A 48918-nucleotide genomic window follows, 5' to 3' on the forward strand; every position below is an offset into this window, starting at 1 on the left:
CTGCACGATGGCGTCCATCTCGTCAGCGATAGCCTGGTATTTGCTTGCATTTGGCAGGCTCATCACAGCTTCCTTCGTAAGATCGAAGCGGTCCATCTGGTTGAGTACGCGCATATCGAACGGTGTAGTGATGTCGCCATTCTCGCGGTAGCCGTGCACATGCAGGTTATGGTTGTGGCGGTCGAAGAACAGGTCTTTGATTAGGCCTTCATAGCCGTGGAAGGCAAAGATGACCGGTTTATCTTTTGTGAAAAATTGATCAAACTCCTCGTCAGACAAGCCGCGCGGATCAAGCTTCTGGCTTCTCAGCTTCAGCAGATCAACTACGTTGATGTAACGGATCTTCAGTTCAGGCAGCTTCTCATGCAGGATCGAGATGGCAGCCAAGGCTTCCATAGTTGGTTCTGTACCCGAAGAAGCAATCACGAGATCCGGCTCTCCGCCTTTGTCGGTGCTGGCCCAGTCAATGATCTTGAGGCCTTTAGTTACCAGCTCCTGAGCTTCGTCAGCCGAGAACCACTGCGGACGCGGATGCTTGGAGGATACGATCAGGTTGATCTTCTGACGGTCATTCAGGATCGTGTCGAATACGGCCAGCAAGCTGTTCGCATCAGACGGCAGATACTCACGGATGAATTCAGGCTTCTTGTCAGCCAGATGACCGAGCAGACCCGGATCCTGGTGGGTATAGCCATTATGGTCCTGTTGGAACACGGTCGATGTAGCGATCACATTCAGGGAAGGAATATCTTCTCTCCAGGTCTGATCTGTCGCTTTACGCAGCCACTTGAAGTGCTGGGTGATCATCGAATCAACCACGCGCAGGAAGGCTTCATAGCTGGCGAAGAATCCGTGGCGTCCAGTCAGGACATAACCTTCCAGAATCCCTTCAGCCTGATGCTCAGACAACTGGGAGTCAATGACACGGCCGTATGGAGCGAGGAATTCATCCTGCGGTTCCTGAATGGCATCCATCCATTGGCGCTTGGTCACTTCGAATACTGGTCCCAGACGGTTAGACATAGTCTCATCCGGTCCGAAAATACGGAAGTTGCGGTTCTCTTCGTTGAGGGTTACAACCTCTTTCAGGTATTTGCCCAGTACGGCCATATCCTGTGCAATTACTTGACCCGGAACGGAATTATCCAGGGCGTAGTTACGGAAATTCGGCTTGTGCAGATCTTTGATCAGCTTGCCGGCATTCGTTACAGGGTTCATCCCCATACGTCTGTCGCCGGTTGGCAGCAGCTCAGCCAGATCCGCGTTCAGACGGCCGTTCTCATCGAACAATTCTTCAGGTCTGTAGCTGTTCAGCCATTCAAGCAATGCCGGAGCATGCTTCATGTTCTTCTGATCGACCGGAATCGGCACCTGGTGGGCACGGAAGGAGCCTTCATTCGGCACGCCGTCCCATGCTTTTGGACCCGTCCAGCCCTTAGGCGTACGGAAGACCAGCATCGGCCATACAGGGCGTGTAGTATCGTTATTCTCGCGGGCATTCTTTTGAATGGCGGCAATGCGCTCTACAATTATGTCCAGCACCTTAGCCATTTCCGGGTGCATCAGATCCGGGTTCTCGCCTTCTACGAAGAATGCTTCCCAGCCGTTTCCGGCAAAATATGCGGTCAATTCTTCTCTGCTCATCCGGGAGAGGATGGTCGGGTTGCTGATCTTGAAGCCGTTCAAATGCAGAATCGGCAATACAGCACCGTCTGTAATCGGGTTGATGAACCGGTTGGACAGCCAGGAAGCGGCCAGAGGGCCGGTTTCTGCTTCGCCGTCACCTACAACTACTGCAGAGATCAGATCAGGGTTATCGAGAATCGAACCCACGCTGTGCGACAGGGAGTATCCCAGCTCGCCGCCTTCGTGAATCGATCCAGGTGTTTCAGGAGCAGCATGGGAGGCAACACCGCCAGGGAAGGAGAACTGCTTGAACAGCTTTTTCAGGCCAGGAATGTCCTGAGTGATCTGCGGATAGATTTCGGTGTAGCTTCCGTCCAGATAAGAGTTCGAAACCATAACCTGACCGCCATGGCCCGGGCCTTCAATATAGAACATATTGAGATCATATTTAGTGATTACACGGTTCAGGTGCGCATAGATAAAGTTCTGCCCAGGGATGGTTCCCCAGTGTCCGATCGGCTTCACTTTAACGTCTGCATCCTTCAGCGGTTCTCTTAACAACGGATTATCCTTCAAATAAAGCTGGCCTACGGAGATGTAGTTCGTTGCGCGCCAGTAAGCGTCAAGCTTTGCCAGATACATTTTGGAGGAATAATCCACCTGTTCGATTGTTAATCCCATGTCTTCCACTCCCTAATCTTTTTCTTTGTAAATTGAATGTATCACTTCTACAGTTACATCATACATCTGCATTTCAGAAATTCAATCTTTTTAGAAATTAATACGGTCCAATATTGTGAAATATTGAACATAGTATGAAATTCTCTGCAAATCACGCACAAAAAATGTTTATTTTTATAATTATGGATTAATTTGTTATACAAAAAAAGACCGGGGCTCCTCCCGGCCTGCTATGCTTCAGTTATATTATTTACGCCATTCATCCGTCAATGCACAGACACGAACGTATTGAACTTCAGATACTCATAATGGAAGCGCATATGCGAGAATTCAAACGGTGTGCCGTTATCCAGGAAGAAGATCCCCTCCATAATCCCAACAGGTTCATTCTCCTTCAGATGGAGCAGCTCCTGGTCATTCGGCAGCGAAGGCTCGGCAAAAATAGACAAAAAGGATTTGGTCACCGCCAGATTGCGCGACTCCTCCAGATAATGAAAAATCGACCCCCCGATAATCGTCTGGTCGAGATTTTGCACAATTTTGATCGGAATATATCCCGTCTCAATCATGAAGGGCGCACCTTCAAACAGGCGCAGACGCACGATCTTATACACGAAATCATGGGGCATCAGGAACAAATCCCGCTGAAGCTCCTCCGTGGGGCGGATGACCTCGAAGGTCAGTACCTTGATCTCCGGCTTCTTGCCGTGCATCTGGAAGTTATCCGACACCCCCAGATTAGAGCCCTCGTAATTGAAGATCGAATCGTTCTTTATGTATAACGGATTGATGAAGGTGCCTGAGCCGCGTTTCTTAAAAATAATGCCCGAGCTCTCCATCTTCATCAGCGCACGCTTAATGGTACTGCGGCTAACCTGATACGCCTCGCTGAGACTGCGCTCATCCGGCAGCTTCATATCGGCGTACTGCCCGGCAAAGATCTTCGTTTTGAGATCAGCAATAATCTGCTTGTAGACAAATTGGGTCATGGGGTGCTCCTTCGTCGGGTCTTTGCAGAACAAGTTCATTCAAGATTAAATATATCATAATTTAGATAGGGCAAAAAGGATGAATCCACGGATTCACCCTTTTTGACGCTTGTTGTCCCAATCCCTATACCATGTGACAATCTCCCGGCTCGGCTTCTCCGCAACCTCTGCTTCCATGGCCGTTTCCAGCATGACATATTGTCTTTGCACTAGAAAATGAAAGCCCATTCTATCCGATATTTGCATGTACAATAATTGCGCCTGCTCCTCTAACGGATAGCGGGTGCAGACCTGTTCAATATGCTTGAAGGCCTGTTCATATTCTGCTATGCCCATATACCAGCGGACCAGATTCAGCTTGAGCCGAATCCACTGCAATTGGAATCTCTGCCGTTCAAGCTCCGCCCACACATAATCGTACCCCTCCAGATATTCGCTCTTGAACAGCTTCAGGATTCGTTCATATTCAGGCAGTGTGTCATTCGAGAGCTCTAACCCCGCTTGGATAAAGCGGTCAAACTCATCAACGTCCAGGCAGATGCCATCCAGCTTGAGCAGATAGCCGTCCGCCGTATTTTGCAGGAGAATCCGTTCTCTGCTGAAGGGCTCCAGCATTTTGCGGATATGATACACAGCGGTATATAACTGCGGATAGGCCCTATTCAGATCAAAATCAGCCCACAGCAGCTCAATCAGAGTCGCTTTACTGACCACTTTGCCGCGATGATGCAGCAGATAAAAGAAGATTTCCTGCGCCTTCGCCGTTCTCCATTGCAGTGACGGAAGCTCCTGACTCCCTTCGTAGATCCTGAAGGCATCAAGCATCAGCATCTTCCAGCTTGTCTGCGCTGACGCTGCCCGGGCTGCCAAGCCAGGCTTCTTCTGCTGAGCATTCAATCTCCGAACTGTAAGCTTCAGACGGTCTATATGAATCGGCTTAAGCAAATAGTCCAGGGCATTCAGCTCAAAAGCCTTGATCGCATACTTATCATATGCCGTTACGAATACAACCTGCAGATCGGGTCTGCGTTCCAGCAGCCTCTCCGCCAGCTCAATCCCGCTCAGCTCCGGTAAATGGATATCGAGAAACACAATATCGGTCTCGGTCTCCTCCACCTTTTGCTGTCCTTGCAACGGATCGGTATATTTGCCGATAATCTCAAAACACCCAAGCGCATGCAATTGGCGTTCCAAAGCCTTTAGTGCCAATTCTTCATCGTCAATCAGGATTGCTCTCATTCGGATCTCCTTCGCAACTGGAAATCGGTACGGTATTATAACCATTATACTTCAAATTTAATGATTTAGGGGTTGGAGGAGAATGATCTCTCCTCCAACCCCTATCCATTTATTCTGTAACCCGTTGTTCCTTCTGTTCACTGTCGATCCGGTACTGATGGTCGATGACAGCCTCCTGGATATCCAGGTAGGCCCAATGATTCTTGGAGACATCCGGGAATTTCACCGCATCTGCTCCATGGAGCGGGCCGCGGTCAAACATCTGATTAACAATGACTACAGCTTCCGCACGGGTCAGATAAGCATTCGGCTTGAAGCTGCCGTCCGGGTAGCCCTTGAGCAAGCCCGCCTTCACATTGGCTTCAATGACACCTTGTGCCCAATGTCCAGTTGTATCGTTGAAGCTCGATTTTCCGTCAGCCGGTACTGCAAGCTTCAGGTAGTTGGCAGCAGCAGCGGCCATCTCTGCTCTCGTAATCGGTGCATTCCCCCGGAATTTCCCGGCCGGATCACCCTTCATTACGCCCTGTGCATTCACGAAGGCAATGGCTGCTGCCGCATAATGACGGACAGCCACATCCGGGAAGGGAAGAGTGCCTACAGGCGCACTAGCATCATAGCCCAGATTCCGGGCAAGCATGAGTGCCATCTGCGAGCGTGTTACCCGGTCGTCCGGCTTGAATTCGCCATCCGGGAAGCCAACGATATAGGATACATGCGTAGCAGGCGACTGATTATTGAAGTTGATAATCGTAAAGGTACTGAATTTGCTTACCGAGAATTCCAGTCCAAGCAGTCCCTCTTTATAGGTAACCGCTTTGCCTTTGACAACCTCTTTCGTGCCGTCGGTATGTTCAATGAAAATACCGAGCTGTGCCAGGAATGCATTACGCGCCGCTTCATTCGCAGGCAGCTTCACATCTCTTAACGGCAGGATCAGGGTTACCGCCCGGCTGGACAGGTTCGTCTCGATGGTCATCGGTCTGGCGACCACTTCGATTTTGTTGTCCTTGGCCACTTCACGGACCACAGCTTCGAGCGTGGCTCTCTTCTCGATTTCACTCCGCTCTGTTACACTTCTCACCGGCACCAGCCGGAAATAGAAGTCTTGTCCGATGCCTTCCAGCGATTCATTCGGAACACGCACAATCGCGTTCTCCGTATAGATTTCCAGTACAATTCCGTTCTCTTTCAGCAATTTGGCGGTCTCCGCCGGGATCTGGACATTCACTTCGCTGACATTGTCCGCCGCATCCGGGATGACTACACGGGCAATGCTTTGTCCCGTCTCCTTTGCCTTCTTCACCGCTTCTTCGGCCTTATCCTTGGTGAAGCGGACCAGATCGGTGATCATGCCATTGCTCTGAGTGGTGCGCTGTACCGGCACTTTCGTGATGCCAGCTGCATTGGCTCCGCCGATGGCCACATCCACCTGAATCACTTCGGTCTTGGATGTTTCAGGCGCTGCTGGAGCCGGAGCAGAACCTCCGCCTGATGGAGCAGGCTCTTGTCTGGTGATAGTTACGGTGTAGGTGTTCGTTCCGCCTGCAGAATCCTTGACGGTTACCACAACCTCATTCTTCCCAACCTTCAGCAAAAGAGCCGAGCTCCATTCGCCGCCCTTCACCTGTACTGGTGCTTCACCGGCAATGCTAAGCGTTACCGTGGCTCCAGGGTCCAGAGTAAACGGCTTAAGGGATATTTCATATACACTGTTGCTTACAGTGACGTCGTACTTGGTAGTTTCAGGCTTGAACTCAGGCTGCAGTGTGCCGCTCGAAGGATCAAGCGATACGAGCTTCCCGCTTGCGCGGATAACCTGAATCTGGTATTGCCCCAGCTTAACGCCCGGACGCTTCGCATCCACAATATCTACCTGGATGATGTTCAGCCCTTCCTGAAGCGGCAGCTTGCTCCAGTCTCCGTCAGGAACCTCTACACCGTTCAAGCTAACCTTGCGCAGCGTATCGTTGTCTCCTGCCGGAGCAAGATTCAGCGCAATAGTACCCGTCTCATTAGGCACGGTCGCCTGATAGCCGCTTGGTACATCCGGCTGGAAGGCTGGACTCAGCGATACCGGCTTATCCCCTGCCGTTAATCCCAGACCGTTCTCCGGCAGCTTGCCGCCGTCTGCGATATATTTGCTATCCCCGCCTAGGTCAATGCCCGGCTGCAATCCTGTAAGCGGGTTATTCTTGTTGCCGTTCTCCGTTACATTGCCAAGCTCCGGATCGTAGCTGAGCATGCCGCCGTTATGATCTGCGGGAATTGAAACGATAAGTTCATTGCCGTTAATCTCAAAAGGTGCCTGAAGCGGCACGCCGCCGTAAGTGAATCCGGCCAGATCGGTCAGATCGTTGATCGGCTTATTAAACACCAGCTTGAGCTGCCCCGCTTCGGGATAAGCAGCAACGAGCTGAAGCGGAATCACATTGTTATTCTTCGTGATGCCTGACTGCTCGCCGGCCTGGATCGGCTTCAATTCGTTCAGAACGTTGCCTTCAGCCGTAACATTACCGGCAGCGGGATCGTACCCTACGATCAGCGCATCATCTGGACCGAGCGCTTCCTCCAGAACGACTTCTACTTTATCGCCCTGTACGGACTTCACAGCAATCACTTTCCGTCCATCGACGGTAAGCCCGGTGAAGTCAGCATCGGTCAACGCAGAACCAACAGGTTGGTTGAAAGTCAGTACCGCGTGATCCGGCTGGCCTTCGTTTACCGCCACATGGGTCAATTCCAGCTGCGGTACCGTGAACGGCACCAGCTTCGTTTCTGTTCTTACTTCATCGCCGAATGTCTTGGTCGAAGTCACCGCCACATGGTAGGAGCCCGGTGCCAGCGGACCCGGCAGCTTGGTGTCCCATTTATAGACATCATCGGTTACCGTAATCCCTACCTCAAGGTCGAACAGATGCGCATTCGGGTGGACATCCACTTTATACACAGCAGCCGTAACCACCGAGTCCAGTGCAGCTTGTCCGGTTACCGGGAGCGGGAAGTCTGCTCCATATACCTCTGTTCCCTTAGCAGGCGTTTCAATTTCCAAGGAATCACCAAACGGTCCGTTCGCAATGAGTGTAAAGTCGGACACTGGCTCCTTCCCCGGTGTCTGAGCCTGGATTGCCGACTCTGCGGCATCATATTCGATTCTAACCACAGGGTCATTAACCAGCGGGCTGGCCAGGGTCAGAATAATGACACTAGGATCTTGGTCGGATACTACAGCATTCGTAAGATCCACCACTTTTCCGTCCAGTGTCACTCTGAAGTCATCCGTAGGGTCGGCATCGCCTTCATTGAACTTAACCGGCTTGTCGAACTTAATGGATACCTGATTGTTGCTGCCCTCGGTATAGCTTGCGCTATCAGCCACTGGCGGCTGCTTAACCAATCCGGCAATCGCATCCTCCAGACCCTTGCGGGCAGCTTCAATCTCCTCCGGGGAAGCATGGTCATCTTTAAGGACAACTTCCGCCGCATCCACTGCCTTTTGAAGAACGGTCAGAGACGCCTGAGTATAGATTGGCGGAGTCTCGCTGAGATATTCTGCTGCTGCGTCGTTGTCCTGCTTCAGCGGGGTTTTATCCACCAGTGTAATTGTTGTGTTAATGCTTGTGGTAGAATCGCCTGGCATGCCGCCGTATTCAACAAGGTAGGCATCTACTTTGTTGTCGATTGCATAATCATTCCATTTACTTTTATATTGACCGCTAGAATAAATATGGACCACATGCTCGAACGTGGCGTCATTGGGTTCTCCCGTAGCCCAGTTAGCGTACATAGTGCCGTAAGTTGCATCGGTAACATTGGGAACTGTGGCAGTATCATTATTTTTTCCATTAATGTTATACCCCTTATAGAAAGGAAGGCCGGATTTGCCTTCGTATTGCACCATTCCTTCCGGTCCGGTTACCCAGCGCCAATCGCCGTAGCCGTTATATTTTCCAATGCTCTGCAAGGTAGAGACATTTTGGGTGGCCTTTCCGTTCCCGTCTACCGCCCGGGCTACGTCTTTCCCGCCAATCCAGCCAATTACCGGAGTCTTATCGACAATAAAAGCGTTCTCATCCGGGTCAGTAATCGTCACCAGATACCCTTGACGTCCATAATAACTCTTCTTCTCGGCATCCGCCTTGGCTTTCGGCCACTTGATGCTGGTTTCCGACACATACTCATAGAAATGGCCGTTTTTATTAAAGGCCGGGACAGGACCAAGGCCGAAGGTCAGACTGCGCTCTCCTGGTGATGTCATAGTGAATTCGGCATTTTCCAATACGCTCTGATAATCTGCAGTTGAAGCTACGCCTTTTAATATATAGACACCGTCTCCCGGGCCGTAGGCAGCTGTAATTCCCGTATCCGCCGTTGCGAACGTAATTTTGTCACCTGACTTATATCCGTTGATTACAACCGTAGCCCCTGTCATCATTTCACCCGGACCTGCGGTGATAAAGAGCTCAGGGAAGGTTAAGTTTACAGCATTGCTGCCGTCTTTGGTGAAACTCCGGTACTTCTCCGAAGTGAAAATTTGTTCCGAGCCTTCATTCTCCGCTACAGCCGCATGGGCCACGGGACCAAGCACCGCAAAGTTGGCGGTGACCAGCGCAATTGATAAAGAGGCGGCCAGAGTGCGTGACCATCTTTTATTCCTTTTCTTCGATGTTGTCATCTTTTTTTGTACTCCTCATCTAATGGGACTTTTATGGGATCAGCCGACACTTCCTATTGTTCATAGACCGCTTGCCTGTTACCTGTAAATTCCTCCCTTCCTATGCAGGCGTTCACCAAATCGTACTAACGGGATACCGACAGGTTGTGTATAATAATCTCTTAGTTTCTAATACTATCCGACAGTCCTCTACATTAACTCTACAAACCCCCTTTTTTGTGACAAATATCATTGCACAATTGCGAATCTTCTCCCAACCTTGTGTTGCGGTTCATTTGAAAAGTTGAAAAAAGACACCCTAAGGGTGCCCTGGTTGATCCTGTGGATCGCTTATTTCCGTTAATTCACCGGGATAACCATCTTCTGAACCTCCTGCACCCCGGGCTTAAACCCGAGATTATAGTACACAGATTCCGCATCATTTCCCTCCATTACATACAATCTCAGCAGCGGATAAGTCCCCTTCAGAGTGGTAAGGGCTCTTTTCAGCATACGTGTAGCCAGTCTTCTCCCACGATAAGCGGGATTAACGCCAATGCTATAGACTGCCGCCACATGATCCTGCAGACACAGCCGGCAGTTGGCAATGAGCTGTCCCGTGGCCTTATCAAATACCAGTGTGGAGGCCTGTGTTAATTTTTCATTAGAGTAATTAGGATCAGTAGGCAGGAAATCTTTCACAACAGTTTGCTTCCGCCGGGTCGCATCTAAGCCGCCTCTAAAGCTCTCAAAATCACAGCGGGCAATCTCTTCTGCAAGGATGAACCGTTTGCCTCCGTCCTCAGTTCCCTCCACTTCTGGACTCTCAATTCTCAGATCATCCTCCCATTTAATGTGGAATTCTTCTGTAGGCCGCTGCATCCAGCGGCATCTGAATTCATCCGGCCAGAAGCCTGCCCGTGCGTATAGCTGAACCTGATCCGGCAGAACCTCATAGGTCCGTATCGGTTCCTTCCGGTCAGACCACTGAATCAACAACTTTTTAAGCTGCTTCAATATTCCGAGTGAATCGTTAAACGGAGGGATTACAAAGAGATGGTAGATCACATTCGGTGACATCCGGACTCCGCCGATTCTACTCTCCCCCTTGTATATCCAAAAGGCATTCCTGCGCGGATTCGCATAAACTTCTTCTCTAAAAAAGCCGTTATACTCCATGTTATAATAGACGGAGCAATATACTCCCCACTCCTCGGGCTCTGCTCTCCGGATAGTCCATTCACCATTTAAATCGTAGGATATCGTATCTTCAGACCATTGCTTTACACTCATCGTGCACTCCTCCTTATACCTCCAGCCATCCTTCTGCACTCACATAGACCTTCCTTTTGATCTTAACAAGGCCATGAGCCCATTCAAATATAGGAAACTGCTATAAAAAGACTCTACTGTTTGTTTTTTTCTCAAATATAGGGTATATTGTAAGACCACAACTGTCTTATAATGGAATTGGGCGGGATTCTTCGGTCATTTATGAACGCGCGTTCACAGCCCTGCCTGCCATCTATCATGAGGAGGAATGGTTATGCAATACGGTCATTTTGACGACAAGAACAAAGAGTACCTGATTACGAAGCCGAATACGCCTGCTCCTTGGGCCAACTATCTCGGCTCGCCGGAATACGGTGCGATTATCTCAGGTAACGCCGGGGGCTACAGCTTCGTGAAATCCGGGGCCAACGGACGGCATATCCGCTATCACTTCAACTCCAAGGACGAACCTGGGCGCTACATTTATGTCAAAGACCTGGAGAACGGGGATTATTGGTCCGGCTCCTGGCAGCCGGTAGGGAAGGATCTGGAGCGATACAAGTCCGTCTGCCATCATGGAACCGGTTACACGAACATCGTCTCAGATTATGACAACATTCATACCGAGTCCTTATACTACGTACCGCTGAACAAGACCTATGAAGTATGGCGTATGAAGATCCGCAATGACGGCACTGCGGCTCGCAAGCTGGCCCTCTTCGGCTTCGCCGAATTCACCAATGACAACAACTATGAGCAAGATACCGTGAACCTGCAATACACGCTATTTATTTCCCGGACCTACTTCAAGCACGATAAAATTCTTCAAGTCATCAATGAAAACATCGCGGGAGAGCAAACCTGGAGATTCTTCGGCGCGGCCGGAGCAGAGGTGGCCGGTTATGACGGGGACCGCGATACGTTCCTTGGAGATTACCGCAGCTACGGGAATCCGCTCTCCGTGGAGAACGGGCAATGCTCGAACTCGCTGAACTACAATGCCAATGCCTGCGGTGCCCTGCAGATGAATGTGGAGCTGCAGCCGGGAGAAGAGAAGGAAATTGCCTTCCTGCTGGGGCAATATGATGAAGAGGGAGCTTCAGGCATTCTTAGCCACTATCAGGATTTGTCCGTGGTAGACCGGGAGCTTGAAGAACTGAAGACCTTCTGGCACAGCAAGCTTAACCGCTTCCAGGTCCAGACTCCAAGCAGCAACCTGAACCATATGATCAACACCTGGAATGCTTACCAGTGCTTCATTACCTTCATCTGGTCGCGAGCTGCCTCCTTCCAGTACTCCGGCCTGCGCAACGGGCTCGGCTACCGGGATACGGTGCAGGACATCCAGGGCATTATCCATCTGGACCATGAGATGGCCCTCGAACGCCTGCGGCTGATGATCTCTGCCCAGGTATCCAACGGCGGCGGGCTGCCGCTGGTGAAATTCGACCATAACCCGGGCCATGAGGGAACACCAGACGACCCTGAGTATGTGCGGGAGACCGGTCATCCACACTACCGGGCCGACGATGCCCTGTGGCTGTTCCCGACGGTAATCAAATACTTAAATGAAAGCGGCAACTGGGACTTCACCGATGAGGTCATTCCTTATTCGGATCACGGCGAAGCTACGGTATATGAGCACCTGCGGCAGGCACTTCAATTCAGTCTCGACCGGATGGGCGCACACGGGATGCCGGTCGGCCTCCATGCCGACTGGAACGATTGCCTGCGGCTTGGCGCCAAGGGTGAATCACTGTTCGTGGCCTTCCAGTTGTATATGGGCTTCAAGGTATTCATGGGCATCGCGGAGAACAAGAACAAGCCGGAGGATACGGCGTGGGCACAGGGCCTGCTGGAGGAGCTGGACGGCAATATCCAGCAGTATGCCTGGGAGAACGATCAGTTCGTCCGCGGCTTCACCGAGGACAACTATATCATCGGCTCGTGGGAGAACGATGAGGGCCGAATCTGGCTCAATCCGCAGAGCTGGGCGGTGCTCAGCGGCGCAGCCCGCCCGGAACAGGCCAAGCTCGCCATGGACAAGGTCTATGACAATCTGCGGACTGATTACGGTACGATGCTGTTCTACCCGCCATTCCGCAAATACGGCTTGCCGGTAGCACTGATGGCCTTGTTCAATGCCTCAACGAAGGAGAACGGCGGCATCTTCAGTCAGCCGCAGGGCTGGCTTATCCTGGCGGAGACAGTGATCGGCAACGGTGAACGCGCGTTCGAGTATTTCCTGAACTGCAGCCCGGCCACCATGAACGACAATGCGGAGGTCCGCAAGCTGGAGCCTTACGTTCACGGCCAGTTCGTGGAATCCAAGGACAGCCCTTATCAGGGGCGGGCCCATGTGCACTGGCTGACAGGAACAGCCTCCACTGTTATGGTCTCGCTGGCAGAGGGCATTATGGGCGTTCAGCCGCAGAAGGACGGCCTCCGTCTGGACCCGTGTGTCCCTTCGGACTGGACCGGCTTCTCCATGGTGCGCGAATTCCGCGGGAAGAAGCTGAGCATCCAGGTCGAGAACAAGAACGGCGTTCAGAAAGGAGTCTCCCGCATCGTCATCAACGGCGAGGAGATCGAAGGCAACCTGATTCCTGTGTCCCGGATGGCAGCAGAGAACGATGTATTGGTTGTGATGGGGTAACTTCAAGCCGGTTCAAGGAACGGCATAGAGTATATACGAAGAAGGAGAGCTGACCCGGCGGGCGCTCTCCTTCTTTTCATATCATGCTACTTCAAAATCTTATTCAGCTCTTCTGCGGACTTCCTGCTGTTCGCTCGGGCATAGAAGTAGAACGCAACCGTATGCAGAATCACGGATAACAGCAGCATTCCTGGCCACCAGGCACTGATGGAATCGAACATCTCGACAGAGAACAACCACACCATGCCCATTCCGCCTGCAATACTGAAAATCGATCCAATAAGAATATTCCACAGCGGCTTCAGCGTGAAGTGATTCCACAGCACATTGTACATGACGCCGAATAGCACAGCAGCGATGGCGGCGATGCCCGCCAGACGCCACAGATACAGCATCTCCACTGGCTGATCCCTGAAGAACACCGTTAACAGCAGCGTGACCCAGAGTGACGTAAGGGTAAATACCTGAAAGAATGCTTGCTTGAGCTGATTAGCCATGATAACTCCTCCTGAAATGATTGATATAGTAGCGGCTGACAGTATAAGAACTATCATTCGTCAGCAGGACTTCCACCCGCGCATTAGCGGTTGCCGAGAATTCTTTGATATAGCGGGTATTGATGATGGTCTGGTTGTTGATTTTGATGAAACCGGGCGTATCCAGCGCTTCCATCGCGAACTTCAGCCTTGTATTGAGCAGATACATCTCTCCGGTAATGAGCCGCACACTGCACATCCGGTCTTCCGCTTCAATTACCGCAATCTTGCTTGTCTCCAGGGAGACCTGGCGGTTATTGCTGGCATTGATCACTATGATCCGCTTCTCTGCTGCTTGAAAGGCTGCCTCAAGATTCTTCCATTGCTCCTGCTCCGCCGGATGCGTAACGACCTTAGCCCATCCCCGGTTCATGCCGGTGTCTGCTTCAAATCTAATCTCCAACTGGCACTGCCTCCTCTCAACACCCATGTTATTATCCTAAAAGCGTCTTGACCATCAATCTGCGTTTTCTTGCAGGAATCTGGCGTTTTGTTTCATTTTAGCTCCTTCTGCGGCTAAACAGGTACGCGAACAAGACTGCCGGGAGCTTCCCGGCAGCCTGCCTGACTATCTTTTATAACCTCGGATCGATCTCCTTCTCCTTCGTCACCTCGAACAACAGGTTCGCGGAAATCTGCTTATAGGCACTGTTGTCAGCCGAAATCTCCTCCAGCTTAATCTCTAGCAGCTGCTTACCCAACCGGTACTCGGCAAGAGACATCCGCAGTTTGGGCACGATGTTCTTCTGCTTCATCAGCTTGCCATACTTGTGCGGAAATCTGTAGTCGTAGCCATAGATGATCGACAGGTACCCCGGATTGCGGACCTTCAGGTAAGGGACCACTCCCGGTTGCTCTTGCTCCGGCTTGATCACAATCCCCTCCATCTGTCGCTCAACGGTAACGGCAGCGAAATATTCCTCGGCCCGGCTGTAAGCCTCCGGCTCCTGCAGGTCCAGCACCAGGATCTCATCGTCATTCAGGAAACGGTATTGCTCCGAGGTGATCCCCTCAGGCACCCGATCCTCCCCGCTCTCCAGCACTTCCTTCAAGATGGCAAACGGCTTATACGCAAGCTCCGCATCCCCGGCATACAGCTCCAACTGCTGCTTATACACCCGGTACGCTTCGTCCCGCTGGTCAAGCCCCACATAGGCATCCCGGATGCTGCGGACATGCTTATACGTCTGGTACACATGAGCGCCGTAGCTGGTGCTAAGCGCCTCTTTGGTCAGATGATGCTGGTCCTGCTCGAACCCGCTGGCTTCATATTCCCGGATCAACTCACCGAGCGATTCTTCGAACCCGTGCGCTCTCAGGAACGCGAGCTCGTTCTCCAGTGCCCGCCCAATCGGTTGAAACTGGCGTTCAATCAACCCTTCTCCCAGCGCCTTCCAGGGCAGAAGCTCCCCGTCCAGCAGTAGCACACGGATGTCTTGCTCCGCCATATACGTTCCGAACCGCTCCAGCAGCCCTTCGTAAACCGGCGTCAGATCGACAGCTTTGACCTTATAACCGTTACGGCTAACCGCATAGCAATGCTCTACGTCCCGGTACAGATACACCGTGCAGCGCGATCCCATATATTTAGGCTGAAGGACCACCTCAGACACCCCGCGTCCGGCAAAATAATCCAGCCCCTTGCGCAGTGACTCCAGCTCGCCTGCTACTTCATCCTTATCCGCTGGCGACATCGTCCCGGAGATGAAGTTAACCTTATTCTGCGAGGAATAGTGCAGTCTGCGCATGGACTCCGCATCCAGCTCCTCCACAGAGACCGTGCTCACTTCGCGGAAGAGAACCGGCAATTCTTCCGGCAATAGCTGCTGCCGGGATCTATGGCTTTTATAGAACGGCTTGAAGGTTATATGGACAGAAGTTAGTCCGTTCCCATGCACCGCTCCTGTGTCGAGATGAAGCTTGTTCTTAATACGGAACGTCTGCCTCGCGGCAATATGTCCGAACAGGTGGAACGGATGGTTCCCCTCCGCCTCCTCCTTCAGGAATTCAAGCTGCTGCTCGTAAGCAGATTCACGGTCCAGCCGGAAGTTGCGCTGATGGCGCAGCGAATTCGTATCCAGCTTCCCGACATACTTATTGCGGCAAGGGGCATGAGTCACATAGAAGGAAGGCCCCCGATTCCCGATATAGCGGTAAAAAGGCTTCGCGCGCTCCACCAGCACGGAGAATTGACGGAACAGCTCCTCATCTTCCTGTAACACCTGAGTGGAATCGAAATAGGTTCTCAGCAGTTCCGGCTCGGTCCCCTTAATCTCCCCTCGCAGGTATTTGTAGACGAAATTCTCATGGTTACCCATTACGAACAGGAAATGCTCCTGATTATCATACAGGAACTGTATGATCTCCCGGGTCTGCTTGCCCTTATCGATCCAGTCGCCCGCCAGGATGATCCGTGTATTCTTCAGCTTATCCGTAGCGCTTAGCTTCCCTTCTTCAATCCGGTAGCCGTAGCTGCGCAGCAGCCCTTGCAGCTCTTGAACACACTCGTGTACGTCCCCGACCACAATGTATTCCTGCTCCTGCGGAAGCACCGCAGCGGCATACGCCTCCCAGTCCTGAATGTGCACCCGGTAATCCGGGTTCGGCCGCTTTTCCTCCGAATCATCAGTACCTTCCAGCAGAAAATCCTTGGCCCGCACCTTATGAATACCGTGGTATCCCTCGCGGGACAGCACTGGCAGCACCTCCCGGCGCAGCCGGTTCAGGTGATTAGAAATCAGCTTCTTCGAGCGCTCCGAGGCATAATAATCCTCCCGTTTGCGGTAATCGAACAAAATGACCTCCAGATTATACTGGTTCTCCTGGGCAATCGCCCGCACCTTGCTGCGATAATCCTCGGCGAGACCTACCGTATCCATAATGACAAACTCCGCATTAATCGGCCAGGAGGTGACCCGCTTCAGCCGCTCGAACAACAATGCGAACGTATGCGAGCTGGCCTCCAGCATGACCTGGTCATATTTATCGTAGTCATAGCCCAAGAGCTCCTGACGGATCAGGTCAGAGGAGAGGTACTGCACATTCGTGCGCAGACCTGTAGTGCTGTCCTCAAGCCTGAGCTGCGGGATCAGCACTTCTTTGGCAAAAGTAGACTTCCCGCACTCCGTCGCGCCCACCAGCATGAATATCGTGTGTACCTTCGTCTGAATGTCCATGTCCTAACCCTCCTGTCTGCGCACAATTGCGCTCTGCGAAGTACGAATGTCGCCCACCCGGTCACCTACGAGCGAGAATTCGGCTTCTACGCCCATCCCTTGCAGTGTGAGCGCCAGCCATTCCTGGAACGCCGCCTGGCCTTTTTCCCACTTGTGATCCTCATGCCGGAAGCCTTCCAGCTCATAGTAAAGATTGAAATCGGCATTCGGCGTGGTCACAATTAGCTGCCCGAAATCAACATGGCGGATGATCTGCCGGATCAGCGCAGCCGCTTCCAATTCGCTCATATGCTCCACAACCTCGGTTAGTATGACATCCACCTGCTCTCCGTTGTACAACTCCAGGAAATGCTCCAGCGAGCGGAAGGTGACGAGGTTGTCGAGCTCTTTAGCCTTTGCCTTGCGGTTCACGACCTCCAGCAGCTCCTCGTTGATGTCGACCGCATAATAAGCGCCCTCGATCTTCCCGGCATACGGAATGGCGTAGAAGCCTTCCCCGCAGCCGATATCCAGAATGGGCTTATCAAACGGAAGCACACCCGAGATGAACGTCCGCCGCTGCATCGCCGTACTGCCATATTCCAGACCGATCGGGTACAGATCCGTTTGCTCGACAGCCGTCTTGTACCGTTTGAACTGCTCCCGGGTCTTCAGGAGATTCCGGGCGAACAGGCTGCGGATATAGAAAGGGGCGTCCATCACGTTCAGACTGCGGATATATTTGTCCAGAATCCGGTCCGAAATATCGATATACTCATCCCCGAAGATCGATAAGAATAAGGACAGCACACTTACCACATGCAGGAGGTGGTATAAGCTTAGCTGCGTAGTAATGGTCAGGGAATAGCTCTTATGTGCCTGGTGCTCCAGGGTGAACGTATAATCCTTCAGATGCTGCTCGAAGAACCGGATGTAATGCAACCGCTGGGCATGAATCATCTGGATGGTAAAAGAGTGCTCATACCCCTCCGCATCCCGCTCATCCCGCGCCTTGAACGGAGTAGAGAAGAACTCATTCACCGCATTCAGCGGGAATAGCGGGGTGTTGTAACGGGAGACATTGAGATATTCGAAGCTCTCCCCTTCGTTCTTTTTATAGGAGATTTCATTATCAGCGTCCTTAAAATACACATTATAGGTGGCCTCATCCGAATACCAGCCGTAAGCGATCCCCTGGCGGACCGGGCGCAGCTGCATGCCGCTCTGCGGATTCTTGCGGATGATGAAGCTCAGCTGCGGGTTCGTTGATCTCAGTTGTACAATTGCCATGATTGTGTTCCTCCTGTCGGTCGTTCATTATCAGCAAAACCTAACTTAAAGCTTAGTCGTCACTTCGGTGAAGTTTTGGACTTCCGGCCGCTGTTATGGTTGGATTTCCTGATTTAGACCGCCAATGGCGGTAGAAATCCAACCATAAAGGTGGTCGCTATCGCTCCTACAGTTCCAAAATTCCCCTTCGATCCTTTTCACTTTTAGTTTAAATTTAAATTCAACCCCCATACTTCCCGCAAGGCATCCCGGAACAGGGCATCAAGCTGCCCGTCCCGATTATCCGTCTTAGCACTCAGGTATGCCGTCGCTGTCTTCTCCAGCTCTTGCAGCTGCTCCTCCAGATACTCGTTAATCGCACTTAGCCGCGGCTCCAGGTCCAGCTCCTCACCCGATTTCTTCCGGGTCAGCAATTGCTGCACAGCCTGCCACAACTCCCCGTCCCTTGGAATCAGCCGGTCTACCAGCACTTCGAATGCCATCGGCGGCATCTCCCCGTACCGGTGAATCCACTCACAGGCCAGCACCGGTCGCAGCACGTAGAAATACTTTTTGCTCTTGACCTGCGCCCCTTGAAGGTAATCCCGGTAGTTGCCCTTGGCCATGTTCAAGTAATGGTACATACAGGATTTCGGCGAAAAGGTATACGGTGAGATCCCCCTAAGCTGCTCCGCTACACTGAATTTCTCAGCATACTGTATTGGAGATTGCAGCCACTCCAGCAGCGGCGGGTTGGATTTACGGAACAGCTTCAGCGCTTTGCGCAGATCCCAGCCGCTAATATCCAGCATATTGTTAATGGGACGCTCTATGACATCCCGCTGGTCAAAGATCGATAAATACCACTCCGGCTTATGCAGATAAATGAACCGCACATCATAATCGCTGTCCTGTGAGGGGAATCCCCACGCACGGCTGCCGGACTCACAGGCATAGAGGATCGTCACTTGCTCCTCTTGTTCAATCTGCTTCAATTGCTCATGAATGAGTGTATTGATAGGGTTCATGCCATCCCTCCGTTCCAAGTCGGCTTCGCTGGCCTTATCTTCCCTCATTTTGCCAAGAAGGAACAGGGTGAAAGTATGGCGGCAGACAAAAATCTTCCATTTCATGCAACTCTGGTGCTTAATAGAGGTATTAACTATTACAACTCATGAATGCGCTACAGGCTGGAGGTATACATATGGCCAAGGAAAGCTTCGATAAAGAAATCCAGTTTCTCCGTATGCTGTCACTAGCCGGGGGAGCTTACAGCAGGCAGCAATTCGCCGAGCGGCTCGGCATTTCCGTACATACCTATGACAAAACGCTGCGCAATCTCAAGGAGATGGTGACCGTCCTGCAGCAGGATCTGACTACAGAACAGGGCACCGAGCTATCTGAATGGCTCCGCTACAATTACTATGAATCGGCCGATCCGCTGCTCCTGTTCCTGTTCCGGGCGAAATCGCTCAAGGAGACGGAGAGTATCCGGCTGACGCTGCTGTTAACCGCACTTCAGAGCGAAGAACTGACGGCCAAGGAACTGCATGACGGCTGTTGTGACCAGATGCCCGCCGATTCGCCGCTGCCGGACGAGAAGACCATCCGGGGAGACCTGAAATACCTGGAGGAGGTCGGCGTAATTGTAAGGGTAAATGACAAGCGTCCCTACCGGTACAAGGCAGCCAACGAACTGCTGGACCAGCTTACGGATGACGAGCTACTCGACCTGTTCGATTATGCAGATGTCATTGCCAATACGCAGATTCCGTCTGTCCAGGGTTACCTCCTGCGTGACACCTTGAAAAAGGCGCTGCGGTTACGGGGCATTCTTCCCGAAGCCACGGAGACCCACCGGTACAAATATCATTACCATTCACGGATTCTGGATGAGGCGCATCTCTATTCGATCCATGGGGCGATCCAGCAGCGGCGGAGAATCAAATTCCTCTACCTGTCGCCCAAAAAAGGCATGAACTACACCTCCCAGAACACCAATCCCCTCTTCGAGCGGGAATCGGCAGGGATTACGGACAGTCTGCTTCCGCTGCGTGTCGTCTACGATCATCAGTATGGGCGCTGGTATCTGATCGGCTATCACAGCCGGACCGGGATTAAGAAATTACGGATGGATGGCCTGACCCAGGTTGAAGAGGGCGAGCCTGTAGAAGAAGAGGAGTTTGCGCAGAGACTTCAGCAATTAGAGGCTCAGTTGGAGTATAGCTGGGTAACAGATACCAACCGTGCGGTGAAGGTCGCCGTCCGGTTCTATAACCCCAGCCGGTCCGGTGCCAACTTCATCCGCGAGCGGGTCGAGGCGCAGGGGCAGTGGGGAACCATTACGGAGGAGTCCGATACGACCTTCCTGTACGAGATTACGGTGAATGAGATCTTTGAGATCAAGCCGTGGCTGCGGAGCTTCGGCTCCAGCTGCGAGATTCTGGAGCCCCGCTGGCTACGCAAGCAGTTCATGGAGGAATGGAAGGAGATTAAGAGCTACTATGAATCCCTTTGAGAAAATATTCAACTTCCAGATCATCTCCCGCCTGGAAGAGGCCGGCTCCCTGGCGTTAACCTCACAGGAGCGTTCCTGGCTGAAGACGATGCTGGGGCATCCGGCGGCGGCTGAAGCTTTTTCAACAGAAACCTTACGTAAACTGAATTCCCTGCTGGAGCCTGAAGCTTCTATTGAAGTAGGAGAGATCATCATCGAGAAGGCCCGCAGCAAGGAGCGCCAGGTCTATCATCCGCTGCTCCGCCCCCTGCGCCGCATCATCATGGAGAATCAGGGAATTCAGCTCACATATGCGATCAAGCATGGCGGGGAACGGACCGACTCGTCCGGCTTCCCTCACAAGCTGGAGTACAATATGTATAAGCGGGAGTGGTACTTACAGTGGTATAGCACCCGGCAGCGCTCGCTCATGTCCACGAAGCTGCGGAACATTGTGTCTGCCGATCCCGCTCCCATCCCCGCCCACCGGATCAACGGCCTTAAGGCCCGGATCGCCCGCTTACTAGACGGTCTGAAGGAATCCACCTGCATTCAGGTCATTCCTGTCTACAATGCCGAGCTGTCGCGGATCTTGTCCACCTTCTCCTGCTTCGATAAGTCAGTGGCCTTCGATGAAGCTACCGGAATCTACCACATCACCGTCCACTACATGAGGGACGACAGCGAGTTCCTGCTCTCCCGCATCCGCTTCCTCGGCCTGCGGGTGAAAATCACCCAGGGCGAGCAGCTGAAGCAGCGTATGCTGAAGTCGGCGGAGATGGCGGTGGGAAGGTATGGGGAGATGGAAGAGTGAGGTCTTTCGATAGGTCGTTATCATTTAAACATGGTGCTCATCGGCCAGCACTTCAATCATCATCATCGTTCCGGCCTTGAACCCGGACACAAATGCAGCCGTCATATCCATTCCCTGCACTTGGGAATACAGTTCCAATAAAGACTCCAGTTCCTCGAACTCGTCCGAGGACAGTTTCTGCCTCCAAGCCTCAAGATATTCAGTAATCTGCTTGTTTAGCGGGCGGTAATGAGGGTCTTTGGAGATCATATCTTCACCGGGGAATAAACTGCCATGATATAGCGATTCAAGAATATTCGGCATTGGGGCCTCCTTTCTAATATACAAAAAAAATTCGAACTGAAAATGCTCATTTTACGCATAAGCGTACCGAATACAAGGCAATTATACGATACGCTTATACGTAAAGTCAATAAAATATTCAGGATGAGTGAGGGATTACTATGGGAAAAAGAATAGTGGTAAACATAGCTGATTTAGCTAAAAAGCATAAGATTTCGATGCGGGAGTTGTCTAGACTATCGCATGTCCGCCATGCTGCATTAAGCGAACTGGCCAATGGAAAACGAGAAAGTATTAATTTTAGCCATATCATTAGAATTGCAGAGGCTTTAAATATTCAGGATATACGGGAAATTATTGATTTGGTTGATAGTAAAGAGAACGATTGATATGAAGATTATTGTACAAGCGGAACAGCTATTTTCATATGGCATGAATATTAAATTTGATTTTGGTGGCATGTAAGGCTATAATACGTTTAAACAATTAAACATTATAACGGAGTGAGCCATGAGCGAGTCGATAGGTAATCAACAAGTCATTGATATTTTCGAGAATCTAAGCCCTTATCTTCAAGGTCTGGGAGATCCTGTTCGCCAGCGAATCATATCGCTGCTCATTGACCGAGACAGCATGAACGTATCGCAGATTGCAGAGCATGTTCCCATGTCACGCCCTACAGTCTCTCATCACCTGAAAATATTGCGCCAATCCGGGCTGCTGTCGGTTCAGAAAAAAGGGACTGAGATGTATTACAAACTGGAGTTCAACGATGCTATTGAATTGCTCAAACAGCTCGTTCATCTCGTAGAAGTGGAATGTCAGAGCTAGCGCACGCCGCGCTGGTGAACTGCATTCCTTTTCTTCACACTATTATGTTCAATTGTTTAAACATATAAGTACATAAACCTATAAACGGAGGTTAACAAATGAATAGAAAAAAGGTTCTCATCGCTGGAGGCTATGGTGCTGTAGGGGTACAGATTGCCCGCATTTTGCATGACAGGCACCCTGATCTGGAGTTAGTGCTGGGCGGTCGTTCTGCTGGCAAAGCAGCCCCTTTCCCATCGGACCGGGTGCACACGGTTGTTGTTGATACCCAGGCAGTCGATCCGCTGATTCACGCAGGAGAAAATATAACTTTAATCATTAGTGCGGTGAACGATCTGGATGACCGACTACTGGTAGCAGCAGTGCGAAGAAAAATTCCACTCATTGATGTCACACGCTGGACAGAAGTGTTTCAGCAAGCAATCCGCACAATAGATCAGGAAGAGCTTCATGCCCCCGTGATTCTCTCTTCCGGATGGATGGCGGGAACGGCCTCCCTGTTTGCAATGATGCTCTCGAAATCGCTTCAGAACGTTGAAGTTAACATCCATGCCTTGTACTCCCTGCGGGATAAGGCCGGCCCGGATTCAGCAGCCTTCATGGACCGGATGAGCATTCCTTTTCATATCACTCAATCCAATACGAGCCGGCTTGTCTATCCCATGACGGACCCGGTTAAAATACAGTTTCCAAATGGATACGCGACGCACTGTTACAGACTGGATACTCCTGATCATGTCACCTTGCCCCGTACCCATCATATCGATTCTGCCAGCTTTCGCATCTCCTTCGATCATAAGGTTTCCACTTATGCACTCGCAGGACTGGTCAAAACCGGAATATGGAAGATGATTAGCGGGGATCGATTCAAGCCTTTCAGACGGAAAATATTGTACAATCCGGGAACCGGGAGCGCTCATCACCTGGTGATTCTATTGAAAGGCATGGATGCGAAGGGTAACGTAGTGGAACGCAGGATGACGGTCTCCGATCCACTCGGTCAGACCCATATGACTGCGCTTGGCGCTGCGGTACAGGCCGAAAATTTACTGCTGATGATGTCTACGGATGAGCCTATGGCTCCAGGCATCTATTATCCTGAGCACTTGTTCGATCACCGGATGGACATGGATGCAGTCACTCACTTTTTCACACAATACGGTGTTCAAGTATCCTATTCCTGATCCAGCATTATACTACCGATACGCCGCCAGAAAGAACGGTCATGATTCATGTGGTGAATATGGTACAGTTCATGAATCATGACACAATCTATCACTTCCAGTGACGCCATCACCAAGCGATAATGGAGTTAGGAGTTATATTATTCCACCATCAAATAATACAAATTAGCAGTCGTATCCTTCGAAATCGTATGCGCGCCCGCCGCAAGGGAGATAGTGGCCACACCGTTCGTTATGGGATAGCTTGTCCCATCGACTTTGATTTTGGTCCCCTCGGAGCCAAACACCAGTGTTAGCGTTGAGGCCTTGGCTGTGGTGAACTGGATGCGGGTGGCGCTCTCGATTTTCAGACACTGAGTTAAGGTCAGGCCGCTATAGAGCACCGTTCCCTTGCTGGTGGAGAGATTGCCCTGAATGGTGAAAAAGCTACTCGATGTTCCTGACGCTGTAAAATTGTGAGCCGCTGCTCCAGGAGCAGGCGTTGACGTTGGCGCTGCTGTCGGCGCGGGAGTTGTTGTCGGCACCGGAGTCGCTGTCGGCATCGGAGTTACCGTTGGCACAGGCGTCACCGATGGAGTCGGCGATGGGCCTCCCGGGTTAGCGTTGCCTCCTACAGACACCAGTCCTGAGGTGTAGCTGCGGATGGCCGACATTAACGGCACATTGAGGGCATAGGATGCGTCGTCCACAGCGTTATTGAATGTCCAATTGAAGTCCCCGCCGCCCTGACGCCCCGCTCCTGCGGTAACCTTCTGTTGTACTGCGCTTACGTTATCGACAGCTACTACGCTGACACCTGTATCCACCAGCGTATCGAAGTTGTTATATGCTGTTCCGCCGACAAGTGCTTTGTACGAGCCGGGAACGGCTTCGCTTCTCGATGAGGCCAGGTAAGCATCGTGAGAAGCTGCGTTTGCCGGAGCCGTTCCGCTGTTGGAGTTCGCATAGATAAGGCTGGACGCACCCGTAATACTGTTGTTGTAGGCTTTGATCATCCCGCCATTCTCCCCGGAGAACGTGCCTTCGCCCAGAGCATCTGTGCCTTGCAGGGAGCTTAGCATCGGGTTCTTGGTATTCCTGAACACATTTCCTTCCACGAAGGCCGAAGCGCCGGTAGTTACGCCCACACCATATTTGGATACGCCGTCATAGAAATTATTATACACATGCACCGAAGCCACTCTGATCCGCGGGTGACGCGAGTCGGAATGATCGAACCAGTTGTGGTGGAAGGTGACGAAGAACTCTGCAGATTCGCTAAGTCCGACCAGAGCCGCTTTGCCGGAATCGAAGTAGTGGTTGTACGAAATGGTGATATAGGTAGAGCCTTTCTTGAGGTCGGTGGAACCGTCGCCCTTGGCCTGGTCGGCATCACTACCTGCAGATCCGTAGAAAATATCGTTATTATGCACCCATACATTCGCGTTGCCTGTATCCATAGAAATGCCATCATCCGGGAACAGCATCAGGCCGAGATTCCTAACCTCTGCATTCCCTGCATATCTGAGCAGCAGCCCCCAGCCATAGGCATAGGCATCATTGCCGATCCCTTCGATTGTCAGGTTCATTTGGGTATAGTTACTTTTCCCCTTTACCTCCAAGTAACCACTGCTATTGAGCTGTCCGCTCAGGTCTGCGGCCGTCACTTTCCCGATCAGCCGGATGGCGAGCGGTGTGGTGTCATAGCCTTTTTGCCGAAGAGTAAGAATACCACCAAGACCTACTCCCGTCTGCACGGTACCCGAGCTGCTGACCACTACGGGAAGCGTTACGGTCTGAGCGTTCTGGGAGGTGATATACAGCACCTGTGCGCCGCTCTTAAGTGTTCCGTTGTCAGCATAAGCACCCGAGCCTGTACCGTAAGGTGAAGCTGTGGAAAAAGCAAACCCTGACCGGTCATACGGTGCAGCGGCCAGCGTACCCGTCACTGCACTCGCCGTTCCCCCGCCTGACAGCACAGCTTCCACCTTCATAACATAGCTTCCGGCCGCAAGGCCTACGGCATCTGCTCTCCAGTAGGAAGCATATTTGCGGATCAGTTCATTATGAAGCTGCTGATACTGGGAATCTGCGGCGCTTGCCGCTTTGATGAATACCTTATATCCCGATGCATTACTGACAGGTGACCACTCCACGTAGGCAGCTTCATTTCCGCCTCCACTGCCTGTTACCGTAAGCCCCGCAGCATGTACTACTGCAGTCCCCCACCCGCTGAATAGCAGAGTGAGTGTAAGAGTGAACAACAGGGTCATACTGGTTACCTTTGCAACAATTCTTTTCATTAATTCGGCCTCCCGATTTAGGTTTGCTGGCACCCTGAGCATAGCAGAAGCCGAATTAGTGCTGAAACAATCATTTGCTCATATCACCTCCGATTATGCACTATTATGAGAAAATGATTATTTCGCAGCGAAATGATACCTGCATACAAAAAGACACCCGTCCGGGGTGCCTTGAACTGACGCTTCATCATCAATTATGCAAAGCTCACTGAAACTTCGTATTGACGCGGATCTGGCCGCTTTTACTTTTGACCGCAGCCTTCTCCGGCTCTGGGTTCAAGCTCTGGCCGATGTCAGTAGCATTCTTCTTGAAGGTCTCGGTCACCGTCTGAATGACTTCGCCCACATTGTGCGCGGATTCAAAGATCGGGTCGATGGTCTTAATTTTACCTTTGACATCCCGAGTGACCTGATTGGCCGTGTGAATGAGCTGAGTCGCTTCTCCCGTTAATCCATGAATCGCATTCCTCACCTCACCCAGCGTCTTGTTGGTCTCGCCGAGTGTGGTCATTCCCTTGCGCAGCGTAAGAATCACGAATACCACCAGTCCGACAAAAGCAACCGCAGCCAAAGCAACACTAAGCTGAATTAACATAGCAACGCCTCCTGTAGTTCCACTCTATGTCCAACTTATAGACAACATTCCAACAGTTGCGGCTACAGCCCGCTTTTACCACCTTTGAAGGAAGATAATTTGTCAATTAGCTTGTCCTTATAGATTAATCCCAAGATAAAGGCCAGGACGGAGATAGCGGAGATGACGATGGTGGGTACATAATTCTTGTGGTAGATATTAGCCCCAATGCTTACAGAGGCCAGCAGCCACGGAAATCTGGCGATCAGCAGAATCGTAAAGAATCTTAGGGGCTTCATCGTCGTCAATCCCGCTGCATAGATGAACATATCCTTGGGAAGTCCGGGAATTATAAAGATAATGAACAAGAAAACCGAGAATTTGTTATTATCCATCATTCCTCTCATCCACTTGAACTTCTCCCTGTGCAGCAAGCCTTCAATGAAAGATCCTCCCAGGAATCTGGTGAAGTAAAAGGCGATCATCGCCCCCAGCAGCATTCCCCCGGTAACGAAGACCGCGCCTAACGTGGTGCCATAGATGTATCCCCCGGCAATTTGAACGACCTCCCCCGGTATCGGGGCAATTACCGTCTGGAGAACCTGGAAGAGCACCAGCATAACCGGCCCTAACTTCCCCGTAGAGAGGATATAATCGCGGAAACCGTCCAGCGACATCGTCAGCCGCAGAAGCTGCGGCAGGTATCTGATGAATACAATCGTGGTCACAAGGCCCAGGCAGGCGAGGAGAACCTTGCTGACCCGCTTTTTGTGTAATAACCATTCCATTTACGAATCCCTCTCTCTTCACTGGCTTATGATATCTCCAGCTTAGGTCAATATTCTTAAGATCCGGGCATGGAATTCCTTAAGAATTCTTAAGTCGCCTGTCATTCGGTGGTTTAAGCGCTATGGACAATCTATAATGGATGAATGATGAATCCTGCGAAGACCATACTTATAGCCGACGACAACCACGAGATCCGGGAGATTGTCCGGGTGCTGCTGGAGAGTGAGCAATACCATGTCATTGAGGCTGTTGACGGTGAAGATGCTGTGAATAAAGTAGACGATACCATTGACCTGATCATTCTGGACATGATGATGCCCCGGAAGTCGGGAATTAAGGCCTGCGTGGAGATTCGTGAGCTGACCAGCGCGCCTATACTATTTCTGACAGCTAAGACCCAGGATTCTGACAAAACCTTGGCCTTCTCGGCCGGAAGTGACGATTACCTGTCCAAGCCCTTCTCCTACACCGAACTGGTGTCGCGGGTGAAAGCTTTACTTAGGCGGTATTATGTCTACAAAGGCAAGGAGGATACCGCAGCCCCCTCAGATGTGATTACCTTCAACGGGCTAAGCATTAATCCCGCTGTCAACGAGGTAATGATGAACGGGAAGGAGCTGACTCTGACCGAAATTGAGTACAAGCTGCTGGCGCTGATGTCCAGTAACCGCAAGAAGATTTTCTCGGCGCAGAATCTGTATGAGAGTGTGTGGGGCGAGCCTTACTTCTACAGCTGCAACAATACGGTGATGGTTCATATCCGCAACCTGCGCATGAAGCTGGAGAAGGACCCGCAGAATCCCAAGTTCATCAAAACCGTCTGGGGAAAGGGGTACCGCATTGAATAACAAGCTGCGGTGGAGCAGGCTGAAACTGAAATTGATCCTGTGCCTGATCGGTTCGTTCGTGGCTTCTGCCATGCTGTTCCTGCTGCTGCAGTCCGCAGGCGAAGATCTGCTGGAGCATTACCGGACCAGAAGCTCGTTCATTCACAAGCAAGAAGAGCAAGCCCTTCCGGCACTCCAGGAATATATCTCCGGGCAGCATCTTGCGCTTAAGGATGACGCGAAGATCGCGGAATGGGTCCGAAAAGCCAAATACGTGAACCTCTATCTCTATAAGGACAACCAATTTCTCTACTCTACAGACGGGTACACGATCAAGACCGAGAATACGAGGTTTCTGCCCGACCCTAACATTTTCAGCAAATCCCAGTATTCCACGGTTGCCTTTGCGGATACGACTGCGAAGGTCTATATGGAGTATTTTTTTGAATACAAGTACTACAACCTCATTACGATTCTGGGTGTGATTCTGTCGTTCTTATTCTTTATCGTCCTGGTCCTGTTCTTCATCAACAAGAAGACCTCTTACATTGGCGTACTGGAGAAGGAGATTAAAATTCTGGAGGGCGGGAATCTGGACTATCCGATTACCCTGAAGGGGAAGGATGAGCTGTCGTCGCTGGCCCAGAGCATCAATGAGATGCGGAAGTCGTTCATCGAGCGCCTGGAGAGCGAGGAGCAGGCCAGATTGGCCAACAGCGAGCTGGTCACCGCCATGTCCCACGATCTGCGGACACCACTCACCGCATTGGTCGGCTACCTGGACATCATCGAGTACAAGAAGTATCAGGATCAGGAAGCGTTAGCGAAATACATTCATAACAGCAGGGAAAAAGCCTATCAGATCAAGCATCTGTCAGATAAGCTATTCGAATATTTCACCGTGTATAACACAGAGGAGAATGACTTGGAGTTCGAGTCCTACGATGGGATTCAGCTCATGGATCAGCTCATCGATGAGCAGTCGATGTTGCTGGAGAATCACGGCTTCCGGGTGGAGTGGGAGTCTGCTACTGTGCCTTTCCGCGTGGAGCTTCACCTGATCTCCTTCAGGCGGGTATTCGACAACCTTGTCTCCAACATTACGAAGTATGCCGATACGTCTGCGCCCGTCATTATAGCTTATAGGATTGAAAGCCTCTGGCTGTTGATGGATATCACGAATGTTATAAAGACGGAGGACCGTGAGGTCCTCAGCACCGGGATCGGCCTCAAGACCTGTCACAAAATCATCAGCCAGCATAAGGGCGAAATCACGTTTACAAGCACCGGCAGTATGTATTCCGTCCACATCCGCTTGCCGGTAAATACCATGCTGACCCAACCTTAAGGAGGAACCCTCATGCAAGACATCATCACCGACCGATTAATCATCAGAAACTTCCGGGAGACGGATGCACCGGGGATGCTGGAGTACTTGGCGAGCCCCCGGGTAAACTGCTTCCTTAGCGAACGTCTCTCCACGTTAGAAGAAGCCATCGCGGACGCTAATAGACGGAGTCAGGACGACTCGCATCTGGCTGTCACTCTGAAGGAGACCGGGGCCATCATTGGCGATCTGTTCTGCATGAAAGAGGAGCCCGATACCTATAGCGTAGGCTGGCACTTCAACCCGGCCTATGAAGGCGCCGGCTATGCCAGCGAAAGCGCCCGCGCGCTGCTGCGCTATCTTTTCCTGGAGCAGGAAGCCAGACGCATCTATGCCTACGTCGAGGACGACAACTTCAGATCGCAGAAGCTCTGCGAGAAGCTGGGCATGCGCCGGGAGGGCTGCTTCCTCGAATTCATCTCCTTCACCACGAACGAAGACGGAACGCCGAAGTATGAGAATACCCAGCAATTTGCGATATTGAAGCGGGAATGGCTGGGGCAGGGGAACTAATATGTATAGTTGATCAAGAAGCCGGGGATCAGGGCCTTCCTGTTCCTTGGCGCGTCCCGTTTATCTTGAAATTGATTTTTTTATTTTCTCCGGTATGGGGATATGCTTTAAGGACTCTAACGGATGATACAGCAGCATCCATGGTCCTGAGAAGCGCATCACGCTCTTGATTTTTTGGCGGTAGACGGGTGTATAACAATGAATCGGACACTTCGCACAAGCCGTCTTCTCATCACCGAATTTGCAGCGTGAGAGTCTTGTCCTAACATACTCATTTAAATTCCGGCACTCCTCACAGAGCTCCTGCGCATGATGTTTTCTCTTGCAATAGATACGAATCATCTTTGAAGCAATTATTTTTTCTTTACGGATCTTAGGGCCATCGTTCAGCTGCTGCTTTGCTGCTCTGCTCATATAATAAGGCCTCCTTGACTTAGTTGAACTTATTCATCAGCCATTTGCCACCATACCTTTATTGTTCCTCAGAATATTTTGTTATAAGATCAGTAATCATTTCTAATGAATGCACACCTTTGGCAATGTCTACAACAAACTCAACTGCAAACTCCCGTTGCATTCTTAGATGGTACCCGTTCAGAATCAAAAATGATTTCGTGACCAGATAGGCTGTTCGTTTATTGCCATTATGAAAGCAATGGTTTTTGACGAGCGATTCCAGCAATGCGGCTGCCTTATCAAATATAGAGGGATAAGCGTCCTCGCCAAAAATACTTTGTTGCGGTCTATGTACCGCAGATTCCAGCAGGCCATGATCCTTCACTCCTGCTTGATCTGCGTCATTCATTCTTTTCATCATGAAATGGTGTGCTGTAATAACCTCTTCTCTGCTAAGAAAGATAGTCATATTAACGATCCCTTAGATCTTCAAGAATACCCAGATCCTCTTCAAACACATCGAAGAACGCCTCCAAGACCTCAGGACGAACCTGTTCAGGCAACAGAGCTGCCCGGCTTTTTCTCAACACCACTTCTCCGTGTTCATTTTCAATAAACTCAATTTCATCTCCCTGCGAGATATTCATTTTATCCGCAAGAGCTTTTGGCAAGCTCACACCCAAGCTATTCCCCATCCGTCCAATCTTTCGGGAATAACGTTTCACCTTCGATTGATCCTTCGTCACTTTGACCACACCATTCATTTTATTCTTTCCTCCTATAGTATGCTCTTCTCATTTAAGTTATAACTTATAACAGTAATAAAAGTTATAACATATATACATTTTAGCAGAAGGATATAAAAAAGACCATCCTCTCAGATGGTCCTTCTGATCTCTCGTATTCAAGAAACAAAGGGTACCTTTAAGCCATACTTTAACTTTAGAGATACCCCTCTCATATTTGATTACTTTGGCCTCTTGATGACTACAGGTTGAAGTAAAAGAATGACTTGTCATAATCGCTATTATCTCTGAGCTGGACGGCCAGATAGTTCGCCACACCCTTATGTACAGGTACGATTACAAGACCTTCTGCAGTATAGCTGTAACTTTCACCCGACTTAAGCTTTTTTAAATCAGTTGCGTCACGAATAGCATCATCCAAGGAGCCAGTGAAACCGGAATTTTTCACACCAATGATACTGTCTCCGTCTGAAGTTTTAGAACCCCACAATTGTGGTACAAAATCAACAGCAACATAAGTGCCTTCGTTTTTATCATCAGAGATAATCTTTCCATTATTCATAACGATCTTCACCTTAGCCAATTTATACTCAATCAAAGCATTGGCTTCTGGTTCTCTGAAACCAAGAATTGCAATTTCACTTCTTGAGATTGACTTTACTGAGCTTACGGAGACAGTATAGTTTCCTGTGAACGTCAGACCATCATAACTATAGGGGTCATTAAATGTAACCGACTTGCCTACTGGAATTGCAGAACTAAGGGTTTTGCCACCATTAGCCGAAGCAGTCGCCGTCGTTGCTGCTGGAGGTGGTGTATTTGTCACAGTCGGGTTAACCGTTTGCTTAACGGGTTCTTGGGGAGTCGATGCCGTACTGGTATCCTTATAAGGAATACCACTATCCCCTGAACCATCAATGGAAATAGTTAAAGAAGCCCCATCAAAATTAACATCCGCTCCAAGAGCTTCTGAAACAGATCTTAAGGGCACATATGTAGAACCGTTATATACTAAAGCAGATAAATTATTACCCGATTGATCTTTTGGAGTCCATTTGGAACCGTTAAGGACAAACTTGATATCATGGTTCAATTTTGCCTTGATTGCTTCAACACCATTTCCTGCAAATACCCCTACTGTGCCAAATAGTAGACTTGAAACTACAATAGATGAAACAAACACAGACTTCCTCATTTTAACTAACTTCATTCTGAAAATCCCCCTACAGTTTATTTGGATGCTACATGCACTACCATAAGTTAAAGCTATCAAAATAATGAAATGAACCGCTTGTCACACTGCTTCTATAAGGTTCATAAATACCAGCTGACAAGATATTCTGGGATTTATCCCACAATTCAATTTCAAAGTAAAAATATGTATCTATTTATTTATCGGAATAATAGGGAGCAATTGTTAATCTTTTTGAAATAACCCCAAAGAGAAATAGAAAAGACACCCCTAAGGGTGTCTTCACTAGTACTGCATATGGAGCCGAGGCATGACATGGTTAATTCACAATTAGCCGCCGTGTATTCAATGCATGCAAGTATTCACCGCAACGTACCAAGAGTCACCAGTCCTCTATCCCTTTAGGTGGCGCGGGCACGCCGGTCAGCAAGCGCCATCGCGGCGGCATATCCGGAGCTCCAGGCCCATTGCAGGTTATAGCCGCCGCAATCTCCGTCTACATCCATCACCTCACCGGCCAAATAGAGCCCAGGTACCAGCTTAGATTCCAGCGTTCCTTCGACTAGCTCCGTTGTATCGATGCCACCGGCAGTGGTCTGTGCATTCGTGAAGCTATTGGTATCGGTGATTTTAAATTCCCAACGCTTCAATAGTTTATAGAATATTTTCTTAGTTTTCCATGATAGATCCTGACACAGCAGATGCAGCTGTTGATCAATTCCAGCCTCCTTCAGCAGCACGGGAATCAGCTTCTTGCTGACGATGCCCACGAAGGAATCGGCAACCGTCCGGTGTCCGAAGATCCCCCAGTGGATCTCCAGGAAATCAATTAACTCTTCCTCTGTACGCTCCGGCATCAAATCAACCGACAGGGTCACGGATTCTCCTATACCGAGATTATACGCAGCCTTTCTGCTTAACTGAAGGATGGGCGGGCCCGAGATCCCATAGTCCGTAAAAAGAATCTCCCCGGACTCCGTGCGGATAACCTCATTGTTCACGATCACATGGGCCTCTCCCTCAAATTTGATGCCCGACAGTTCCTTTAAATACGGATAATCCAGCTTCAATTGCACAATGCCTGGCACCGGGTGGATCATGGTGTGTCCCAGACGCTGGACAAGCGTATAACCGGAGCCGTCTGTTCCTGTTTTGGGAGCGGTAAGGCCGCCGGTACATAGAAAAAGATAGTCACTGGTATACACAACCTGTTCCTCTGTCTCCGTCTGGCAGGTTATCGCGAACCGCGGATGTCCCGCCGAAACGGTCACATCGAGCACTTTATGTTTATAATATACGGGAACATTCCGGTCCTCCAGCGCCAGCTTAAACACCCCTGGCACCGAAGCCGCCTGCAGCGACATCGGATACATCCGGCCATTCTCCAGGCTTGTAAAAGGAAGCCCGAGCGAGGAGAAGAATTCGATCGTCTGGCGGACACCGAATTGCCGCAGTACATGTATCGGGAATCCTGCCTGATTGCTATGATACTTCACTGATAAAGCGGCTGCTTCATCCGTACCGGTGGCGGTGGATTGGTTCGTAATGTTGCAACGCCCGTTACCTGTCGTTATTATTTTCTTACCGAGCCGGTCATTGCTTTCAATAATGGCTGTATCAATACCTTGATCCCTCGCTGTAACTGCAGCCATTAGACCTGCAGCACCCCCACCGATAATGAACAGCTCGTGGTGCTTAGAAGTCTGATCCTTATACATGTTAATTGATGCATCCCTTTTCCTAATAAATTTATTGAATGGACTTAGCTATCGCCATGGCGGCCACATATCCGGAGCTCCAGGCCCATTGCAGGTTATAGCCGCCGAAATCTCCGTCCACATCCATCACTTCGCCAGCCAAATACAGCCCCGGCACCAGCTTGGATTCCAGCGTTCCCCGGGTGAGCTCCGACGTATCAATGCCGCCAGCTGTCACCTGCGCATTCGTAAAGCCATTGGTATCCGTCACTTTAAATTCCCAACGCTTCAAGAGGCGATAAAAGTTCTCTTTAGTTCTCGGCGGAAGATTCTGGCAAAGAAGCTGTGGCTGTTGATCTAAGCCCGTCTCCTTAAGCAGGACAGTAACAAGCTTCTTGTTGAAGATACCCACGAGGGAATCCGCCACGGTCCGGTGCCCAAAGGTCTCCCAGAGCTTTTCCAAAAATTCAACTACCTCTTCCTCTGTGCGGCCCGGCATCAGATCCACCGATAATTTCACCTGTTCTCCTCTTGCCAGATGATAGGCAGCTTTCCTGCTTAGCTGGAGAATGGGCGGACCGGTAATACCATAGTCTGTGAAAGCCATTTCACCCTGTTCACTGCCGATGACTTTACCCTTTACAATGATATGAGCTTGTCCCTGAGATTTGATACTGGACAGCGCCCTCATATTCGGATATTGCAGCTTCAATTGCACAATGGCCGGAAAAGGCTCAATCAGGGTGTGCCCCAGACGTTCGGCAAGGGTATAACCGGGAGGTTCTTTTCCTGCATTTGGACCGGTGTTGCCACCCGTAGACAGAAGCAGATAGTCGCTAGTATACACAACCTCTTCCTCTGTCTCCGTTAGGCATTTTATCGTGAAGCGCGGATGATCTGCCGAAGCAGTAACATCCACCACTTTATTCTTAAGGTATACGGGAACATTCCGATCCTCTAGCGCCAGCTGGAAAATATCCAGTACCGCCGCTGCCTGCAGCGACATCGGATACAGCAAGCCCCCCTTGAGTCTTGTAAGCGGAAGCCCAAGAAAGGAGAAAAAATCAATCGTCTGGCTGACGCCATATTGCTGCACTACCGCAAGCGGAAATCCGGATTGATTACTGTGATACTTGCGCGATAAAGCGGCTGCTTCATCCTCAGCTGTCACAGTGGATTCATTGGTAATGTTGCAGCGGCCATCGCCTGTCATTAAGATCTTCTTGCCAATCCGGTCGTTACTCTCCAGAATGGCAGTATCGATCCCCATATCACTAGCAGTAACAGCGGCCATTAGTCCGGCAGCACCTGCGCCGATAATAAAGAGCTTGTGGTGCATAGAAGTCTGATTCTCATACATGGTTGGTCAATGCATCCTTTATCCAATTTTCTCTAAGCACAAAAACACTTTATTAAATTATAGCATAAGCAAAGCAGCGATTCCCTATTAACAGGAGAATCGCTGCTTTGCCGTGTTCTAACGTATACAAATGAAGGTTGGTTATATTTACTTAGCTGCCAGCATTCTAAGCAGAACCGTGACGGTCTCCGCCCGCGTTGCGGTATCTTTCGGGAAGAAGTTATTGTTGCCTTTGCCTTGCATCAGTCCTGACTTCTTCATCTCGGCTGCTGCTCCAACTGCCCAGACGGGGATGTCGCGGTCATCTGTGAATCCTGCGGAGCGGGCAACAGAAGCCAGGTGCAATGCTCTTGCCAGCATGACGGCCATTTCCGCTCTGGTTACAGGCGCATCCGGGCGGAAGTTGCTGTTGTTATCGCCCTGAATGATTCCCAGGGCTACCGCCTGCGCAACGGCTGTCTTGGCCCACGAACCGATCCGTTCACTGTCCTTGAAGGACAACGCAGCTTCTGTGTTCTGAAGCTTCAGCGCCTTTGACAGCATCACCGTGAATTCTGCACGGGTCACGTTACGGTTAGGCTGGAACGAGCCGTTCGGATAACCTGTAATGATTCCTTGCTTGACGGCTTCGCGGATACTGGCTTCGGCCCAATGTCCGGCAATATCTGTGAAGGATGGAGCAGTAGGCACCGAAGTAGCCGGGGCTTGTGAGCCCTCGTCCGGCTTACTAGGCGTTCCAATAATGACCGGCGGTACTGGTACTAACGGAGTCACTGGCGATTCTCCGCTGCCCGAACGCACATTAACCGAAACGTTGATTTTCCCCGTAATGGACGGATACGCGCTCAAAACTGCCGTAATCTCCACTTCACCAGGTGTGGACGGTGCCGTAAAGACCGCGCTGAATCGGCCCTTTGCGTCCGTTACAGCACGGGCAGGCTCCAGGCTGCCCGAGGAAGCGGCGAGTTCAACCTCCAGGCCGGAGGCCGGGAGATTATCACTGCCCGATACGATACCCGTGATAGCTACGTCATCTCCGGTATTCACGGAAGAAGGCGCTGCCTGAAGTTCAATAAGAGCAGGTACCGGTATCGCCTTGCTAACCGAAACGGTAACTGTATTCGTCACGGAAGGATTGCCGGTCAGTACAGCCGTAATTGCGATATCCCCGGCTGCGGATGGTGCCGTAAACACCGTACTGAACCGACCGTTCTCATCCGTTACCGCAAGCGCAGGCTCGAAACTGCCCGAGGCTGCCATGAGACTGACCACAGTACCCGCTAGCGGAAGATCTTCACCGTCATAGACGGTTCCCGTAACGGACACTTTGCCTCCAGCGGATACGGAGGACGGGTTGGCCTCTAGTTCAATCCGGGCCGATACAGGCACAGCCTCTTCTTCTACGGATACGGTAACCGCCCCTGTCACGGATGGACTTGCCGGCAGGACGGCTGAGATGGATACCTTACCGGGAACCGATGGTGCAGTATAGACCGTACTGAACTTGCCGTACACATCTGTAGTTACTTTTGCAGGCTCAAGGCTCCCCTCAGCTGCTGTGAGTTCAACCTCTACACCCGGAACCGGAAGATCGTTGTCCCCATAAACGGCCCCCGTAACGGATACTTTGCCTCCAGGCACCACCGAAGATGGCGCTGCCGCCAGCTCAACCCGGGCCGGAACACTCTCTGCGTTCTCTGGTCCGAACACTTTGAATTCCCAGAGCGAGTAGCCGTACTTGGATGCTCTCTGAGTTCCGTACATCCGGACATATCTGGCATTCACCGAATCGATAGAGATCTCGTCAATGTCCCCGTCTCCGCTGGATGTACTATATACTGTCTTCCAGTCGTCCAGGGTATCGGAGACATCGATGCGGTATTCCTTCCCATAGGAGTTTTCCCAGTGCAGCATAACCTTGGAAATGGGCTGGCTTGCGCCAAGATCGACATAAATCCACTGCGGATCGGTATAGTTGGACCCCCAGCGGGTCGTCAATGAGCCGTCTACCGCATTCTCCACTGATACATCGGCGGCTTTGGACGAGCTTGCTTTTACCGTCATGCCTTCAGCAAGGTTGGGGGCAACCGCTTCGTACACGTTAAATTCAGCAAGAGAGTAACCGTCTCCGGTTCCCTGCTGAACACCCTGCATCCGGACGAACCTGGCGCTGGTCTTACCGAAGGCAATGTCGTCGATCCCGCCATCCCCCATGGAGGTCGCATAAACATCCTTCCAGGTGGCCGCATCATCGGATACTTGAATTTTATAGCTTCGGCCGTAAGCCTTCTCCCAATGCAGTCTAACCTTATTGATCATATATTGATCCTGCAGATCAACATAAATCCACTCATCGTTTGAAGCTTCTGAACTCCACTTGGAGGTTCTGTACAGATCCGTAGCACCCGACGCAAATTGCTTGCCCACGCTGGACGAAGCAACCGTACCTTTGCTGTAAGCCAGATCATACCCTCTATCGTCGATAGAAGCTCCCTCGCTCAGCGTCGTACTCCGGCCGGTAAACGTATCTTTACCGAGTCTGTACGTGGTTGTAGTCTGATCCCCGTTCCGGTTCAACGTTACATTGACTGTAATCCCCGGTGTTTCAGGATTCGCCACCGAGATGCGGACAGGGTCTGCGGATTCATCGACGATCACCATCGACGGTTTATCTACGGTTACGCTGAGGCCTTCTCTTAGCGTCACTGTACCCGGCTGATAGAACAGCAATTCGGCAATGCCCAGCGAACGGTGCCGGACCGCCTGCACGGACGGTGTATTCGCGAGAATACTAATCGGGCTTGCTTCCGCGTAGCTGCCAACCTCCCCGGCGGTTTTACCCGGCAATACAATGTATTGATAGGAGGCATTGACCGGCTTCACGCCATGATCCAGCCACATCGAGAACACCGGCTTAGTGATTGGCTCCGCAGAACTGCCAGTAACCACATCGCTCCATTTCCCGGTCTTCGTCTCCTGCTTCACTTGGAAATCCGTCTTATCCGGGAAAACATACCCGGTCTGATCGTTATACGCCCAGCGCCCGTTAACCTGCGAGGTTCCGTCGTCAACGGCTTTGCCGTCTACCAGCACATCGCCTGCCGCCAGACTCTGGTTCAGCGTGGTATGGACCGGAGCAGCATTCGTTGAAGTGATGCCTGCGCCCAGCGCGACCATCTCATCATCGAAGAAAAAGTAGCCCTTTTTCCCGCTGGTACTCAGCTTATTGAAATCAAACGCCGTGGCTCCGTAGCGCTCATTGGTTACGCCGCCTACAAAGGTCTTCGAATTGTTGAAGTTATTCTCCTTCGTGAAAACGTAGGGAGCTGTTGTTCCCGGAACATGATTCCAGTCCATCAGCGGGTACACGGTTCTGTACTCATCCCCGGTTCTCTGGATAGCCGTGGCGCCTTGCGGAGTCCAGTAGAGCAGGTTGTATCCGCTTGGGTTAATGGTTCTCATTTCGCCGCCCTTGACCGTGCTGGACGACATCTTGACTGTAATTCCGTAATCCTTGCGCATATGAGAGGAGACCAGAGTCTGCCACTGCGTCATATTGTTCGCATCCAGCCCGTTGCCCGTGACTGTGCCAATCTTGCGGATATTATTCAGGAATACGGCGAATTCATCCGCCCGCTTCGGATTCGCCGCCTGCATCCACTCCAGCGGATCTTCATAGAAGGTCAGCGCAGAGCTCTCATAATCCGGCCACTCCGGTCCGTTCATCCCCATCCCCAGATCGGCAACATCGCCTCTGACCAGATATCTGGTTCCATCCAGCACATAAGAGGACAACGAGTCAATCGCCGCCTGGCTGTAAGCGAAGCTTGTGCCCGAGACGACATAAGCCCAGAAGGACATATCTCTCGCGAAGCTTCTTCCGTAGCCCGTGGTATAATTCGTCTTCCCATGCATGAAAAAGGACATATCAGACTGGATTCCCGTTAGCGTCTCCGTCACCGCCGAGAGCACGTTAAACGCCTCTACAGCGCTACGGACATTCTGGGCATCCTCCAGCAATAAGCCGCGGATCATATAATTCTGATTGTACCAGGACGAGTTGGCCCCATCGATCGTATTCGGTTTGCTGTCTAACGTGCCGATAATACCCGCAGCCTGCTCCGCAGTCAGATAGCCTTCGCATAGCAGTGCAACTTTGCTGAGCCGTAATTGTTTGCCGATTCCGGTCTCCCACCAGTTGGTGGAGGTCGGCTTGACCGTGAACCAGTGATCCAGCGCTTTCTGAATCCCGGCTAGCATAGCTTCATTGTGATAGTAAGGCCCCTTCGGGTCTGCAAAAGCCTGAGCCATCGATTGCATCCGGTCCAGTGCAAGGTAAGGCGCCCAGGCTCTGCCGTTCGCACTGGAGGTGGTGTTCGCATAATCCACATCCGCCCAGCTTCCGTTCGCTTTTTGACTCGATAAGTAGGTTCCGGCCTGTGATTTAAAAGTCCATTCGACCCGGCCATTGGTTCCGTCATTGATGATGTCCTTGGAGATATAGAAATCCACCGCCCGCTGCTTCATCAGCTTCATTTCCGCCAGCTCTTGCGACGAGCCATCCGCCGATACAGGATAATGGAACCCGAGGGTCGAGATCATCAAACCAACCATTACGAGACAGATCCATCTCTTGATCCTGCTTTGCATGTTACCAGTCATGTACACGCTCCTTTGCCTATCTAGCAGATATTTGTTAGCGCTTTCTAAACTATATAGAATGTACTTGTAATTTTTTGCCATGGGATAGCCGTGGCTCCAGAGAATGTTTGGCCCTCCGGCCGCTGTTGTCCCCAGATTTCTTGATTTTGAACCGCTTCTAGCGGTAGAAATCCGGCGACAAAGGCGGACGCTTCGCTCCTACAGTTCCAAAATTCTCCTCCGCCACTTTTCCCTTCTCACATATTTACAAGTTCAATCTATATAGGAATTAGAGAAGGCAGCTCACACTGCCTCCTCACCTTATACAAGGGTATTAAGTATATCCTGGAGCGGGATGTCCGCCACAGCCATCACTTCATCGGCTGCGCCATAATACATGCGGACCGTCTGGTCCAGCAGCAGCGCGCCGCACGAGAACACGACCTTGCCGAAGAATCCGTTTACCTCATAGGAAGCTTCCGGCTCCAGCACAGGGACACGCGATCTCGCAAGGACCCGGGACGGGTCCTCCAGATCCAGCAGCACCGCCCCCATACAATAGCGGTGGCTGCTGTCCGCGCCATGGTACAGCGCCAGCCAGCCCTGCGGTGTGCGGATCGGAACCGCCCCGCCGCCCATACGGGCCGAGTCCCAGCCTGGCTCGCCGAGTCCCATCAGGAAGCGGTGGTTCCCCCAATGGTCAAGATCCGGGGATTCCGCAATCCACATCTCAGGAGCGCCGAATGACTTCGGCACCGGACGATGCAAAGCGTAATATTTGCCACCAATTTTCTCGGGGAAAATCATAACATCCTTATTCTCGGGAGGCAGCATCATCCCGCGCCGCTTGAAGGTCCGGAAGTCGCTGGTCTCCGCCAGCCCTACACCAACACCGCGCGCAGAGGCTGCGCTGTAAGTGATGTAATAGGTGTCCCCGATGTGAGTCACACGCGGATCTTCAATCCCCCATGCTTCCAGAGGATGCTCCGGGAACAGGGTCGGCTGCGGCTCCACCTCGAAATGAATGCCATCCTGGCTCCGTGCTACCCGGAGATGGGATAGGGAGGTGAGCATCACCGTCTGTCCATCCTTGGCGACGAAGCGCGAGTCAGAGAAATTATAGCCCGGATCATTCTTGTTATAACGCTCGACCTGCACCTCCGTCCCTGCTTCATTCAGCCGGGGAACGAGCACCTCGTCCGCCCGGTCTGATATTGGCGCTTCGGCAACGCGCAGTAAGAGGATCGTCTCATCCTGTAACTGCGCAACGCCTGCATTGAACGCGCCCAGTACCTTGAAATCAGGACGGGAGGGGGCAACATCCCCGGCTTCAATCAGCGGATTGTGCGCGCTGCGTGTTATTTTCATTGGAGTGACCTCTTTCTGTGTTTGAAGTACGGTTATTTACCGGAGGTAACGGCATCAATCTGGGCTTGGATTTCATCGATCACTTTTTGCCCGCCGAGACTGGCCATTTTGTCCTCCATCGTTTTCTTTCCTTCCGCCGCAGGGATCAGGCCTTGGCTTAACGGCAGGAAGATCGAATCGTGCAGCGGCGTGATTTTGGCATATTCCGTCTTTACCTTCTCAGCGTTGAAGTTGAAGCCTGCGATTGGGCTCAGCGTGAAATTGGACGTCTTGGTCGAGAAGTCGAACCACTTCTTGTCATCTTGCATCATGGTGTCAGGTGTTCGGTTGAGCACCGGCCGCCAGGTCAGCACATAACCAGGGAATGTATAGCCGGACAGCGCCTTATAGCTCGAATCGCCGACAGGCTCCCAATCCTTCCCTTGAATGCCGTATTCCATCAGATCATGGTTCTCCTTAATCGACAGCCAGTTCACTACATCCATAGTGACATCGGAATGCTTAGAGGTCGTTGGGATACAGAGGAAGTTCCATTGCTGATAAGCCGTATAGGGCTTAGCCTGCTCCCCGTTCGGAATGAAAATCTCAAGCTTGTCGCTGCCGTCCTTCAGCATTTCCGAATATTTCAGCCCCTCGACCCCATCAGCTGCATAGTAGGTCGCCGCATATTTACCTTGCTTGAACAGCGTCTCGGCATTTTGCTCTTGGGCAATATTTTTGGAGATAATCCCATCCTTGTAGTATTTGGTAACGCGTTCATACGCATCGGCAATTGTCGGGCTCTCCCATTGGCCAATGACCTTCTTATCCTTGATCGAATACGAGAACATGTTGACCCCAATCTCCAGCACTTCATCCTGCGCCAGATTCGCAGAGTTACTCAGGATGAATGGCAGCTTATCGGCCTTAATTCCATTAATGACAAAAGGCTTGATGTCTTTCTCATTTTCCTTGACTGCATACAGGAATTTCTCCAGGTCATCGAGGGTTTTCAGCTCAGGAAGCCCGTATTTCTCGCGTAAATCCTTACGGATCAGTACGCCATACAGCTGGCCTTGGGTGGTGCCGAGCGGAATCCCCATAATTTTGCCGCCGAATTTGTTATACTCCCACATTTCCTCCGGAATGGACGCTTTCAGCTCAGGCCGTGCAGCCACTGCCGCATCCAGCTCCGTCAACGACTTACTCTCGATCATCTGGTTCATCGATAGCCAAGGGGCATCCAGATACATATCGAACTCTTCCCCGGCAGACATCTTCACGGATACCGCATTCCCGTAATCGGTCCAAGGCATGAAGTTGATATTCAGAGCGGCTCCGATATTATCCTTTTTCAGCTTGTCGTTAACTGCCTGCAGCACAGCATCGAACCCCGCAGGTTTATCTCCCGGGAAATAAGCCTTCAGCGTCACAACTTCCTTGGAAGCAGATGCTGACCCCTCTGAACTGGACGGGGAATTCGTAGAATTCGCCGTACTGCCTTCATTCTTCGCATTTCCCCCGCAGCCTGCCAGCACCAGTGACGACACCAATACCGCTGTTGTTGCCGTGCCAAACCATTTTTTTAACCTCATCTCGTAACCCTCCTGTATCTATGGACAATCTGAATGACTTACCCTTTCACAGCACCAACCGTTAGACCTTTGACAAAATACTTCTGCAGCATCGGATACAGCAGCACAATCGGGCCGATGGTCAGCACCGTGGTCGCCATCCGCACCCCGTACGTCGGTGGGGTCACTGCAATCGCAGCACCGGAAGGAATCAGATTCCTGGCCGCTTCCATATTGGAGACCATCCGGCGCAGAATTAACTGCAGCGGGAATAACTTCTCATTATCGATGAACATCAGTCCCATGAACCAGTCGTTCCAGAAGCTCAGCGCATAGAAGAGGCCGACAGAAGCCAGAATCGGCTTGGAGATCGGAATCATAATCTGGAAGAACACTCGCATCTCATTCGCTCCGTCAATTCTGGCGGCTTCCTCCAGCTCCTCAGGAATGGTGCGGAAAAAGCTGACCAGCAGGAAGACAAGGAATGGCTGGCATAACATCGTCAGTATGAGCACCCAGATCGTATTCTGCAAATGCAGCCACTGGCTGACTACAATATAGAACGGAATGATACCTCCCGAGAAGAGCATAGGCAAGTAGCAAAAAAACAGAAAGGGCGTTTGCAGAACATTCCGTTTATTCGCCAGTGAATAGCCGAGCATGGCGGAAATACACAGGGCGCTTAAGGCCCCGACAACCGTGATGAACAAGGTAACGCCATAGCCGTTAAAAAGTACATCTGATTGCAGAACCGCCTTATACGCGGCCAGCGATAACTTTTGCGGGAATAAGGTATAGCCGTGCGCTATCAGCTCCTCCTCATCCGTAAAGGAACCGGCAATCATCAGCAGAAAAGGAAACAGACAAAATAAAGTGAACAGCAAAATGAACGTATGGGCGAATGCCGTAAAGGTGCGATCCGCAGCGCTATGTTTCTGTCTCATAGTTACTCTCCTAGAATAAAGCAGATTCTTTAGATACCCTGCGGGTTACCCAGTTGGCAGCAATGACGAAGATCAGACCCATAATGGACTGGAACAGGCCCACGGCCGAAGACATGCCGAAATCGTGCAGCTGCCTCATGGAGCGGAAGACAAAGGTGTCAATGACGTCGGTAGTCGGATACAGCATCGAGTTGTCTCCAATGATGGCATAGATCATCGCAAAGTCCCCGTTGAAAATTTTGCCCACGGCCAGCAGCGTCATGATCATAATCGTCGGAACCAGCAGCGGCAGCGTAATGCGCGTCACAATCTGCAGTTTAGAAGCTCCGTCGATGCGGGCCGCCTCATATAGATCCTCCGATATGCCCGTAATGGCGGCCAGGAAAATAATCGAGAGATAACCGGCCCCTTGCCACACCCGGATCACCGTCAGAATATAAGGCCACAGACTCGATTCAAACATCCAGTTGACCGGCTCCATGCCGATATTTTGCAGCCAGACATTAATCATGGGCTCTTCCCCGCCGAATAAGGATTGGACAATCATCCCGATCACAATCCAGGACATGAAATAAGGCAGGAAAATAAGCGACTGCGAGATCCGTTTGAAAACCTTATTGCGGATCTCATTGAACATGAGCGCAATCAGAACGGCTGCCGCTGTCGTGAACACAATAAACAGCACGTTGAGTAGCAGTGTGTTCCGCAGAATCGTCCAGAAGTCATCTGATGTGAAAAAGTAGTCGAAATTTCTAAACCCTACCCAGTCACTCCCCGTGATCCCCTTGACAAAATCATAATCTTTGAAGGCAATCATAATCCCGTATATAGGAAAATAACTGAACACGAGGAAAAACAACAGCCCCGGTACAGCCATCACATACAGAAAAGGATTCTGCGTGATATGCCTCCATTTTGAACGTTTACCTGCGTTAAGCGGGTAGTTCATTTGTATATCCCCCCTTCCTCAAGACCGGTAACCGCTTAAGGAGCGTCCCGTTATCTATGCCGTCACCTTATCAAGCCCTTGCGCCCTGAGCAATTCCGAGAAACGCCGATCCTTCCCGCAAGTGCAGATTTACCGCCTTCCCAAAAACAACACTCTTCCCAAAACATACGATTCGGCAGACGAAAATACCCTGTGTGCTATAATAAATCTACTTATAATGAGCCGGACAGTTATGATTACGGAGGTTCCAGAGCCATGAAATTCAGACAACCGTTCTTCGCCTCGCTGAAGCGGCACCCTACCTACATGAAGCTTATTTTTTACTTTGTCAGTGCGAACGTTCTGGTCTTAGGGGTATCCTTCGTCCTGCTCTATGGGCAATCTTCCAAGACCCTGCTGGAGGAAATCGGTGATCATTCGGAATCCCTCCTCGTGAACGGGGCCCGGAATACGTCACGGCTGATGGAATGGGCACTTGATTTCAGCTTCTCTTCCAGCAATGACAGTGCGCTTAAGGTGTATGCCCTTTCGGACCATTACAGCGATTTCGAGACTTATGAGGTATGGAGCCAGCTGATGGACATTAAGAACGCCAACCCTTCCATTGATTCCGTCTATCTCATTAACGATTATACGAATACGGTCATTGACTCCAGACTTGGGTTAAATGATACCGCAGCTTTTTATGATCAGGATATTATTAAGCGCTTACGTGACCCGGAAACAGCGAACCACAGCGTGCTTATTCCGCGAACCTTGTCCCTCCCCCTTACAGGGAATACACCCAAAGAAGTGATGACCATCGTCAGATTTTATGAAAAAGGCAGCTCTATCTCCGCGTTCGTCATGAATGTGGATACCCATAATCTCATGACCCTGCTGCAGAATAATTCAAACTTCGCGAGCCGGTCAATCACCGTGCTGAATGACCGGGATGAGACGATTTTTAGCAGCACGCCAATGAATCCGCAGCAGATTGCCGAGCTCAGAAGCCACGGGATGAAGGGAGCCAGCGGCTGGAAGCTGTTTCAGCCCCAGGATCAGGGGGAGAAGCTGGTGGTCTATGCCGATTCCTCCGTTAAGGGCATCCAGGACTGGACCTTCATTGAGATGATCCCGAAGTCCGCCATTCTGAATAAAATCACGGTCCTGCGCGATACGAGTCTGATCCTGTTCCTCGTCTTGTTCGCGGCCTCTCTGGCGGTGATTATTCTAATCTCCAAACGGGTGTACTCACCCATTCAGGAGCTGATCAGCCGGGTCATGCGGCAGCATCAGGCGGAGAAGCCCGGCCTTGGGGCGAACGCCAATGAACTCGAATACTTATCGAGCGTTTTTACCTCGCAGCATAATCAGATTCACGAGCTTACCGAGCAATGGCGGCATAATAAATTTCTGGGCAGAGAGCGGTTCTTAAGGGATTTCCTGGGGGAGACGTACCATTCGGCAGCGGAGATCCGCGCTCAATTCGTGGAATGGGGGATTGATCTGCCGAGCGATGAATTGTCCGTAGCTATTTTCCGGATCGACCACTTCGCAGAATTCTCGGGAGTGTACCCGGAGAAGGACCGGCGCCTGCTCCGGTTCGCGATGTCCAATATTATTCAAGAGTCGCTTCAATCGTCCAGGCACAGGCTGCAGACGGTAGATATGGGGGACGACCATGTGGCTGTAGTCTTATCGGCTCCGTTGTCAGAGGAATTCGCGAGGGAGCTGCAAGTGGCAGGGCAGCTGATCCAGCAGTATTTGTCCGTGGGTACCACCGTGGCCTGGGGCCGGACATTACCTGGCTTAACCGACATGCATGAGGTATATCTGGAGACATATGATCTGACGCAGGAGAGGTTCCGGTTCGGACACCGGTCGCTCATTGTGAAGGAATGGCTGCCCGCTGCACCCGGGGAATTATATCATTTGCCTGTGAGCCAGGAGCGGCAGATCGCCCAGGCCATACTCAAGGGGGACGCCGCCGTCATTCTGGAGGTCTTACGCTCAGCGGTAGTGAAGCTGCGGGAACTGCCTTATTTTGAATGTAAAATGTCGCTGATCACCTTGTTCATGGACATCCGCCGGCTCATCCAGGAGCATTCCTCCCAGCCGCTGCCCAGCTCGTGGGGATTGACGTCCATCGAGAAACAGATCATTCGGCAGGAAACTATGGATAACGTCATGCCCTGGATGGAGGCTTTGATTACCAAGACGCTCGAAGACATTGCGGCCGCCCGCAGCCAATCCAAGAATATCGCCCTGATCGGACAGGTGGACCAGTTCATCGAGAGTCATCTCACCGACCCGAATCTGTCTGCCACCATGCTGGCCGATCACCTGTGCTTGTCCGTCAATTATTTCCGCAGTCTGTACAAGGCAGAGACCACCCAGTCCATCACCGATAAAATATCTGAGAAGCGGCTAACCTTCATCTGCCAGGAGCTCATTGCCTCCGACTCGCCGATCGAGCCCATCGTGCAGCATTTCGGCTTCTCGTCCCTGAACACCTTCTATTCCAGCTTCAAGAAGGTATACGGCATGACCCCGGCCCAGTACCGGAAGAAATACCGTGCGGGGGATAGCGGGGAAAAGGTGTAGGGCAAGTGAAACCTATACATTCTTATATTTGCGCGCAAAAAAGCGATAAGGATATGTTCCTTAACGCTTGTGTTGGTATTCCAGCAAGTTGCCGCTTTTATTCTCCCTTATAGGCCTTACGCAGCTCCGTAAGCTCAAACTTCTTCATCTGCAGAAAAGCCTTCGTCACACGCGCCAGCTGCTCCGGCGTACCCTTCTTCATCATCTCATTCATCTCCGCCGGAATAATCTGCCAGGAGATGCCGAAGGCATCCTTCAGCCAGCCGCATTGCTCGGCTTCAGGAACTGCAGACAGCTTGTCCCAGTAGTAGTCAATCTCTTCCTGAGAATCGCAGGATACCATGAAGGAGACCGCTTCATTGAAGCTGAACTGATGATTATGCGCACTGTCCATTACCGTGAACCACAGATTCTCCAGCATGAAGTCCGCGAACATAACCGTTCCTTCCTGATCCGGCGCTGAGCCTGCCGGGTAGCGGGTAAGAAGACCTTGCCGCGAATCCTTGAATACGGATAAGTAGAAGGACATCGCCTCCTCGGCCTTCCCGCACTGATCCCCCACGAACAACAAGGAAGGAATAATCGCAGGCCGCTCTTCCCCTGCCGGGTTCGTTAGAATCAGCTGCCAGGACACTCCGAACTTATCCTGAATCCAGCCGTACCGCTCACTGAACGGATACTTGCCGAGCGGCATCAGAGCGGTGCCGCCTTTCGCTAACTTATTCCACACCTCATCTAATCTCTCTGCTGCATCCTTTTCCCGTGAGGGATCAAAATTCACAAAGAAAGACACCGACGGATTCAGCTTGAAATAAGGACCTCCGCTGATCGCCATAAACGGCTGCCCCCAGACCTCAAAAGAGACCTGACCCGCATCGCCGGAGGGCGTATCATGAATCGTGTTCACACTCGTAACCTTGGAATCCGGAAACACAGCAGCGTAAAAGCGGGCGGCTTCTGCCGCCTCCTTGTCATACCATAGATGCGGGACAATTCTCTGTCTGATGCTGGCCACAACGATTCCTCCTCAGTCTCCTGTCCGTTCCGATCCAGGGACAGGGATAGGACTTCAATTTGCTTTATTATACACTAAAGGGAGGCTGCTTTATTCTTTAATAGCTTTCAAGGTATACTATAAAGAAAACACGAGGACCTATCAATGGACAATATCGAGGACAAATATAAGGCTGCGCTGGCATATATCAAGGAACTTGAGCTGGAGATCAGCCGGCTAAGAGCTCTCCTGGGACATACAGAGGAGAAGGGCGAAACGACACCTTTTCCTGAAAAATCCATGCCGGCCGCTTGCACCGGAGTCATGTCAACAAAGAAGAAGTAGGAATTTATGATTATATCGATCTCCAGGTCCCTATGCTTATGGGGATGTTTAAGAAAGAGGTGAAGGGTTAAAAAAAGGACACTGGAATAC

The 48918-nt window shown here is 51.1% G+C and carries 37 protein-coding genes and 1 pseudogene (1 of these 38 cut by a window edge); 11 read left to right on the forward strand and 27 right to left on the reverse strand.

Annotated elements, in window-relative coordinates; translation table 11 throughout:
* The 5 genes from MKX42_RS33155 to MKX42_RS33175 all read right to left on the reverse strand — a co-directional run.
* Positions 1-2307: the 5' portion of a phosphoketolase family protein gene (locus MKX42_RS33155; RefSeq protein WP_340758007.1), read on the reverse strand. Its footprint begins 78 nt before the window's first position; the window shows 2307 of its 2385 coding nt (coding positions 1-2307); the start codon lies at positions 2305-2307; its stop codon lies beyond the left edge, outside the window.
* Between the two features lie 266 nt (positions 2308-2573).
* A complete protein-coding gene (locus tag MKX42_RS33160; RefSeq protein ID WP_340758008.1) occupies positions 2574-3296 on the reverse strand; it encodes a GntR family transcriptional regulator in 723 nt (240 codons plus the stop codon).
* Between the two features lie 93 nt (positions 3297-3389).
* Complete coding sequence (locus tag MKX42_RS33165; protein ID WP_340758009.1) at positions 3390-4535, reverse strand: response regulator; 1146 nt, start codon at positions 4533-4535, stop codon at positions 3390-3392.
* Positions 4536-4644: 109 nt separating this feature from the next.
* A complete protein-coding gene (locus MKX42_RS33170) occupies positions 4645-9210 on the reverse strand; it encodes an S-layer homology domain-containing protein (RefSeq protein ID WP_340758011.1) in 4566 nt (1521 codons plus the stop codon).
* 339 nt (positions 9211-9549) lie between these two features.
* On the reverse strand, positions 9550-10482 hold the full coding sequence (locus MKX42_RS33175) for a GNAT family N-acetyltransferase (protein WP_340758013.1): 933 nt from the start codon (positions 10480-10482) through the stop codon (positions 9550-9552).
* Positions 10483-10735: 253 nt separating this feature from the next.
* On the opposite strand from MKX42_RS33175, the gene MKX42_RS33180 reads away from it, so the two are divergent.
* Positions 10736-13117, forward strand: a complete 2382-nt coding sequence (locus tag MKX42_RS33180; protein WP_340758014.1) for a GH36-type glycosyl hydrolase domain-containing protein — start codon at positions 10736-10738, stop codon at positions 13115-13117.
* A gap of 86 nt (positions 13118-13203) precedes the next feature.
* On the opposite strand, the gene MKX42_RS33185 is transcribed toward MKX42_RS33180, so the two are convergent.
* From MKX42_RS33185 to MKX42_RS33205, 5 genes are all read right to left on the reverse strand, one after another.
* Complete coding sequence (locus MKX42_RS33185; RefSeq protein ID WP_340758015.1) at positions 13204-13614, reverse strand: hypothetical protein; 411 nt, start codon at positions 13612-13614, stop codon at positions 13204-13206.
* Positions 13607-14056 (reverse strand): LytTR family DNA-binding domain-containing protein, encoded by a 450-nt coding sequence (locus MKX42_RS33190; protein ID WP_340758017.1) that lies wholly within the window; start codon positions 14054-14056, stop codon positions 13607-13609. The genes MKX42_RS33185 and MKX42_RS33190 overlap by 8 nt, the downstream gene beginning before the upstream one ends.
* Before the next feature lie 172 nt (positions 14057-14228).
* Positions 14229-16829 carry a metallophosphoesterase gene (locus MKX42_RS33195; RefSeq protein WP_340758018.1) on the reverse strand — a complete coding sequence of 867 codons (2601 nt, stop codon included), beginning with the start codon at positions 16827-16829 and terminating at the stop codon, positions 14229-14231.
* A 3-nt stretch (positions 16830-16832) separates the two neighbouring features.
* Complete coding sequence (locus tag MKX42_RS33200) at positions 16833-18098, reverse strand: class I SAM-dependent methyltransferase (RefSeq protein WP_340758019.1); 1266 nt, start codon at positions 18096-18098, stop codon at positions 16833-16835.
* Between the two features lie 203 nt (positions 18099-18301).
* Positions 18302-19105 (reverse strand): nucleotidyltransferase domain-containing protein, encoded by an 804-nt coding sequence (locus MKX42_RS33205; RefSeq protein WP_340758021.1) that lies wholly within the window; start codon positions 19103-19105, stop codon positions 18302-18304.
* A 176-nt stretch (positions 19106-19281) separates the two neighbouring features.
* Here MKX42_RS33205 and MKX42_RS33210 point away from each other — a divergent pair, with 176 nt between their 5' ends.
* Together MKX42_RS33210 and MKX42_RS33215 are read left to right on the forward strand one after the other, a co-directional pair.
* On the forward strand, positions 19282-20595 hold the full coding sequence (locus MKX42_RS33210) for a helix-turn-helix transcriptional regulator (RefSeq protein ID WP_340758023.1): 1314 nt from the start codon (positions 19282-19284) through the stop codon (positions 20593-20595).
* Positions 20582-21388, forward strand: coding sequence for a WYL domain-containing protein (locus MKX42_RS33215; protein WP_340758025.1), 807 nt, complete (start codon positions 20582-20584; stop codon positions 21386-21388). The genes MKX42_RS33210 and MKX42_RS33215 overlap by 14 nt, the downstream gene beginning before the upstream one ends.
* Before the next feature lie 24 nt (positions 21389-21412).
* Here MKX42_RS33215 and MKX42_RS33220 read toward each other — a convergent pair whose 3' ends face one another.
* Positions 21413-21691: a DUF6809 family protein gene (locus MKX42_RS33220; protein WP_340758026.1), complete on the reverse strand. Its 279-nt coding sequence runs from the start codon at positions 21689-21691 to the stop codon at positions 21413-21415.
* A gap of 140 nt (positions 21692-21831) precedes the next feature.
* Here MKX42_RS33220 and MKX42_RS33225 point away from each other — a divergent pair, with 140 nt between their 5' ends.
* The 3 genes from MKX42_RS33225 (at position 21832) to MKX42_RS33235 (ending at position 23685) form a co-directional block, all read left to right on the forward strand.
* A complete protein-coding gene (locus MKX42_RS33225) occupies positions 21832-22059 on the forward strand; it encodes a helix-turn-helix domain-containing protein (protein WP_036726310.1) in 228 nt (75 codons plus the stop codon).
* A 121-nt stretch (positions 22060-22180) separates the two neighbouring features.
* The gene (locus tag MKX42_RS33230; protein WP_036691332.1) at positions 22181-22501 is read left to right on the forward strand and encodes an ArsR/SmtB family transcription factor; all 321 of its coding nucleotides are present in this window, start codon (positions 22181-22183) and stop codon (positions 22499-22501) included.
* A 98-nt stretch (positions 22502-22599) separates the two neighbouring features.
* Positions 22600-23685 carry a saccharopine dehydrogenase gene (locus MKX42_RS33235; RefSeq protein ID WP_340758027.1) on the forward strand — a complete coding sequence of 362 codons (1086 nt, stop codon included), beginning with the start codon at positions 22600-22602 and terminating at the stop codon, positions 23683-23685.
* On the opposite strand, the pseudogene MKX42_RS33240 reads toward MKX42_RS33235, so the two are convergent.
* The 4 genes and pseudogenes from MKX42_RS33240 to MKX42_RS33255 all read right to left on the reverse strand — a co-directional run.
* Positions 23676-23810: pseudogene (locus MKX42_RS33240) on the reverse strand (M48 metallopeptidase family protein); the annotation flags it as partial. The gene MKX42_RS33235 and the pseudogene MKX42_RS33240 overlap by 10 nt on opposite strands.
* Positions 23811-23825: 15 nt before the next feature.
* Positions 23826-25967 carry a pectate lyase family protein gene (locus MKX42_RS33245; protein WP_340758028.1) on the reverse strand — a complete coding sequence of 714 codons (2142 nt, stop codon included), beginning with the start codon at positions 25965-25967 and terminating at the stop codon, positions 23826-23828.
* A gap of 205 nt (positions 25968-26172) precedes the next feature.
* Complete coding sequence (locus MKX42_RS33250; protein ID WP_340758029.1) at positions 26173-26562, reverse strand: DUF948 domain-containing protein; 390 nt, start codon at positions 26560-26562, stop codon at positions 26173-26175.
* A 62-nt stretch (positions 26563-26624) separates the two neighbouring features.
* A complete protein-coding gene (locus MKX42_RS33255) occupies positions 26625-27329 on the reverse strand; it encodes a TVP38/TMEM64 family protein (RefSeq protein WP_340758030.1) in 705 nt (234 codons plus the stop codon).
* A gap of 144 nt (positions 27330-27473) precedes the next feature.
* Here MKX42_RS33255 and MKX42_RS33260 point away from each other — a divergent pair, with 144 nt between their 5' ends.
* The 3 genes from MKX42_RS33260 to MKX42_RS33270 are packed head-to-tail and all read left to right on the forward strand — an operon-like array spanning position 27474 to position 30057.
* Positions 27474-28178, forward strand: coding sequence for a response regulator transcription factor (locus tag MKX42_RS33260; RefSeq protein WP_340758031.1), 705 nt, complete (start codon positions 27474-27476; stop codon positions 28176-28178).
* Positions 28171-29505: a HAMP domain-containing sensor histidine kinase gene (locus tag MKX42_RS33265; protein WP_340758032.1), complete on the forward strand. Its 1335-nt coding sequence runs from the start codon at positions 28171-28173 to the stop codon at positions 29503-29505. Before MKX42_RS33260 ends, MKX42_RS33265 begins: the two co-directional genes overlap by 8 nt.
* Before the next feature lie 12 nt (positions 29506-29517).
* On the forward strand, positions 29518-30057 hold the full coding sequence (locus MKX42_RS33270) for a GNAT family N-acetyltransferase (RefSeq protein WP_340758033.1): 540 nt from the start codon (positions 29518-29520) through the stop codon (positions 30055-30057).
* Between the two features lie 60 nt (positions 30058-30117).
* Here the strand turns inward: MKX42_RS33270 and MKX42_RS33275 are convergent, their stop codons facing one another.
* From MKX42_RS33275 to MKX42_RS33325, 11 genes are all read right to left on the reverse strand, one after another.
* Positions 30118-30471, reverse strand: a complete 354-nt coding sequence (locus MKX42_RS33275) for a nitrous oxide-stimulated promoter family protein (protein ID WP_340758034.1) — start codon at positions 30469-30471, stop codon at positions 30118-30120.
* A 58-nt stretch (positions 30472-30529) separates the two neighbouring features.
* Positions 30530-30922: a type II toxin-antitoxin system death-on-curing family toxin gene (locus tag MKX42_RS33280; RefSeq protein ID WP_340758035.1), complete on the reverse strand. Its 393-nt coding sequence runs from the start codon at positions 30920-30922 to the stop codon at positions 30530-30532.
* Position 30923: 1 nt separating this feature from the next.
* Entirely contained in the window at positions 30924-31217 is a 294-nt protein-coding gene (locus MKX42_RS33285; RefSeq protein WP_340758036.1) for an AbrB/MazE/SpoVT family DNA-binding domain-containing protein, read from the reverse strand.
* A 223-nt stretch (positions 31218-31440) separates the two neighbouring features.
* Positions 31441-32409 carry a stalk domain-containing protein gene (locus tag MKX42_RS33290; RefSeq protein WP_340758037.1) on the reverse strand — a complete coding sequence of 323 codons (969 nt, stop codon included), beginning with the start codon at positions 32407-32409 and terminating at the stop codon, positions 31441-31443.
* A gap of 383 nt (positions 32410-32792) precedes the next feature.
* Positions 32793-34109, reverse strand: coding sequence for a BaiN/RdsA family NAD(P)/FAD-dependent oxidoreductase (locus MKX42_RS33295; RefSeq protein WP_340758038.1), 1317 nt, complete (start codon positions 34107-34109; stop codon positions 32793-32795).
* 31 nt (positions 34110-34140) lie between these two features.
* On the reverse strand, positions 34141-35448 hold the full coding sequence (locus MKX42_RS33300; RefSeq protein WP_340758039.1) for an aminoacetone oxidase family FAD-binding enzyme: 1308 nt from the start codon (positions 35446-35448) through the stop codon (positions 34141-34143).
* 147 nt (positions 35449-35595) lie between these two features.
* Entirely contained in the window at positions 35596-40110 is a 4515-nt protein-coding gene (locus MKX42_RS33305) for a polysaccharide lyase family 8 super-sandwich domain-containing protein (protein ID WP_340758040.1), read from the reverse strand.
* A gap of 300 nt (positions 40111-40410) precedes the next feature.
* On the reverse strand, positions 40411-41457 hold the full coding sequence (locus tag MKX42_RS33310; RefSeq protein ID WP_340758041.1) for a glycoside hydrolase family 130 protein: 1047 nt from the start codon (positions 41455-41457) through the stop codon (positions 40411-40413).
* Positions 41458-41489: 32 nt separating this feature from the next.
* Positions 41490-43031: a DUF3502 domain-containing protein gene (locus MKX42_RS33315; RefSeq protein ID WP_340758042.1), complete on the reverse strand. Its 1542-nt coding sequence runs from the start codon at positions 43029-43031 to the stop codon at positions 41490-41492.
* 38 nt (positions 43032-43069) lie between these two features.
* On the reverse strand, positions 43070-43954 hold the full coding sequence (locus MKX42_RS33320; protein WP_209994846.1) for a carbohydrate ABC transporter permease: 885 nt from the start codon (positions 43952-43954) through the stop codon (positions 43070-43072).
* A 10-nt stretch (positions 43955-43964) separates the two neighbouring features.
* Positions 43965-44903: an ABC transporter permease gene (locus MKX42_RS33325; protein WP_340758043.1), complete on the reverse strand. Its 939-nt coding sequence runs from the start codon at positions 44901-44903 to the stop codon at positions 43965-43967.
* A 255-nt stretch (positions 44904-45158) separates the two neighbouring features.
* On the opposite strand from MKX42_RS33325, the gene MKX42_RS33330 reads away from it, so the two are divergent.
* The gene (locus MKX42_RS33330) at positions 45159-47489 is read left to right on the forward strand and encodes a helix-turn-helix domain-containing protein (RefSeq protein WP_340758044.1); all 2331 of its coding nucleotides are present in this window, start codon (positions 45159-45161) and stop codon (positions 47487-47489) included.
* Positions 47490-47586: 97 nt separating this feature from the next.
* On the opposite strand, the gene MKX42_RS33335 is transcribed toward MKX42_RS33330, so the two are convergent.
* Positions 47587-48504 (reverse strand): VOC family protein, encoded by a 918-nt coding sequence (locus tag MKX42_RS33335; RefSeq protein ID WP_340758045.1) that lies wholly within the window; start codon positions 48502-48504, stop codon positions 47587-47589.
* A 144-nt stretch (positions 48505-48648) separates the two neighbouring features.
* On the opposite strand from MKX42_RS33335, the gene MKX42_RS33340 reads away from it, so the two are divergent.
* Complete coding sequence (locus MKX42_RS33340; protein ID WP_340758046.1) at positions 48649-48828, forward strand: hypothetical protein; 180 nt, start codon at positions 48649-48651, stop codon at positions 48826-48828.
* Positions 48829-48918 lie beyond the last annotated feature (90 nt).

The sequence above is a fragment of the Paenibacillus sp. FSL R7-0204 genome (genome assembly GCF_038002225.1).
Taxonomy (GTDB): domain Bacteria; phylum Bacillota; class Bacilli; order Paenibacillales; family Paenibacillaceae; genus Paenibacillus_AQ.

What these genes read in the sequence shown, in the direction of transcription:
- MKX42_RS33215 (WP_340758025.1), top strand. Translation starts at nt 20,582, where the DNA reads ATGAATCCCTTTGAGAAAATATTCAACTTCCAGATCATCTCCCGCCTG.
- MKX42_RS33205 (WP_340758021.1), bottom strand. Translation starts at nt 19,105, where the DNA reads ATGAACCCTATCAATACACTCATTCATGAGCAATTGAAGCAGATTGAA.
- MKX42_RS33175 (WP_340758013.1), bottom strand. Translation starts at nt 10,482, where the DNA reads ATGAGTGTAAAGCAATGGTCTGAAGATACGATATCCTACGATTTAAAT.
- MKX42_RS33170 (WP_340758011.1), bottom strand. Translation starts at nt 9,210, where the DNA reads ATGACAACATCGAAGAAAAGGAATAAAAGATGGTCACGCACTCTGGCC.
- MKX42_RS33295 (WP_340758038.1), bottom strand. Translation starts at nt 34,109, where the DNA reads ATGTATAAGGATCAGACTTCTAAGCACCACGAGCTGTTCATTATCGGT.
- MKX42_RS33310 (WP_340758041.1), bottom strand. Translation starts at nt 41,457, where the DNA reads ATGAAAATAACACGCAGCGCGCACAATCCGCTGATTGAAGCCGGGGAT.
- MKX42_RS33210 (WP_340758023.1), top strand. Translation starts at nt 19,282, where the DNA reads ATGGCCAAGGAAAGCTTCGATAAAGAAATCCAGTTTCTCCGTATGCTG.
- MKX42_RS33200 (WP_340758019.1), bottom strand. Translation starts at nt 18,098, where the DNA reads ATGGCAATTGTACAACTGAGATCAACGAACCCGCAGCTGAGCTTCATC.
- MKX42_RS33245 (WP_340758028.1), bottom strand. Translation starts at nt 25,967, where the DNA reads ATGAAAAGAATTGTTGCAAAGGTAACCAGTATGACCCTGTTGTTCACT.
- MKX42_RS33290 (WP_340758037.1), bottom strand. Translation starts at nt 32,409, where the DNA reads ATGAAGTTAGTTAAAATGAGGAAGTCTGTGTTTGTTTCATCTATTGTA.
- MKX42_RS33225 (WP_036726310.1), top strand. Translation starts at nt 21,832, where the DNA reads ATGGGAAAAAGAATAGTGGTAAACATAGCTGATTTAGCTAAAAAGCAT.
- MKX42_RS33235 (WP_340758027.1), top strand. Translation starts at nt 22,600, where the DNA reads ATGAATAGAAAAAAGGTTCTCATCGCTGGAGGCTATGGTGCTGTAGGG.
- MKX42_RS33180 (WP_340758014.1), top strand. Translation starts at nt 10,736, where the DNA reads ATGCAATACGGTCATTTTGACGACAAGAACAAAGAGTACCTGATTACG.
- MKX42_RS33315 (WP_340758042.1), bottom strand. Translation starts at nt 43,031, where the DNA reads ATGAGGTTAAAAAAATGGTTTGGCACGGCAACAACAGCGGTATTGGTG.
- MKX42_RS33320 (WP_209994846.1), bottom strand. Translation starts at nt 43,954, where the DNA reads ATGAGACAGAAACATAGCGCTGCGGATCGCACCTTTACGGCATTCGCC.
- MKX42_RS33230 (WP_036691332.1), top strand. Translation starts at nt 22,181, where the DNA reads ATGAGCGAGTCGATAGGTAATCAACAAGTCATTGATATTTTCGAGAAT.
- MKX42_RS33255 (WP_340758030.1), bottom strand. Translation starts at nt 27,329, where the DNA reads ATGGAATGGTTATTACACAAAAAGCGGGTCAGCAAGGTTCTCCTCGCC.
- MKX42_RS33250 (WP_340758029.1), bottom strand. Translation starts at nt 26,562, where the DNA reads ATGTTAATTCAGCTTAGTGTTGCTTTGGCTGCGGTTGCTTTTGTCGGA.
- MKX42_RS33270 (WP_340758033.1), top strand. Translation starts at nt 29,518, where the DNA reads ATGCAAGACATCATCACCGACCGATTAATCATCAGAAACTTCCGGGAG.
- MKX42_RS33220 (WP_340758026.1), bottom strand. Translation starts at nt 21,691, where the DNA reads ATGCCGAATATTCTTGAATCGCTATATCATGGCAGTTTATTCCCCGGT.
- MKX42_RS33285 (WP_340758036.1), bottom strand. Translation starts at nt 31,217, where the DNA reads ATGAATGGTGTGGTCAAAGTGACGAAGGATCAATCGAAGGTGAAACGT.
- MKX42_RS33325 (WP_340758043.1), bottom strand. Translation starts at nt 44,903, where the DNA reads ATGAACTACCCGCTTAACGCAGGTAAACGTTCAAAATGGAGGCATATC.
- MKX42_RS33160 (WP_340758008.1), bottom strand. Translation starts at nt 3,296, where the DNA reads ATGACCCAATTTGTCTACAAGCAGATTATTGCTGATCTCAAAACGAAG.
- MKX42_RS33305 (WP_340758040.1), bottom strand. Translation starts at nt 40,110, where the DNA reads ATGACTGGTAACATGCAAAGCAGGATCAAGAGATGGATCTGTCTCGTA.
- MKX42_RS33340 (WP_340758046.1), top strand. Translation starts at nt 48,649, where the DNA reads ATGGACAATATCGAGGACAAATATAAGGCTGCGCTGGCATATATCAAG.
- MKX42_RS33330 (WP_340758044.1), top strand. Translation starts at nt 45,159, where the DNA reads ATGAAATTCAGACAACCGTTCTTCGCCTCGCTGAAGCGGCACCCTACC.
- MKX42_RS33300 (WP_340758039.1), bottom strand. Translation starts at nt 35,448, where the DNA reads ATGTATGAGAATCAGACTTCTATGCACCACAAGCTCTTTATTATCGGC.
- MKX42_RS33195 (WP_340758018.1), bottom strand. Translation starts at nt 16,829, where the DNA reads ATGGACATTCAGACGAAGGTACACACGATATTCATGCTGGTGGGCGCG.
- MKX42_RS33185 (WP_340758015.1), bottom strand. Translation starts at nt 13,614, where the DNA reads ATGGCTAATCAGCTCAAGCAAGCATTCTTTCAGGTATTTACCCTTACG.
- MKX42_RS33275 (WP_340758034.1), bottom strand. Translation starts at nt 30,471, where the DNA reads ATGAGCAGAGCAGCAAAGCAGCAGCTGAACGATGGCCCTAAGATCCGT.
- MKX42_RS33165 (WP_340758009.1), bottom strand. Translation starts at nt 4,535, where the DNA reads ATGAGAGCAATCCTGATTGACGATGAAGAATTGGCACTAAAGGCTTTG.
- MKX42_RS33260 (WP_340758031.1), top strand. Translation starts at nt 27,474, where the DNA reads ATGATGAATCCTGCGAAGACCATACTTATAGCCGACGACAACCACGAG.
- MKX42_RS33280 (WP_340758035.1), bottom strand. Translation starts at nt 30,922, where the DNA reads ATGACTATCTTTCTTAGCAGAGAAGAGGTTATTACAGCACACCATTTC.